Genomic DNA, 52,820 nt, shown 5'->3' on the forward strand with positions numbered 1-52,820 from the left:
GTATTGGATGATTTTGACCTTGGGGCCGATTCTTGTCGGCACGAGCATTGCGGTGACCTCCTATGTAACGTCTTTGAAATTGGTGGAAAGTGAAGCGTTTAGCGGTGTTTTTCGATTGTTTTTAAGCCGATTGCCTTTTTTATTGTCCTTTTTTGCTTTTGTGGGTTTGTATGTTTTGGTTCCCAATAAAAAAGTTCGCCTCGTTCACGCTCTATCCGGAGCATTTGTTGCCGCTTTGTTGTTTGAGTTAAGCAAAAAAGCCTTTGCCGCTTATATTACCCAATTTCCGTCTTATCAATTGATTTATGGCGCACTCGCAGCGATACCGATTTTATTCGTCTGGGTATATTTATGTTGGTTGATTGTACTGATTGGTGCTGAGTTTACTGCCGCTTTAGGTGAAAGTGAGCAATGGAAGCGCGAGCCTAACGTGGTAGACTCAACCACTCGATTAGATAAATTAGCAGAGAAACCACAAGGAGATCCAAGTGATCGCTTTAATTCAACGGGTGAGTGAAGCTGCGGTTCGCGTCGATGGTGACGTCGTCGGACAAATTGAGCGCGGTTTATTGGTGTTACTGGGAGTCGAGCGTGATGATGATGAGGCTAAGGCGAAGCGTTTGGTTGAGCGGGTCACGCAGTATCGCGTTTTTGAAGATGAAGCCGGTAAAATGAACCTGAGCGTGCAAGATGTTGGTGGTAGTGTTTTGGTCGTTTCACAGTTTACGCTGCCTGCTGATACCAAAAAAGGCACCCGAGCTGGTTTCTCACGTGGGGCTGCACCACAAGAAGCGGAACGCCTGTACGATTATTTTTCAGATCTATGTGCGACCATTTTACCGACGCAGCGAGGACGTTTTGCGAAGGATATGCAAGTCTCACTTATTAACGATGGTCCAGTGACTTTTTGGTTACAGGCTTAATCTGAGCGAAATAGCGCTTTAGGAAGGGAATCAATGTTTAAGCTTATCACTCCCAAGACGGAAAACCAGCTCAACAAGTATTACCATTTTCGTTGGCAGATGCTACGTGAGCCGTGGCGAATGCCCTTAGGTTCGGAGCGTGATGAATACGATCCCATGAGTCATCATCGAATGATTGTCGATGGACGAGGACGACCGATTGCGATTGGTCGGGTCTATATCACTCCTGACAGTGAAGGGCAAATTCGCTACATGGCGGTGAAGTCTAGTGCGCGTAACAAAGGGATGGGATCCTTGTTGTTAGTGGCACTTGAGTCTTTAGCTCGTCAGGAAGGAGCGAAGCGTTTAGTGTGTAATGCTCGCGAAGATGCGATTGCTTTTTATGCACAAAATGGCTTTGAGCGACGAGGGCCCTTAACGGATGAGCGAGGCCCGGTGCGTCATCAGCAAATGGTTAAACCGCTAGACCCGATGGCCGATGTATTGCGTAAACCTGAGTGGTGTACAGAGTTACAAGAACGCTGGGCGACGCATATTCCGATCAGTGACAAGATGGGTATTAAAGTCCAACAGTATACCGGGTATCAGTTTCAATGCAGTGCGCAGCTTAACCCTAATTTAAATCCTCACAATACGTTATTCGCTGGTTCGGCGTTCACTTTGGCCACTCTGACGGGGTGGGGAATGGCTTGGTTATTAATGCGTGAGCGTAATCTGCAAGGGGACATTGTGTTGGTTGATAGCCGCATTCGTTATCGGCATCCAGTGGTGCATAATCCCGTTGCATCGACCTCATTAGATGGGATCAGCGGTGATCTTGATCGCCTGGCTTCAGGGAGAAAAGCACGTATTGTGGTCAAAGTGGATATCAGTAGTGGTACTAAAGATGCGGTAGAATTTATTGGTACCTATATGCTCATCCCCGATTATTTGACGATCATTGATAACGCTCGAGCTTAATCATTCCTCGCTTAAGCATGGTGATCTATCCATATCAGTGAGATCAGTTATCTTGTCGATGGATTCTCCGTTGATCGGCATAGCGCGTTAACTTGTGTCGCCTGTTGATCTCGTAATAGATCGAAGTGATGCTCAGTGCAATCTTGCCACAGATGCAGTTCTAGCATTGCTTGATCGGGGGTTAATAAATCCATCTTTCCGTCAAGTTTGGCATTCAGTTTAGGGCCAGATAGAGTGATTGGTGGGAGTTGTAGTCGTCCTCGGTCAGCCGTTAGCTGAATGGCATCTGATTCAAAAGGTTGAACCACCAGCGTATCATGATGTTGATAAGTAAAGGTTCCTTGACGCAAGTAGCCATTAAGTTGCCCTGTTAAGGAGTGGCTGAACATCGGGTAATCACCAGCTAGCCCTTGTGCGGTAACAGTAAACTCAGCTAAAGCATCGACGTTTAATGGCAGTGGAACCCAATGGTTAAAAAGCTGCAGTGGTAGGCCATCGGCATGCAATTGGAGTTGCCAAGGCGCACTGGCTGTCGTGGCATCCCAATTTGCTGTCGCATCAAGATACCCTTGTTCGAGAGGGAAAAAAGCTCGAGTGATATGCCCAAGGCCATTGTGGCTACTGACCTCGATAATCGCTTGTGAGGTTAGTGTTTGTTCAATACTGGCATTATTAGCACTTAAAGTCAGTTGCCCGTTCCATAATCCCCATCGTCCATGACGCTTCAATTCCAGCCCTTGCCCAGCAGCGTTGAATCCAGAGAGTTGCCAATGGGGGGAGTCAGCTAACTGAATCAGTTGTAAGTTATTTAAGTTCAACTGTTCAATGTGTAAGTTTTTTAAGGCAGAGAGGGCATGACTGGGTAATGAAAACTGACCAATTTGCTCTTGAATCCAGCGACTTCGGCTGATGGCCAGTCGATGTAGATAGAGCTCATCTGGGGTAACAAAACCATTAAATTGAACATGCCCATCAAGCCAGTCGGCAGTAAATTCAGTGATTGTGATTTTTTGGGGAGTCAATTCCAGTTTAAACGTGGGTTCGTTCCATTGCTGATTTTGCCAGAGCAGACTATCGGCATTAAGGGAGAGATAGCCATTTTCTTGCTGCCACCAAGATGGGGTAAGTAATAGATTCTCGAGAGAAAAACTCACGTTATTCAAGGTGACGTCACCTTGCTGAATATCGCTATTAAGAACATCTAAGCTATTAATATGAAATAGATGCTTTTCAATAAGTTGTCGCCAAGCCAGCGGAGGTAATGGTGAGTTTGGGGTGATATTTAAGCGATTGATGGTGGCATTCACTAATGACCAACCTTGTGGATACTGTTCCGCTTGGCCAGAAAAAAGCGCCTGTCGCCAAGCAAAGGAAAAGCCGTAAATGGTGCTCTGTTGCGCTCGATGATCGGCATCAATCAATAATTGACTTAACGCTTCACCTTGCCAATAAACCTGTTCCGCAGATAACTGCAGTTTACCGTAAGGTAATGAGTTAGTCGTTGCTGGCCATTGCGGTTGCTCTATTTGACCACTTAGGCCGCGGATGATCCAATCATGATGTACATAATCAATATTGCGTATCGCTAACTGATGCAGTGCCCACTGCTTAGGCCATTGATAACTCGGTAGTCCAGAAGAGAGATTTGCTCCATCGATTAATAGGCTATCAATTTGCCACTGCCCCTGTTTTCGTAAACGGGGGTTGAGCCAAATATCTACTTGTTGGGCGTGAAAAGGGTTGGATGAGAGATAAAGCGTTGGATTGATGAAACGAAAGTGCAGTGGATAAGTATACTCGAGTTGATGGAAAGTGACGGTTTGTGGCCATAGCTGATTAACGAACCATTGTGCGCAAGGGGTCAGGTAGCGAGTATGCACTAGGGCGAAGAGCAATAATACACCACTGGTCATGACAAGAAGACTCGCGATACCCAGGGTCAGCAGTTTTTTCATCATTCTCTCATACTGTCATTATGCGAATGCATAGCTTGGCGTATCTTGCGTAGCGGTTCAAGCCAAAAATAGCCCCTCATTGCGAGGGGCTAGTCTAGTTATAATCGCTTAATCAAGCTGTGGGCCTGCGCTCACTAATGCTTTGCCTTCCGCGTTGTCTGTATACTTAGCAAAGTTGTTGATAAAGCGAGCCGCAAGATCTTTGGCTTTGCTTTCCCACTGTAATGGATCGACGTAAGTGTCACGAGGGTCCAAAATCGCAGGATCAACCCCAGGTAAAGCGGTCGGGATTTCTAGATTAAAGATGGGAATCGATTTGGTTTGTGCTTGCTCAATCGAACCATCCAGAATCGCATCAATGATTGCACGAGTATCTTTAATTGAGATACGTTTACCAGAACCGTTCCAACCAGTATTGACCAGATAGGCTTCTGCGCCAGCTTGTTCCATACGTTTAACGAGTACTTCGGCGTACTGAGTTGGGTGTAAGGTTAGGAAAGCTGCACCAAAACACGCCGAGAAAGTAGGGGTTGGTTCGGTTATCCCACGTTCGGTACCCGCTAGTTTAGCGGTAAACCCAGATAGGAAGTGATACTTGGTTTGCTCAGGGGTCAGTTTCGATACTGGAGGCAGTACGCCAAAAGCATCGGCGGAAAGGAAGATCACTTTATTGGCATGACCACCTTTAGAGACCGGCTTAACAATATTTTCTATATGGTAAATGGGGTAAGAGACACGGGTATTTTCAGTCTTAGACCCATCATCAAAATCGATCGAGCCATCACCACGTACAGTGACGTTTTCTAGTAATGCATCACGACGAATCGCATTATAAATGTCGGGTTCGGCTTCTTTGGACAGTTTAATAGTTTTAGCGTAGCAGCCACCTTCAAAGTTAAACACGCCGTCATCATCCCAGCCATGTTCATCATCACCGATCAAAGCACGTTTCGGATCGGTAGAGAGCGTGGTTTTGCCAGTTCCGGATAGACCGAAGAAAATCGCCACATCGCCGTCTTTACCCATATTGGCTGAGCAGTGCATTGAGGCGATACCTTGTAATGGAAGGAAGTAGTTCATCATCGCGAACATACCTTTCTTCATCTCACCGCCGTACCAAGTGCCGCCGATCAGCTGCATTTTCTCGGTGAGATTAAATACGGTAAAGTTTTCTGAATTTAATCCCTGTTGTTGCCATTTATCATTGGTGCATTTCGCGCCGTTCATCACCACAAAGTCAGCTTTAAAGGTCGCTAACTCTTCTTCACTTGGGCGAATAAACATATTTTTCACGAAGTGAGCTTGCCAAGCAACTTCAGTAATCACGCGAATATTAAGGCGAGTATCTGGGTTAGCACCACAATAGCCGTCAATAACGAATAGACGTTTGCCTGATAGCTGTTTAGTAACAAGAGATTTTAGGTCATTCCAAACCGCTTGATTGATCGGTTTGTTATCATTTTTGGCGTGCTCTGAAGTCCACCATAAGGTATCGCGGGTAGTATCGTCATTGACAATAAATTTATCTTTTGGTGATCGGCCAGTGAAAATACCCGTATCAACAGCGACGGCTCCCAGCTCTGTCACGATGCCTTTTTCATAGCCAGTCAAATCTGAGCGAGTTTCTTCCGCGAACAACAGCTCGTAACTGGGGTTACGGATCACTTCTGTCGCGTTGGTAATTCCATATTGGGTAAGATCTAATTGTGCAGCCTTGGTATGTTCCATAACGGTCATTAGGTGCTCCTTATAAGGATTTTGTAGGGATTTTATGTAACTTTTTGTAATTGTTATCTGTTTACCATGCTAACAACGGGGTACCGAAAAAACAGGGAGCTAGGTCAAATATTACCCATGCCTTTTCGAAGATTATAAGCAACCCGTCACAGATACTGGCATTACCTATTCTATCGTGTACGCAAACCTTTGCGCTAGCGTAAATGATTAATATTCAAAAGAAAATAAGTACGCTGTACGGTATGGTTTTTACTTGATTTATAGGCGGTTTACGCACAAAAAAAGCCAGCAAAATGCTGGCTGTAAGGTGATTTTATCGTGCTTGTTGAGCGATGAAAATTAATGCACCGTTGGATTGTTGGGGGCGCTCTGAGCAAAGAGTTCACTGACTTGAGCGCTATCAAAAGAGTAAGTCGTTCCACAATAATCACAGTGCAAGGAGACTTGACCCTCTTCGGATAGAATACTGTTTACTTCGTCTTGGGCGATAGTGATGATCGCGGCGGCGCTGCGTTCTCGAGAGCAGCCACAAACAAACTCAACGATTTGTGGTGTAAAGAGTTGCACCTTTTCTTGGTTATAAAGGCGATAGAGAAGCTCCGTCGCTTCTAGACCAAATAACTCACTATCTTTAACAGTATTCGTCAACTGTTCTAGATGCTCAAAGTCCTCTTCAGAACCCGTACCATCAGGCATCACTTGTAACAACATGCCTGCGGCATGAGGTTTGCCATCGTGTTCACCGGTGCGGATCCATAAGCGTGTTTTTAATTGCTCTGAGCGCAAGAAATAACCTTCGAGCACTTGTGCTAGGTTATCTCCTTCAAGCCCGACGACACCTTGGTAACGCTCACCTTTTTTAGGTTCAATCGTGATGACTAAATAACCGTTACCGACTAATTGATGCAGAGTGGCATCCGGGGCAATGTGCCCATCCCAGCGAGCGACACCGCGCATCTTTTGTTGATTATCGCCATTGATCACGACTAACGAAACGGGACCATCACCTTGCAGTTGCATGGTGATCGACCCTTCAAACTTTAACGTCGCCGTTAGTAAGCTGGTGGCGACCAATAGCTCACCGAGTAAGTGTTGAATTGGTACGGGGTAATCTTTACTGGTGATTATTCGTTGGTAAACATCATTGAGTTGTACCAATTCACCACGCACCGATAAGTCTTCAAACAGATAGCGATGTAATAGATTGTTGGGGGTTACTTGTGTTGTCATAGTGAATGATCCGACTAATTTATTGATGTTTGAATTTGAGAAGATCACGGCGCTGTTTCTTATCTGGACGCCGCTCTGGACTTGGGTTGTGAGCATTGAGCTTACGAAGCAACGCTTGGCGTTCTCGTTTGACGATACTCTCTGCAGTTTCGCTATACAAAGCCTGTGCTTCGGCCGCGCCACGTCGTTGCTGAGCAATCTGTTCAATGACAACGGTTTTTTCTTCATTACCTTGACGTAAGGTAATCATCGCACCGATTTCAACCGCTTTACTGGGTTTACTCCGCTGACCATTATAGTGAACTTTGCCCCCTTCAACCATCTCTCGGGCTAATGCGCGTGTTTTATAAAATCGAGCGGCCCAAAGCCATTTATCCAAGCGAACTGCTTGTTCAGGGGAACTCATGATTATTGGTGGCCTCTAAGGTAGTCACGCTGTCTGCGGTTTCGCACTACGCCTTTAGTGTTTATCTTGTAAAGATAGCACTGCTTTCGGAGTGGATTTATCAACAAACTATGGAGACAAGCTCCCAGATTTTCAAGCGAAGCGGTAAATAATCATCATAAAATAACGTCGTCAGTCGCACCGATTATCGAGCTGATGTATATTAACTGACTCAATAACTAGTGAACGCTTTGGATGATGAATCAGCAAGGATTGAAATAATCAATGGAATTTAATCAACAGACTTTTAGCGAGCGCATGGCGCAGGTTCTTCGTTGGCAGAATCCGTTGAGTCTCATTCTCACTTTAACTTGCCTTGTCTTTTCCGCTTGGATCCTTGGCCAACTGGTGTGGTTGTTACCAAAGCAAGATAGCTCGATTGTACCTTGGGTGGCGAAACCAATCAGCAACCAAGTGGCGACGGCGAGAACGGATATTCGTCCGTTGCAAAATAGTCATCTGTTTGGCGTTTATAATCCTCAAGCGGCTCCTGTTGTCGTGGCTCCCGTTCAAGTCGATGCGCCGCCCACGCGTCTTAATTTAACCTTAGTTGGTGTCGTTGCCAGTAATGAGCTTGAGCGCAGTTTGGCGGTTATTGCTAACCGAGGCCAGCAAGCCACTTACGGATTGAATGAACAAATAGAAGGCACCCGCGTGACGTTAAAGGCGGTAATGGCTGACCGAGTTATTATTGATAATGCTGGTCGGGATGAAACGCTAATGCTAGAAGGGCTCGATTATGGTAAGCCGAGCGCCAACAATGTCGCTCAGCGCGCAGCGCCTGCCGCACAAGCGGTGGTAGAAGACAAGCTGGCAGCTATTCGTTCGGCGATCAGTCAAAATCCCCGTGAGGTGTTTCAGTACGTGAGCTTGTCGCAAGTCAAACAAGATGATCGCATTGTAGGTTATCGCGTTAGTGCGGGGCGAGATCCTGCGCTTTTTGAAGCCGTTGGTTTACAAAATGGGGACATCGCGGTGCAGCTGAATGGGCTCGATTTAACCGACCCGAGTGCAATGACGCAAGTGTTTGAGTCCATTTCTGATCTGACTGAGCTGAATCTGACAGTAGAGCGGGATGGACAACAGCATGATATTTATATTCAGTTTTAACAGCCAATTGGCGGTAATCATTAAGGGAGTATTGTGTGAAGCATTGGCTTAAGAAAAGTAGCTGGCTTTTAGTGGCAAGCCTAATTGCAGCGCCATTAGCACAGGCGAATCAAACCTTCAGTGTCAGTTTCAAAGGCACCGATATTCAAGAGTTTATTACTATCGTTGGACGAAATCTTGAAAAAACCATCATCGTCGATCCTTCGGTACGCGGAAAAATTGATGTACGCAGCTACGACACCCTCAATGAAGAGCAGTACTACAGCTTCTTTTTGAATGTCCTTGAAGTGTATGGATTTGCCGTGGTGGAGATGGATAACGGTGTACTGAAGGTGATTCGCTCTAAAGATGCTAAAACCTCGGCTATTCCGGTACTGGGCAATGATGATCGTGCTTTTGGTGACAGTGTCGTCACTCAAGTGGTGACCGTGAAGAATGTTTCCGTTCGTGAGCTATCTCCGCTATTGCGTCAGTTGATTGATAACGCTGGCGCGGGCAACGTAGTGCACTATGATCCGGCGAATATCATTTTGATTACGGGCCATGCTGCGGTGGTCAATCGCTTAGCCAATATTATTCATCGCGTTGATCAGGCTGGCGATACTGACATTGAAGTGGTCGAGCTGCGCAATGCTTCTGCTTCTGAAATGGTGCGGATCGTCGAAGCGCTGAGCCGTGCTAACAATACTCAAAATGCACCTGAGTTTTTACAACCTAAATTTGTTGCCGATGATCGTACCAATTCGATTTTGATTTCGGGTGATCCGAAAGTGCGCGAGCGGATTAAACGTTTGATTAATCAGTTGGATGTTGAAATGGCTACACGAGGCAATAACCGCGTGGTCTATCTGAAATACGCCAAAGCCGCTGATTTAGTTACCGTGTTAAAAGATGTGTCTGAAAATCTTCAGGCCGAAAAACAAGGTGGCCAGCGTAGTGCAAGTTCATCACGTAGCAGCGTGATGATTTCCGCGCATACCGATACCAACTCGCTGGTGATCACTGCGCCACAAGACATCATGAACTCTTTGCTGGACGTGATTTCTCAACTGGATATTCGCCGCGCTCAAGTGCTGATCGAAGCTTTGATTGTTGAAATGGCCGAAGGTGATGGGATTAATCTCGGCGTACAATGGGGCTCATTAAAAGATGGCGCGGTAATTCAATACGGCAATAGTGGTGCGCAAGTGGGCAAAGTTATGATTGGTTTAGAGCAAGCTAAGGATACTACTGAGAAAAAACCAATTAGAGATAGTCAGACCGGTGAAATTAAATATTATGAGACCACCACGAAAAAGGGTGACTACTCAACGCTCGCTTCGGCCTTATCAGGAGTCAATGGTGCCGCGCTTGGAGTAATGATGGGCGACTGGACGGCGCTGATCAGCGCGGTATCGAGCACCTCAAGCACCAATATTTTATCATCACCAAGCATTACGGTAATGGATAACGGTGAAGCCTCGTTTATTGTTGGTGAAGAAGTACCAGTATTAACTGGTTCAACCGCTGGTTCGAATAATGATAATCCATTCCAAACCGTAGAGCGCAAAGAAGTCGGTATCAAACTGAAAGTCGTGCCACAAATTAACGAAGGTGATTCCGTTCAGCTCTCGATTGAACAAGAAGTTTCCAACGTGCTTGGTGCTCAGGGCGCGGTCGATGTGCGTTTTGCTAAGCGTCAGTTGAATACCACGGTGATGGTGCAAGATGGACAAATGCTGGTTCTTGGCGGGTTGATCGATGAGCGTACCGCAGAGAGCGAATCTAAGGTGCCGATCCTTGGTGATATTCCATTATTAGGTTATCTATTCCGTTCGACCAATACCACGGTAGAAAAGAAAAACCTAATGGTGTTTATTAAGCCAACCATTATTCGTGATGGTATGACCGCGGATGGTATCACTCAGCGCAAGTACAACTATATTCGAGCTGAGCAGCTATTTAAAGCCGATCAGGGGCTCAAGTTAATGGATAATAACAATATTCCTGTATTACCGAAATATGGTGAATCTCGTCGTCATCCTGCTGAATTGCAAGCTTTTCTTGATCAAATGGATAATAAATAATGAGTGTGGATGTGATTGATACGCAGGGGTTGCAGCGGATTCGTCGCTTACCGTTCAGTTTTGCTCAGCGCCATAAGTTGGTTTTAGAGTGGGATGAAGCGCAACACCATGCCACGGTGTATTGCGTTGCGCCACTGTCGATCCCTGCTCTGGTTGAAATTAAACGCGTAATCAAACAGCCGTTTGCGTTGAGTGAGATCAGTGCTGAGGCATTTGAATCCAAAATCACTCAGGTTTACCAACGAGACTCATCCGAAGCGCGTCAGTTAATGGAAGACATTGGTGCCGATAGCGATGATTTCTTTTCTCTCGCCGAAGAGCTGCCGCAAAGTGAAGATTTATTAGAGTCCGAAGATGATGCGCCGATCATTAAATTGATCAATGCCATGTTAGGTGAGGCAATCAAAGAAGGCGCATCGGATATTCATATTGAAACCTTTGAGAAAGTACTGTCGATTCGCTTCCGAGTCGACGGGGTGCTGCGTGAAGTGCTATCTCCGAGCCGTAAATTATCGCCCCTGCTTATTTCACGGGTAAAGGTGATGGCTAAACTGGATATTGCCGAGAAACGCGTTCCTCAAGATGGGCGGATTTCTCTGCGTATCGGCGGGCGGGCAGTCGACGTGCGTGTTTCTACTATGCCTTCTTCACATGGTGAGCGAGTCGTGATGCGTTTGTTGGATAAAAATGCTACACGGTTAGATTTATACAGTTTAGGCATGACCAAAGCGAATCACGATAATTTCCGCCAGTTAATTGCTCGGCCACACGGTATTTTATTGGTCACTGGACCGACGGGGTCGGGAAAATCGACTACGTTATATGCCGGACTGCAAGAACTGAATAGCAGTGAACGGAATATCCTCACGGTAGAAGACCCGATAGAGTTTGATATTGACGGTATTGGCCAGACGCAAGTTAACCCCAAAGTCGATATGACCTTTGCTCGTGGTCTGCGGGCGATTTTACGTCAAGATCCGGATGTGGTGATGGTCGGAGAAATTCGTGATTTGGAAACGGCGCAAATAGCGGTGCAAGCTTCTTTGACCGGTCACTTAGTGATGTCGACGTTGCATACCAATACCGCAATTGGTGCGATTACTCGTTTACGTGACATGGGTATCGAACCTTTTTTAATTTCCTCTTCGTTGTTGGGCGTGCTGGCACAGCGTTTGGTACGTACTTTATGCCCAGATTGTAAGCAGCCATACGAGGCGGATAAAGAGCAGCGTAAGCTGTTTTCGGTCAGTAAAAAAGAGCCATTAACCCTTTATCGCGCCGCAGGTTGTGAGAAATGCAATTTTAAGGGGTACCGCGGACGAACGGGGATTCATGAACTGATGTTGGTGGATGATAAGGTTCAAGCGCTGATCCACCGTGAAGCGGGTGAGCAAGCGATTGAACAAGCGATTCGTGAACAAACGCCAAGCATTCGCGATGATGGATTGGATAAAGTCCGCCAAGGGATCACTTCACTTGAAGAGGTGTTGCGCGTGACCAAGGAGTCGTAGATGGCAGCGTTTGAATATCGAGCATTAGATGCCAAAGGCCGGCAAAAAAAAGGCATTCTCGAAGGTGATAATGCTCGTCAAGTCCGTCAACGCTTAAAAGAGCAAGGTTTGCTGCCAATTGAAGTGGTGGAGACGCAAGCCAAAGCTGCTAAAGCTCAGCAAAGCAGTTGGGTCAAACCTCGCGGCATTAGTACACCCGATCTGGCTTTGTTGACTCGTCAGCTGTCGACTTTGGTTCAGTCAGGGATGCCGTTAGAAGAGTGCTTACGCGCCGTGTCTGAACAATCGGAAAAACCTCGGATCCGTAATATGCTGGCTGCAGTGCGGGCTAAAGTCACCGAAGGCTATACGTTAGCCGATAGCTTGGCCGACTACCCACATATCTTCGATGATCTGTTTCGCTCAATGGTCGCTGCGGGTGAAAAATCGGGGCATTTGGATGCGATTTTAGAGCGGTTAGCGGATTACGCTGAAAACCGACAAAAAATGCGTTCTAAGTTGATGCAAGCCTTGTTGTATCCGATTGTCTTAGTGGTGTTTGCTGTTGGAATCGTGGCTTTTCTACTTGCTGCGGTGGTGCCGAAAATTGTCGGTCAATTTGTACAGATGGGACAGGCGCTGCCTGCATCGACCCAATTTTTGCTCTCTTCAAGTGATTTTGTTCAGCAGTGGGGATTAACCTTACTCGCCAGCGTGTTAGTGAGTATTTACTTTATCAAATGGTTACTGCGTAAACCTAACGTTCGTTTGTACTGGCATAAAAAGCTACTGTTTATGCCGATGATTGGCAAAATTGCCAAAGGACTGAACACGTCGCGTTTTGCGCGCACGCTATCGATTTGTACTTCCAGTGCGATTCCGATCCTCGATGGCATGCGAGTGGCGGTTGATGTGATGACCAATCAATACGTTAAGCAGCAAGTCTTACTGGCGGCCGATAACGTACGTGAAGGCTCTAGCTTGCGTAAAGCCTTATCTCAAACCAAGTTGTTCCCGCCCATGATGTTGCACATGATTGCCAGTGGTGAACAAAGTGGTGAATTAGAGAGTATGTTGACCCGTGCTGCCGATAATCAGGATGCCAACTTTGAATCGACGGTGAATATCGCACTGGGGATTTTTACCCCTGCGTTAATTGCGTTAATGGCTGGATTGGTACTGTTTATTGTCATGGCAACCTTGATGCCGATTTTAGAAATGAATAATTTAATGAGCCGTTAATCGGTGTACGATGCTTGGATCGAAATGGAGTAACTATGAATAGAAGAGCAAGTAAACAATCAGGTTTTACCTTACTGGAAGTGATGGTGGTGGTGGTGATTTTAGGGATTTTGGCCAGTTTCGTTGTGCCTAACTTATTAGGTAACAAAGAGAAAGCCGATCAACAAAAAGCCATTACCGATATTGTTGCCTTAGAAAATGCCTTGGATATGTATCGCTTGGATAACAATGTTTACCCAACGACGGATCAAGGTTTAGAGGCGTTGGTGACCAAGCCATCAAATCCTGAACCGCGTAATTATCGTGACGGTGGATACATTCGTCGTCTACCGAAAGATCCTTGGGGCAATGATTATCAATATTTAAGCCCTGGCGATCATGGTCGGATTGATGTCTTTACTTTAGGGGCGGATGGTCAAGAAGGTGGCGAAGGTTCGAACGCCGTGATTGGTAACTGGAATTTGCAGGATTTTCAATAAATCCCGTGACATTCCTGTTGCTTACCGATAACCCATTGAGCAGTCATCAGTAATGAAATTTACCCGAGGCTTTACGCTACTTGAAATCATGCTCGTATTGGTACTGATTTCGATCAGTGCGGTAGCGGTGATCGCCACGTTGCCAGCTCGACAAAATGATCAGGCTAATGTGGCTGCGCAGAGCTTGTTTCAGCGTTTACAGTTACTCAATGAAGAGGCACTGCTCAGTGGTTTTGATTTTGGCTTACGGATTGATGAGCCCAATAAACGTTTTGCTTTTGTACAGCTGACCGAGAAAGGCTGGCAAAAGATCGATAAAATTGGTTTTGCTGCTCAACTTAGCTTAGCCGATTCACTCAATCTCGATTTTGTTCTCGGTAGCGGCGTTTGGCAGGATAAAAACCGACTCTTCACCCCAGGATCTTTGTTTGATGAGGAGAGGTTTGCTGAATACAAAGAACAGCAAAGCGAACCTGCGCCACAAGTATTTATTCTCTCTAGTGGTGAAATCACCCCGTTTCGTTTATTGCTTTACCCTCATCAGGAGAGCGTCGAACAAGCTTGGCAAGTCGTGGTCGAAGATAATGGGCATATTCGCCTATTCGCACCAGGAGAGAGTGATGAGTAAAAGGAAGCGCGGTTTTACGCTGTTGGAAGTTTTGGTCGCGTTAGCGATTTTTGCTACCGCGGCGATCAGTGTGATTCGAGCGGTGACTCAGCACGTCAATACGATTGGTTATCTGGAAGATAAAATGTTCGCGGCAATGGTAGCCGATAATCAGATGGCCAAGGTCATGTTAACTCCTGCTTCACTCGCGGCAAAAGAAGGCAAAGAGGAACTTGCTGGTCGCACTTGGTACTGGCGCGTTGCGCCGATTGCGACCACGGCGCCAGTGTTATCCGCCTTTGATGTCAGTGTTGCCAGCACAGAAAGAGGCCAACCTTTGGTCACGGTCAGAAGCTATGTCAGCAAATAAAGCACGCGGATTTACCTTAATCGAAGTCTTGGTAGCGATAGCGATTTTTGCCAGTTTAAGTATTGCAGCTTATCAGGTGCTTTATCAGGTCCAACTGAGTAATCAAGTTTCTGCGCAACGAGAAGCCCGATTGAGTGAGCTACAGCGCGCGATGGTGATGATGGACGCCGACTTTCGACAAATGGCGGCACGCGCTTTTCGTACTAATGGAGAAGCTCCGACCGGACTCCTTGTCCAGTGGCGAGATTATTTGCTCGATTCAGATGAAAAAGGCGTGTTATTTACCCGCTTAGGTTGGCATAACCCCCAGCAACAGTTTCCGCGAGGTGAAGTACTTAAAGTCGGTTATCGGTTAAAAGATCATGTCCTAGAAAGAGTCTGGTGGCGTTATCCTGATACCCCCGTTGCACAAGAGCCAGTCATTGCGCCTGTGTTGAGCGAGGTTGAGAGCTGGTCGATGCGCTTTTATCAACGGGGAGAGTGGTCAGAGCAATGGGAATCGGAGCGTCGGTTGCCCGAAGCGGTGAGCGTGCGCTTAATACTGAAAGATTATGGTGAGATTGAGCGAGTCTATTTATTAACTGGCGCTTCATTAGGAGAGGCCGATGGCGCATCCTAATGCCCAGCGCGGTGTCGCGTTAATCGTTGTGCTGCTGCTGCTGGCGGTGATGGTTTCGATTGCTGCGACGATGTCGCAGCGTATGTTTAGTCAGTTTCAACGTGCTAATCACCAACTGGGCTATCAGCAAGCGTATTGGTATACATTGGGGGTGGAGGCGTTAGCCAAAGCGGCGATTGAACAGAGTTATCAAGACAGTGATGTGATCAGTTTGAATCAGCCTTGGTCTCAACAACATCAAACTTATCCGCTAGATTATGGCGTGGTAACGGGTAGTTTAGTTGATGCCCAAGCTTGTTTTAATCTTAATGCATTTGCTGGTTTGCTGCCCAGCAACGAACCAACGCCACCTTATCTCTATCGAGTATGGCGCGCGTTGTTGGATGAAGTAGAGATTGATAATTTTCAAGCCGAAACGATTGCTGATGCGACATGGGATTTTATTGATGCCGATGATCGGGTTAATCGTTCCAATGGTGCAGAAGATAGCTTGTATGAATCGATGACACCAGCGTATTTACCGCCAAATGGTTTATTGGCCGATGCCAGTGAATTGCGGGCAGTGTATCAAGTGAGTGGCGAAGCAATGCATCAGTTGTCATCGTATGTCTGTACACTACCGACTCAAGATTGGCGTTTAAATATCAATACCTTACCACCAGAAAAAGCGCCATTATTGGTGGCCATGTTTAGCCCGTATTTAAATGAGGCCAACGCTAAGTCTGTGTTAGAATCTCGCCCCTTTGATGGTTGGGATAGCGTGGCGAGTTTTCTCGCCGAGCCAGCGATCGCGGCCGTCGATAATGCGCGTCGTGAAGAGGCTCGGGCGTATTTAAGTGTCGATAGTCACTATTTTGAATTGGATGCACAGGTGATGGTGGATACGTCCCGAGTACGTGTTCGTAGTCTGTTTTACAGTAGTAATAAAAAGGATGCTACGGTAGTTAGCCGTCGCTATGGAGGAGTCAGTGAGCGAAAGCTTGATCGTTCGGCTGAGTAGTCAACAAAATGCAGTTATCCCTTGGTTAGTTTGGTCATCGACTCAGCAACAAGTGATCGCCAGTGGTGAACTAAGCAATGGACAACAACTCGAACAACTGACCCCACACGCGGTTCAGCGTTCAACGATAGTTTTGCTATCAACCAGCGACTTACTGTTAACTCAAGTCACGATCCCTGCAGGAGGCAGTCGGCAGTTTGCCGCCATGCTTCCCTATCTTTTAGAAGAAGAGATCGCGCAAGATGTTGATGAACTGCATTTTAGCGTATTAGGTAAACAAGGCGATCAAGCCTTTGTTGCTGGCGTTGATCGTGCTTGGTTACAGGCCATGCTGGATCAGTTACAAACGTTAGGACTAGACGTTAAGCGAGTGGTCCCCGATGTGTTGGCTTTGCCGCTGCATGAGGAGGGATTAAGCGCTGGTCAAATGGGTGATCAATGGCTGGTACGTAAAGGCGAATATAGCGGATTATCGGTTGATAAGGACTGGTTAACGTGGTTTTGTGCGTCGGACTGGGTTAAGAATCAGACCGAGCATTTACCTCTTACGGCTTATACTCCTTTACCTGAACTTCCCTTGAGTGAGCAACAATCGTGGCAGTCGATGGCTTGTCCATCGTTATTAGTACTGCTTACTGAGCAAGTACTTACTCATAAAATAAATCTACTGACTGGGCCTTTTAAGCCCAAATCCTCTTGGAATAAATATTGGTTGATTTGGCGTAAGGCCGTTATCGCTGGTCTGTTTTTGCTGGTGGTATTGATGACCAGTTATGGTTTACAAGTTCATAAAGATACGCAGCTCGCGCAAAGCTATCGTGATGAAAGTGAACGTGTTTTTAGAGAGATTTTTCCTGATAAGCAGCGCATTCCAACCGTCAGTTATTTGAGGCGACAGATGACGGATGAGTTAACGGCGCTCTCTGGTTCAGCGCAAGGTGAAGATGTCTTAAGTTGGTTCAGCCGATTACCAGAGACGATTGGTAGTGTGACTGATATGCAAGTGCAAAGTTTACGTTTTGACGGCAATCGCAGTGAAGTGCGTCTTGATGTCACTAGTAGTGATTTTCAATCGTTTGAACAAGCGAGAGTCAAGTTAGCGGAGTACTTTTCGGTTGAGCAAGGTCAGCTCAGCCGTAATGAGCAACGGGTATCGGGATCGTTTGTTTTGAAACCTAAGGAAGGGAGTGAGTAATGAAAGATAAATTAACTCCACTTTATCTATGGTGGCAAAGTATTAGTCAGCGTGAGCAACGCTTATTATCGGTCGCGGTGCTCTGTTTGGTGCTCGGGTTCGTCTATTGGGGGGCAATTGCACCGCTCAATCAACGTAGTCAGGAAGCCAAGACTCGCATTCAAAGTGAACGCCAATTATTACAATGGGTTGAAAATACGGCCGATCAAATTAGCGCTCTACGTCAGCAAGGCGGTGTGGTGCGCTCTGCTCAACCGTTAAACCAAGTGATCGCCGCATCGACTGGGCAATTCAATATTGAGTTGGTCAGAGTGCAGCCGCGTGGCGACCGTATGCAAGTATGGATTCAACCAGTACCATTTACCCAGTTGGTTGCTTGGTTGGCTCATTTAAAAGAGCGGCAAGGGATTGAGGTTGAGTTTATGGATCTCGAACGCGGTAAAGTTTCGGGCATGGTAGAAGTCAGACGTCTACAGTTTAAGCGGGTCGGATAACATGAAGCGTATTATTGGCTATTTGAGTCTATTTATCTCGGTCGCTTTCGTTAGTGCGCTGCTTCACCTTCCCGCTCATATCGTGATTAAGCACCTTCCATTACCCTCAGGGTTAGTCTTGCAAGGTGTTAAAGGGACTATTTGGAATGGCAGCGCGAGTCAAGTTCGTGGGCAACAACAGAATGCGGGGGCGGTTCAATGGCAGTGGCAATGGTCGGCGCTGTTAAAAGCCCAAGCACGGCTAGCGGTGCGTTTCGGACGGGGTAGTGATGTACAGTGGCAAGGACGTGGTGTGGTTGGTTATGGTTGGTCGGGCCCTTTTGCTGAACATCTGGTGATCTCCTTACCGGCCAAGCAGCTACAACCTTATTTAACCTTACCTATTCCTCTGACCCTTGAAGGACAAGTGGAGCTGACTTTACGTGATTATCGCTACCGTGCTCCTTGGTGTGACACAGCGCAAGGCGTGATGACTTGGGATCAAGGTCAAGTTGGTTCACCACTTGGTGAGCTAGCGTTAGGAGCGGTGGTTGCTGATTTTACTTGTCAGCAGAGTGTGTTTGAAATAACGGGCGGTCAACAGACGGAGCAAGTAAGCAGTGAGTTTTCGTTACGGCTTCAGGCAGATCGAAGCTTTGCAGCTCAAGCTTGGTTTAAGCCGGGCGCACAATTTCCAGCATCGCTGGCTCAGCAGTTAGATTATTTACCCAGTCCAGATAGCCAAGGTCGTTACTCGTTTAGTCAACAAGGACGTCTGTAAAGTGGTCATGAAGGTTTAAGAGGGATGTGCAGGGGATGCCCTGCACGTTGCTAATCTTTTATCTTTAATATTTCATCCCAAGGCAAATCGGCATCGCCTAACACGATGAAATTCGGATTCTCTAGGGTATCTCGTTCATTGTACGACAGGGGATCGAGTTGAGTATTTAAGATCCGCCCACCGGCCTCTTCGACAATGCATTGTGTCGCGGCGGTATCCCATTCTCCGGTTGGTCCTAGGCGTAGATAACAATCAACCGCACCTTCAGCGACTAAACACGCTTTGAGCGCCGCTGAACCAAGCGGGATTAAATCGTAATTCCATTGATGGCTTAAACGCTGAGTGATGCGATTAATGTCTTGTCGGCGACTGATGGCGATAGCGATTGATTGACCGGCTAACTCATGCTTATGACTATAAATACGCAGACTTTCTGACATATCGGGAATTTTCCATGCCCCTTTGCCCTGATAAGCATAATAAGTGACGCCAGAAACGGGTCCATACACCACCCCCATCACTGGTCGGTTATGTTCCACTAAGGCAATCACAGTCGCGAAGTCTCCGCTGCGCGCAATAAACTCTTGGGTACCATCGAGAGGGTCAACCAGCCAGTAGCGCTGCCACGTTTCACGGGTTTCTAAACCAATATTCGCGGCTTCTTCAGAAAGAACCGGAATGTCTGGAGTGAGTTCCATTAACCGTTCAGTGACTAATTTGTGGGCGGCGAGATCGGCGCTGGTGACTGGCGTTTCATCACTTTTTACAAACGATTCGTAAGATTTATTCTCGTATATATCAAGAATCAGTTGGCCTGCAGAGCGGGCAATGCTGATCACATCAGGTAAAAGATGAGAGAGATCTTTGGCTGTGGGCATGATACTTCCTATTCGTTTGCGGCAATAGACAAGTGACGAAGAGCCAGCAATAAAGCGGTAATACTGCGAGCTTCACTAAAATCAAGATGGGTTAATAACTCTTCGGCTTGTGCTAAAGGCCAGCGTATGACTTCGAGTGGCTCCGGTTCATCACCAATTAACTGATCTGAGTATAGGTCTTGTGCAATAAAAAGTGTCATTCGACTGGAGAAGTAGGAGGGGGCAAGCACCACTTCTTTGAGCGGTATTAAACGATCGGCTCCCATACCAATCTCTTCTTTTAATTCGCGAACAGCAGCTTGTTCTGCGGATTCTCCAGCATCGATCAAACCTTTGGGAAAGCCGAGTTCATAGCGCTCTGTGCCTGCTGCGTATTCCCGAACCAGCAACAAATCGCCTTGAGCGGTGATCGGTACCATCATGACGGCATGACGCCCACTGGGCTTCATACGCTCATAGGTACGCTGTTCGCCATTCGAGAAGCGGAGGTCGAGAGCTTCAATCGTAAACAGTTTAGATTGGGCGACGGCGCGTTGCGCTAAAATTTCTGGTGCTGTTTTCGAGGACATCCGCTAACTCCTTGGCAGGCAAACTATTCTTACTATATAAGAAAATGAGATAGGTGGAAATATCTCCCTTTTACTTGCTGTATTGGCCGTACGGATCATATTGACGCCATCAATCGTGCTGAACGTTCAACCCGCGAGAAGGGGGAATACACAAACAGCGTAAGTCACGCCTGCGCTGTTTGTCTCTGATTTAGTAGTAAGAGTGGTCGCCGCGATCATGTTCCGTTGCATCACGTACCGCGGTTAGCTCGCCAGCAAATTGGGCCAATAGTTCTTTCTCAATGCCTTCTTTTAGAGTGACATCGACCATCGAGCAGCCATTACAACCACCACCGAATTGCAGTAAAGCGACACCCTCATCGGTAATGTTCACTAAGCTCACGTGACCGCCATGCCCAGCAAGTTGAGGGTTAACTTGAGTTTGAATCGCATACTCAACGCGCGCCATTAATGGGGCATCATCGTCTACTTTGCGCATTTTAGCGTTTGGCGCTTTAAGGGTAAGTTGTGAGCCCATTTTATCGGTCACAAAATCAATTTCAGCGTTTTCGAGGAACGGTAAGCTGAGTTCATCGACATACGCAGAAAAATCAGTGAAAGGGATCACGGTATCGGTTTTTTCTACCGCTTCTGGTGGACAATAAGAGACGCCACACTCGGCATTTTGTGTTCCGGGATTAACCACAAACACACGAATGTTCGTTCCTTCGGGTTGCTGTGCCAAGAGTTTGGCAAAATGAGACTGAGCGGATTCAGTAATAACGATAGTAGTTGTTGACACGACGAATACCTGAGTAATTTTGTAGGTTATTTGCTAGCCATTCTACTCCAGTCGCGCCGAGGATCCAGCCCTTTTTTACTTCGATTATGGCTGGAATGCATCGCTCGGCTCAGGAGTGCGGCATAAGCAATAAATATCAATCCTTTCGATGCCAACTTCAAGCAGTAAATCACATAATTGTCGGATAGTGCTACCGGTAGTGACCACATCGTCGACGATAGCGACATGGTTAACGTGTGGAATCGATAGACGTTGAAATGCACCAGATAAATTTTTCTCACGCTGTGATTTGGTTAATTGTTGTTGAGCGGGAGTGGAGCGAGTGCGGGTAAACAGATACGGGTCAAACTGGCTACCTACGTGCTTGGCAAGGGGGCGAGCAAGACGCTCGCTTTGATTAAACCCTCTTTGCCATTGTCTGCGCCAGTGTAATGGGACGCAAGTGATCAGCGGAGCTGGCTCAGTGATGCATTCAGCGAGTCGAGCGGCTAAATGACGTGCTTGCCAAAACTGACGCTGATATTTAAGTTGATGAATGGCGTGACTCAATGGGAATCGGTAGTCACCGATGCAAAACAGCCGTTGCCAAGGGGGAGGGGAACGTAAGCATTGACCACATTGGGGAGTGATGGTTAGGCAAGGTAAACCACAGCGCTGGCAACGAAGGCTGGGAGCATACCAAGCTTGGCAGGCGTGGCAAGTACCATGCTGCGCTTGAGGCTCTAAAGGCAGATGGCATAAGCTGCAGGTTGGCGTGAGCCAAGCGTGGGTGATAGTCGATATCCGATCTCGCCACATTGACATAATAAACCTCGGATGATGCGATAGAGATTGAGGTAAAGTATGGCGAAGATAGTCGCCTTAAGAGGCGGGTTTTAGTAGGAGAAAATGTGAACATGACCGAAAAGCTGTACTGGCAAGTGATAGGCGAAGGGCCTGATCTGGTGCTGATTCACGGATGGGGAATGAATGGTGCTGTGTGGCAGCAAACCAGTCAACGGTTACAAACCCAGTTTCGTGTCCATATCCTGGATTTGCCCGGTTATGGTTATAGCGCTCAATCGTCAGCAGCGAGTTTAGCCGAGATCGCTCAAGTGGTATTGGACCAAGCACCGTCGCAGGCGATCTGGGTAGGATGGTCTTTAGGGGGATTAATTGCTACCCATATCGCGCTGCATTACCCGCAACGAGTTACCCAGTTAGTCACGGTTGCTTCGTCACCTAAATTTACCGCCAGCGAGCAAGAGACGCCAGTATGGCGGGGAATCAAACCACAGGTATTGGATACCTTTACCGACCAGTTGTTAACCGATTTACCCTTGATGATTGAGCGGTTTATTGCTTTACAAGCCATGGGTAGCCCGAGTACGCGTCAAGAAATCAAAGCGCTTAAGCAAGCGGTATTAGCGCGGCCAATGCCGACTCACCAAGCGTTATTAACCGGATTACAACTACTTTCCGAGACCGATATGCGTCAGCAACTGACTCAGTTAACCATGCCAGTGCTGCGTATGTATGGTCGATTGGATGGATTAGTCCCACTGCGTGTTGCAGAGGCTGTGCATCAACTGCAAACCAATAGTCAGACCTCTATTTTCCAAGCCTCTTCGCATGCGCCTTTTATGACCGAGCAAGACGCCTTTTGTCAGCAATTGCTCAGCTTTGCAAAATAACAGTAAATTTTGTTGCCGATTAGTGAATAAGCGCTAAAAAACCGCCACGATTGGTCGATACATAAGTTATCCCTAACGGTAGCTTAATCGAAGGGGGTGCGACACTGAGGAGGACTCGGTTATGATCGTGTCACCGACTAATGTTAGCGTGCCACTTATCGCCCCGTCAGTGAATGTGCAAACAGAGCAAGCGTCACGAGATAATCGGATACGTGCGCCTGTTACGGCACCGGTAGAGCTCACCAAAAGCCAAGCTGAGCGTAAAACCAAAGCAGAGGACAAGCGGCGTAAACAATCCGCTTGGGATCCTGCTGAGCATCCTAACTATGAGCAAGAGAGTGATCAAGAGTCTAAACGACGACAGCGTGAAGCACTACGCAGTGAATTGGATCGGTTGTTTGATTTATTAGCACTGTCTTCTTACAGTGAGGAGCAAGGTAAAGGCTATACAATGCGTTTTCGGTTGCCAAAGCGGATCATTGATGCGGCAATAACTGAAGGCAAAATGGCGAAACGACGGACAGTGATTAAATTTCATTACGGTCATTCTGTAGCGCCTAATACGCCATCAGAAGTGATAGCGATCCTGTAGTTATCATTGAGCATAAGCTGGAATGATAAGGTGAATAAAAAATCCCCACAGCCAATGCTGCGGGGATTTGTTTTTACCAAGTAGAGTATTGACGATGTGTTGATATCCCCTTCCTACTTGAAGTTGCAGGGGTGTTAGCTACGTTCGTTCACCCCAATCACATCGCCTGTTTATGCTCATCGGGATGATGAGAGCCGTCCTTGACTCTCCCTCAAAGCTAGCCTACGGCTGTTCAAATAGGTCACTCACTTGCCTTCTACCTGTAACTCCAAGTTGTTGGGGTATGCGTTGGCGTTATTTTTTCGCTTTAGCAAAGGCGGCCGCAAAGGCACCGCCCATCGCGCCATTTTGCGCTGGTTCATCTCGGCGACGAGGAGGCGGCGAAGTTTGCTGACGCGCTTGAGTGGTGGATGACGGGCGTTGTCCGCGGCTCTCTTGTCCCGGCTCGTCGTTTAAACGCATAGATAGTGCAATCCGCTTACGTTGTACGTCGACTTCCATGACTTTGACCTTGACGATGTCACCCGCTTTCACCACGTCGCGTGGGTCAGCGATGAAACGGTCGGTTAGAGCGGAGATGTGCACTAAACCATCTTGATGCACACCAATATCAACGAAAGCGCCAAAATTCGCTACGTTAGACACCACGCCCTCCAAAATCATCCCCACTTCGAGATCTTTCATCTCATTGACTCCATCAGCAAAGGTCGCCGTTTTGAATTCAGGGCGAGGATCGCGTCCCGGTTTATCCAGCTCTTTAATGATGTCGGTAATGGTTGGTAGGCCAAAATGCTCATCGGTATAATCGACCGCGCGTAGCGAGCGCAAAAAGGTACTGTTACCAATCAATGATTTAATGTCTTGCTGGTTTTTCTCAGCAATCGCTTTGACCACCGGATAAGCTTCAGGGTGGACCGCAGAGGCGTCGAGTGGATTTTTCCCCGCCATAATCCGCAAGAACCCCGCACATTGCTCAAAGGCTTTGGGGCCAAGACGCGGTACTTTTTTCAAGCTGGTTCGTCCTTCAAAGCGGCCATGCTCATCACGATATTGAACAATATTTTGTGCTAATGCTGCAGATAAGCCAGCAACGCGAGTCAGGAGTGCAGCCGAGGCGGTATTGACATCGACCCCAACGGCGTTCACACAGTCTTCGACCACCGCATCAAGACGCTTGGCGAGCAACGTTTGGCTGACATCGTGTTGGTATTGACCTACACCAATCGATTTAGGATCAATTTTGACCAATTCTGCCAATGGATCTTGCAAACGACGAGCAATGGATACGGCACCGCGCAATGAGACGTCCATATTGGGAAACTCTTTGGCGGCCAGTTCAGAGGCAGAATACACCGAGGCCCCCGCTTCGCTGACGATGATTTTTTGTACCTTAAGATTGCCGCGTTTAATTAAGTCGGCAACAAAAGTATCGGTTTCACGTGAGGCGGTACCGTTACCGATGGCAATCAGATCGACATTATGTTTACTGACCAATGCTGCGACGGTTTGCATCGCTCGCTCGTATTGATTTTGTGGTACATGCGGATAGATGGTGTCGGTGGCGAGTACTTTTCCGGTTGCATCGACGACGGCGACTTTACAGCCAGTCCGCAGCCCCGGATCGAGCCCCAGCGTTGCACGAGGGCCAGCTGGCGCTGCCATGAGGAGATCTTTGAGGTTATTAGCAAACACATCGATAGCCTCAATCTCCGCACGTTCTTTCATCGCGGCCATCAGCTCAGTCTCCATGTGCATCGAGACTTTAATTCGCCACGCCCAACTGATCACTTGCTGACGCCATTGATCTGCGGGAGCTTGACTGAGATGCAACTGATAATGCTCGGCGATTAAGGTTTCGCAATACGAGTGGCGTAGGCTCTCATCTTGCTGAGGGTCGGCATTTAAGCTCAGAGTTAAGAAGCCTTCGTTACGACCACGCAGCATGGCTAAAGCACGATGTGATGGCGTTTTACTGATCAGCTCTCGGTGATCAAAATAGTCTTTAAACTTTTCACCCGCTTGCTCTTTACCTGCCACGACTTGAGCAACAATCTCCGCGTGACGGGTTAAATAGTGGCGTATTTTGGCTAATAGGTCGGCATCTTCAGCGATGCGCTCCATGATGATCGCTCGTGCGCCATCCAATGCCGCTTTACTATCGGCAACACCTTTATTGACGTCGATATAAGCTAAAGCGGCTTGCTCTGGTTCGATATCCCCTTGTAACCACAAGCGATCTGCTAACGGTTCAAGACCGGCTTCAATGGCGATTTGACCTTTGGTGCGTCGTTTCGGCTTATAAGGTAGGTAGAGATCTTCTAAGCGAGTTTTGTTGTCAGCGGCAAGAATTGCTTGTTCGAGCTCTGGAGTGAGCTTACCTTGCTCTTGAATCGATTTAAGAATCGTCTGACGGCGCTCATCCATTTCTCGCAAATAACTTAAACGGGTATCTAAGTGACGCAGTTGCGTATCATCTAATCCTCCCGTTACCTCTTTGCGGTAGCGAGCAATAAATGGCACTGTGTTGCCGTCATCAATTAAGCTAACGGCGGCGATAACTTGTGTAGGGCTGACATTCAGCTCGTTGGCAATCTGTTGGCAGATAGCGTGGCTCATCCGTGGTCTCTCTTTTGAACAATCATGCAGGGATTGTACGTAGTCAATTTTTAGCTGCAATGTCTTTTGCTGATGGTTGGCGGTTCAGGTCGATTTTTAACATGACTCATACCGAAAACTGACCCTGAAATCGAGCTGGAATCGGGGATGAAACGATGAATGCTATGCCCTGTTTAGTGAATTAGGTAACATACTGGCCAATAATAAGGTCTGTAACGATGATTGAGGTAGTAGGTGAAAACGAAACTGATTACACGTGCTGGTTATGAAAAGCTTAAGCAAGAGCATGATCATCTATGGCATGAAAAACGCCCGGAAATTACCAAGATTGTCACTTGGGCGGCCAGCCTAGGCGACCGCTCTGAAAATGCCGATTACACCTTCAATAAGCGTTTGTTGCGTCAGATCGACCGTCGGGTGCGCTATTTGCGTAAATTATTACCAGAGCTGAAGATTGTTGATTACTCGCCACAGCAAGAGGGTAAAGTGTTTTTTGGTGCTTGGGTTGAGATTGAAAATGAAGCGGGCGAGCGAAAAACGTTACGCATTGTCGGACCAGAAGAGATTTATGGTGACGCTAAAAACTACATTTCTATCGATTCACCGATGGCGCGCGCCTTGTTGAAAAAACAAGTCGATGAAGAAGTCACCGTAAAAACCCCAACCGGTGATAAACTCTGGTTTATTAATACCATTCGTTACGAAAAATAGTTACCCCATTGGTTCGTCAAGTTGGGGCTAGGAAAAATATGCACAAAAAAAACAGACCGACTCTGCAAGATATTGCTGATCAAGTCGGCATTACCAAAATGACCGTCTCGCGTTACATGCGCGATCCTAATTCCGTGGCAAAAGTCACCCAACAAAAAATTGCCGCGGTGGTTGAGCAGCTTGGTTATATTCATAACCGTGTACCTGCGATTATGTCTAAATCGTCCAGTCGGGCCATTGGCATCATTTTGCCTTCGCTCTCTAACCAAGTGTTTGCTCATTTGGTGCAAGGCATCGAAGAGGTTACTCAGGCCGCAGGCTACGATACCTTAATTGCCCACACCGGTTATAACCCCCAAGTTGAAGAAAACAAAATTGCCGCGTTTCTTTCTTATCGGGTGGATGGATTAATTTTAACCGAAACCAATCATACTGAACGCAGTCGGCAAATGCTCAAATCCGCGGGGATTCCGGTGGTTGAAACGATGGAAATCCCGACCCAACCGATTGACATGGCTGTTGGGTTAGATCACGAACAAATTTCGTATCAGGTCGTGCAGCAGATGATCGCCCGTGGTCGACAGCAGGTTATCTATCTTGGCGCTCGGTTAGACACGCGAACTCAACTGCGTCGGCAAGGTTATGAGCGAGCCATGCGTGAAGCGGGTCTTCAGCCGATGCAGGTGTCGACTGGTGAGCATTCCAGTTTTACCTTGGGCGGTATTTTGCTACAACAGGCGTTGCAACAGTACCCAGCGCTGGATGGTATTTTTTGCACCAATGATGATTTAGCGGTCGGGGCGATGATGTATTGTCATCACCATCGTATTGCGGTCCCACAGCAGATTGCCGTCGTGGGTTACAATGCGTTGGATATCGGGCAGGCAATTGTGCCGCGTTTAACCAGTGTGGAAACGCCCCGTTTGGCGATTGGTAAAAAAAGTGCCGAGCTGTTGCTGGCGGCACTCTCTGGTCAAGCTGTCGAGCCGAAGGTTTATGATTTAGGCTATCGATTAACCCATGGCGAAAGCTGGTAATTGCTTGCGCTGTCTAGCGATTAACGGGTGAATAAAAAGCTCGCGCCTTGATCCGCCGAAGTCACGTGTTGGCGAGCGAGGGTGAACAGTTCTCGCCCCCAACTCTGTTGATCCTGTTCAGTCAGCGCTGGCTGCGCCACGCGTTGACTTAAATCGGCTAAACAGGTGAGCTCACCCTTGGTGGCATCCAATCTCAGTAAATCACCATCGCGCAGTAAGCCTATCGCTCCCCCGCGCAGTGCTTCAGGAGAGACGTGGATCGCGGCGGGGATTTTTCCTGAAGCGCCAGATAAGCGACCATCGGTCACTAATGCGATTTTAAAGCCGGCCTTTTGTACATTGCCGAGGATTGGCATCAATTTATGCAGTTCAGGCATTCCATTGGCTGCTGGACCGCTGTAACGAACCACCACAATGCAATCTTGATTCAGCTCGCCGCGTTGATAAGCCGCTTCCACGTCATGTTGTGAATTAAACACTTTAGCGGGAGCCTCAACGATATGATGAGAGGGTTTGACTGCCGAGACTTTGATCACCGCTTGGCCAAGGTTACCGCTCAGTACCTTAATCCCTCCGGTTGATTGAAATTGCTGATGCCGCGCGGCGATCACGCTGGCATCCAGCGTCTCATCGCAAGCTTGCCAACTGAGTTGCCCCTCGGTTAACACTGGGCGAGTTAATTGATCGGCAAACTGACCGAAAGCGGGCGTGACATCGGTATGCAGCAGATTTCGCTCATTGAGACGGGTGAGCAGCATCGGTACTCCTCCCGCCGCCTCAAAAGCATTAATATCAGCGCTACCATTCGGATAAATATTGGTTAATAACGGCACGATTTGCGACAAATCGCTGATGTCCTGCCAAGTTAAGATCAGCCCTGCGGCTCGTGCAACCGCGAGCATGTGAATGGTGTGATTGGTGCTGCCACCCGAAGCCAGTAAGGCGACAACGCCATTGACCAAACTTTTCTCGTTGATCACTGTACTCAGTGGTCGGTAATTCGGTGTGCCCGGAGCCATCGCTGCAATCGCGTTGGCCGCATAGGCGGTTAAGGCATGACGTAATGGATTATTCGGTGCAACAAAAGCAGACCCAGGTAGCATCAAACCCATGGCTTCAAACACCAATTGATTGGTGTTGGCGGTGCCGTAAAAGGTACACGTACCAGGGGAGTGATAAGAATGACACTCCATATCGAGCAGTGCTTCGCGGCCGACTTGCCCCGCGCTGTATTGCTGGCGAATCTCGACTTTTTGTTCATTACTGATCCCAGTGCCCATTGGGCCAGCGGGAATAAAAGCGGTCGGTAGGTGAGCATAACTGAGCGCGCCCATTAATTGTCCCGGGGCAATTTTATCGCAGATACCAAGCAGTAAAGTGCCATCAAACATGTTGTGACTGAGCGACATCGCGGTGGCTTGGGCTATCATGTCCCGGGAGAACAGCGACATATCCATCCCTGGCTGACCTTGAGTCACGCCATCGCACATCGCCGGTACGCCACCGGCGACTTGTGCCGTGTGTCCACTGGTCTGTAATGCGGCTTTGATGCGCGCAGGGTAATCCAGATACACTTGATGGGCACTGAGCATGTCATTATAGGCGGTGATGATCGCAAGGTTTGATTTGGTTAAGTCAAGAATGTGCGATTTTTCGCTTTGACAAGAGGCCGCAATCGCATGAGCTAAGTTACCGCATGATAAACTGGCTTTGCCTTTTCCTGCGGCGAGTTGTTGAGCGGTTCTGGTTAAAAATGCGTGACGAAGTTCACGACTGCGCTGTGCAATTCGTTCGGTGACTTGCAAGAGGAGCGGCTGAGTCATGGTTATTCCTCCCGAGCTTGTAGGGCGAGGATCGCTTGATTGACCACTTCCTCAATGTCACCGTCAATACTGATGGTGAGAACATCGTGTTCTGTTTCGCTGGGGCGTTCTAAGGTAGCAAATTGGCTATCGAGCATGCTGGTTTTCATAAAGTGACCCTGCCGCGCTTGCATCCGTTCTATAATCAGTGCTTTATCACCGTCCAGAAACAGAAACGTCACCTGTTGATTGCCATCGCGAATTTGATCGCGATAGCTTTTTTTCAGAGCCGAACAGACGATGATGCCTTGCTCACTCTTATTTTCTAAGCTAAAAGCCGCGTCACGAATCCGTTCTAACCAAGGGGCGCGGTCGTGGTCATTGAGTGGTTGACCTTGGCGCATTTTTTCAATGTTGGCGCGAGGATGCAAATCATCACCATCGATAAATTTTGCTTGCAAACGTTCAGCAATGCGTGCCCCAATGGTACTTTTTCCACAGCCACTGACACCCATCACAATAATGCTTTTACCAGTCATATCGACTCCTTAGTCCGAGATCTGAGCGAGATCCCAATTTTTAACTTTGCCTAACGAATTGGCTTTATCTTAATCTTGTTATCGGTAACATGTTACCCGTAACTTATAGATTTGTGAACCGAAACACAAACATCCCATTCTTGATAAAGGTGAACGAAATGGACCAAATAGCACATAGCCCTACCTATCTGTTGTTGCTCGCCCTTGCGGCGATCGTTGCTCTACTGTTTTTGATCATGAAGTTAAAAGTCCATGCTTTTGCTTCATTAACGTTAGTCAGTTTCGGCACCGCATTGGCCGCTGGCATTCCAGCCAATCAAGTGGTGCCGAGCATGATGTCTGGATTCGGCGGCACGCTCGCTTCTGTTGCTTTACTGGTTGGTTTAGGAGCCATGATTGGTAAGATTTTAGAAGTGACGGGCGGGGCAAAAGTCTTAGCTGATACCCTAATCGGTCGGTTCGGAGAACAGCGTGCGCCTCTGGCCCTCGGTGTTGCCTCATTATTGTTTGGTTTTCCGATCTTTTTTGATGCCGGCTTAATCGTCATGATGCCGATTTTGTTTAGCGTCGCGAAACGCTTTGGCGGTTCAACACTCAAATACGCTTTGCCAGCGGCGGGTGCGTTTGCGGTGATGCATGCGTTTGTTCCTCCGCATCCCGGCCCAGTTGCTGCCGCTGAGTTATTGGGCGCTGATATTGGTCTGCTGTTAGTGGTGGGTTTACTGGTGGCGATCCCGACTTGGTATCTTGGCTCGTATTTGTTTGGTCTTTATTGCGGTGAAAAATTTAACTTACCGCTCTCTAAAGCCTTTTTAAATGCCGAAGTAATGTTTAAAGACAAAGCGGATTTACCGAAATTTTCTACCGTACTGTTTATTTTGGTTCTACCTGTATTGTTGATCTTCTTGGATACCGGGTTAAATACGTTAGCGGTGGCTGGTGTGCTGGACGGTCAGCAGCCTTGGATTGAATTTTTACGCATGCTAGGAAAAACGCCGATTGCGTTACTTATCACGCTATTGGTGTGTTTATTCACCTTTGCTGGTAAATATGGCATGAGTAAGCTAGAAAAATTGTGTACCGATGCGTTAGCCCCGATCTGTGCCGTTATTTTAGTCACTGGTGCAGGCGGTATGTTTGGTGGCGTATTACGTTCTAGTGGTATTGGCCAAGCCCTAGCCGATGTATTAGCCCATACTGGCATGCCAGTGATTGTCGCTGCTTTTGTGATTTCGACGTGCTTACGGGTTGCGCAAGGCTCAGCCACGGTTGCCTTAACCACCACGGCGGCGCTGATGGCACCGATTGTTGCGCAAACCACAGGTTTGTCAGAGTTAGACTTATGCTTTATCGTGATTGCTATTGCTGGTGGCGCGACGGTGCTGTCTCACTTTAATGATTCTGGTTTCTGGTTGGTCTCTCGCTTGCTGGAAATGGATGAAAAAACTACGCTCAAAACGTGGACGGTAATGGAAACGCTGCTGGGTAGTATTGCGTTTATTATTGTCGCCACTCTCAGCTATCTTCTATAAGGTTTAGGTATGATGACTCTTGAACAGCGCTTGGCGCAGATAAAAATTGTTCCTGTGATTGCGATTAACCATGCTCAGCAAGCGCTGCCGCTGGCCAAAGTATTGATGGAAAATGGCCTGCCGTGCGCGGAAATCACTTTTCGTACAGAGGCGGCGCAAGAGGCTATTCGTCTGATGCGCGACGCGTATCCTGAGATGTTGATTGGCGCTGGGACGGTGCTAACCACGGCGCAAGTCGATCAAGCTCAGCAAGCGGGAGCGGATTTCATTGTTAGCCCAGGACTCAATCCCACCACAGTGAAATATTGTCAGCAACGTGGTATCGCCATTGTGCCAGGGGTGAATAACCCCAGCTTAGTCGAGCAAGCGATGGAACTTGGTTTGCGCACGTTGAAGTTTTTCCCTGCCGAGCCTTCTGGCGGCGTCGCCATGCTCAAAGCGCTCAGCGCCGTTTATCCGGTCAAATTTATGCCGACGGGGGGCATCAGTGCGGCTAATGTACAGCACTATTTGGATTTACCATCGGTCGTGGCTTGTGGTGGCACTTGGATGGTGCCGACAGACCTGATGGATAAAGGTGATTGGTCAGCGATTGCCAAGTTGGTACGCGAGCTGTAACGTTTTATCGGTCCTTGGCACCATGCAGAGATAACTGTCTAAGCCAACCGTGATGGTTGGCTTTCTTGATCAATCGATGCCTTATTTTATCTTTTCTAGCGATACGTAAGCGTTAAAGCTTGAAATAAGGGGCTTTTTTGGCTTCGATTATCCGTTATGATGAGTAGTCGGTCGAAAACAGGTAATAAATGCTAACAATTCTTTAAATTGCTCACCGTGCAACAGTGTTACATTTTGTTTGCCCTCATCTGTGCGGGTGTCATCTCTTTTTAGTGGGATCAGTGGACATGCAAGAAAACTATAAAATTTTAGTGGTTGATGATGATGCGCGTTTGCGTGCATTGCTCGAGCGTTACTTATCTGAACAAGGTTTCCAAGTTCGTAGCGTTGCCAATAGCGAGCAAATGGATCGGCTGTTAACCCGTGAAACTTTCCATTTGATGGTGCTCGATCTGATGCTGCCGGGCGAAGATGGCTTATCGATTTGTCGTCGTTTAAGAAATGCCAATAATCTTATTCCGATTTTAATGCTGACGGCAAAAGGCGATGAGATTGATCGCATCGTAGGTTTAGAAGTGGGGGCGGATGATTATTTGCCGAAACCCTTTAACCCTCGTGAACTGCTGGCGCGGATTAAAGCCGTATTACGTCGCCAAGTAATTGAAGCGCCCGGTGCGCCGAGTGCTGAAGATACGATTGTCGAATTTGGTGAGTTTCGTTTAAATCTGGGTACGCGCGAAATGTTTCGTGGTGAAGAAGCGATGCCACTGACTTCTGGTGAGTTTGCGGTATTAAAAGCTTTAGTGACCAATGCTCGTGAACCTTTATCTCGTGACAAATTAATGAATATGGCTCGTGGTCGAGAATACTCAGCGATGGAGCGTTCTATCGATGTGCAAATTTCTCGTTTGCGCCGTATGTTAGAGGTTGACCCAAGCAAGCCGCGTTATATTCAAACGGTGTGGGGCTTAGGTTACGTCTTTGTGCCAGATGGTAAAGCCGCCAGTTAAGATAATTATCTGCAGCCAGTGTTCAAGATGTCCACTGGCTGTTATCGTTTTATCCCTCCATTATTCTCACACCTTAGGTGCACTATGCGAATCCGTAGTTCATTTACCCAAACGATTCTGCTGTTTTTTACCCTCTTGGTTGCCAGTCAAGCGTATTCCTATTTTGCGCTGATTAATTATGCGCTGATCCCAAGCTTGCAGCAGTTCAATAAAATTCTCAGCCATGAAATCAGTTTGATGTTGGATGATAGCTTTACCGATGCTGAGCCTAATTTAGATCGATCGCTACGTTTGCGGGTGTTGGAAAAGCTTGGGGTTGAGATCTTTAGTGATGATGGTCCGGCGGCGGATGAGTTTCAACGCGCGATCAGTATCGATTTGATGAGCGATAAAATGAGCGAAGAACTGGGCTCTCCGACGGAAGTACGCATGGGCGTTGGAGCAGAAAGTTATATTTTATGGATGAAAATCGAACAGTTACCTGAGCAAATCTTACGTATTCCGCTGACTGAATTGCGGGAAGATGATTTTGCTCCCCTGTTTCGTAACAGTATTTTTGTCGCCGTACTGATCTTGGTTGGAGGATGGTTGTTCATTCGCTTGCAAAATCGTCCTTTGATTGCGTTAGAAAGAGCCGCTTTGGCAGTAGGACGAGGGGAGATCCCGCCGCCAATTGTAGAGAGTGGGGCCAGTGAAATTCGCGCGGTAACTCGCGCATTTAATCAAATGTCGCAAGGCATTCAAGCGCTGGAAGAAGATCGCGCTTTACTGATGGCGGGAATCAGCCATGATTTGCGAACGCCACTAACGCGAATCCGCTTAGCAACCGAAATGATGTCTCCTCAAGACAGTTATCTCGCTGAAGGGATCATTAGCGACACCGAGGAGTGTAACGAGATCATCAGCCAGTTTATGGACTACTTAAAACCGGTCGATAAACAAACCTTCCAAGCCGTCGATCTCAATGAGATTGGCGGAGATATTGCCAGTTCTGAAGGCGGTTATGAGCTGCACATTGAAACGGATTTTCAAGCTTCGATTGAACCGGTATTTGGTAATCCGATTGCCATTAAACGGGCGGTGAGTAACTTAGTGGTGAACGCGTTACGTTATGGCAATGGCTGGGTGAAAATCAGTACTGGGGTAACGGCGGATAAACGTATGGCTTGGGTCTGTGTTGAAGACAATGGTCCAGGGATTGATCCGAGCCAAGTGCAAAAGGTCTTTGAGCCCTTTATTCGAGGCGATACTGCGCGAGGCAGTGAAGGCACTGGCCTTGGGTTGGCGATTGTAAAACGTATCGTTGGTCAGCATCATGGCGCGGTTGTTTTAAATAATCGTAGCGAAGGTGGCCTTAAAATTCAGCTCAGTTTTCCAACCAAGTAAGCCTGGCAGTCTTCAGTCAGGGATCAAGCCGGTTAGCGTATCGCCAACCGGCTTAATTATTTGAACTCGCTTATGGTTGCTCAGTGACGGTGGTTTCTGACTCTTGGCGAGTCGAGTGCTCTGGTAATAAGAGATTGAGTAGAATCGCGGTAATGCCGCCTGCGGCTACGCCAGAAGAGAAAATACTTTTGATGATCTCTGGCATAAATTGCAGAATTTCAGGTTTTTGCGCAATGCCTAATCCCATCGAAAAAGACAGTGCCATGATTAAAATGGCTCGGCGATCGAGTTCAACTCGCGAAATGATTCGTACCCCAGCGGCGGCAATCGTACCAAACATGACAATCGTTGCGCCACCCAGTACAGGCTCTGGAATTAACTGCACAAAGCTTGCTACACCGGGAAAGAGTCCAAGTAACATCAGCATCGCCGCGATGAAATAACCGACATAACGGCTGGCAACGCCAGTTAATAATATCACCCCATTATTTTGGCTAAAGGTCGAGTTAGGGAAACTATTCAGTAGCGCGGCGAGAGCGGAGTTAATCCCATCAGCCAGTACGCCCCCTTTGATACGTTTCATGTAGACTGGGCCTTTGACCGGTTCTCCTGAGACTTCCGAGGTCGCAGTGATATCGCCAATCGCTTCTAACGCCGTGATCAAAAAAATCAATACTAATGGAATGAATAAAGACCAATCAAAGCTTAGTCCATATTGCATTGGGATAGGCAGGGCGATGAGGCTACTTTGAGGACGCTGTGTGGTATCAACCATACCGAGTAAGTAAGCCATGATATAACCGACCAGCATAGCGATGACGATAGAAGCAACGCGAATATACGGATTGCGAGCTCGGTTAAGGATCACGATAAGCGCTAATACGGTGCCTGCTAAAGCGAGTTTATCAAGGCTACCAAAGCTACCATCACTCAGTGCGCTGTAGCCGCCTCCGATAGAGACTAAGCCGACTTGGACTAAGGTCAAACCGATTAACGTTACCACGATACCAGAAACTAAAGGGGTAATGATCCGCTGGGCAAACTGCAGCACACGTGATAGTAAAATTTCAGCAAAAGAAGCGACTAAAATGGTACCAAAAATCGCCGCCATCATAGTGGCGATATCCGCTCCGCCCGCTTTCAGCGCGAGGCCCGCGCCAATGATTGGCCCCAGAAAGTTAAAGCTGGTGCCTTGAATCGAGAGCAGTCCCGAGCCAATCGGCCCGAAGGTTCGGATCTGAATAAAAGATGAAAGACCAGAGGCAAACAGCGACATACTAATAATGGTATTGGTTTGATCGGCCGGAACCCCTAACGCTTGGCAAATGATCAATGACGGTGTGATGACGGCAACGAACATCGCCAGTAAATGCTGGATCGCGGCGAATAAAGTTTGGGGCAAAGGCGGGCGCTCATTTAATTGATAGATCAATTCAGAGGGACGCGTATCGTGTTGGTGACTCATGATGGTATCCTAAAATGACAGTCGATGACGTGCGCTGAATGGGCCGTCACCGTTGAGTTTTTATCGCCTGTGATTGCTGTTAATCAGGCTCAACTCTGAGTTGACCAAGCCGGATTCTCTGCTTGCTATAGTCCAGTGCTAGTAGAGAAATCGTCATCTTGGTGATTTTGGGCGAGGATTATAGAGCCTTAATCAGAAAAAGCAAACGTTTGCTTTTCAATGTATCAATAAGAGGTAACAGACATCATTGTACGTTCAAGTAACACGAAAACGAGAATGTGGTGAATATTATGCTTTGGCGTAGACTTCGCGCTCACCGAGCCAGCGTTCAATAATCGCATCAGCATGAGTGGGGTAGTGATCATGAATGTGCCGTGCCATTCTTTGTACTTCTGGTATCAAGCGTTGATCACGGACCAGATCGGCAATTTTGAAATCAGCTAATCCGGTTTGTTTCGTGCCCAATAATTCACCCGGACCACGAATTTCTAGATCGCGCTGAGCAATCACAAAACCATCGTTGCTTTCCCTTAATACAGCCAAACGTTTTTGCGCGGTTTTCGATAAGGGTGAACGGTACAGCAGCACACAGTGACTGGCGACAGAGCCTCGACCGACTCGGCCACGCAATTGATGCAATTGTGCTAAACCTAATCGCTCTGGATTTTCAATGATCATCAAGCTAGCGTTCGGTACATCGACGCCGACTTCAATGACGGTGGTTGCCACTAACAGGTGCAATTGATTGTCTTTAAAGGCTTGCATCACCTGCTGTTTTTCCGCGGGTTTCATGCGCCCATGGACCAAGCCAATCTTAAGTTCAGTCAACTGGCGCTGCAGTTCTTCAGCGGTATCGGCCGCAGCTTGCGCCTCCAGCACTTCAGATTCATCAATTAAAGTACAGACCCAATAAGCTTGTTTATGCTCATGCAGGCAAGCATGACGAACCCGTTCGATGATATCACTGCGCTTGGTATCCGGAATCGCCACTGTTTGGATGGGCGTTCGTCCGGGAGGCAGTTCATCAATAATTGAAGTTTCTAAATCCGCATAGGCGGTCATGGCAAGAGTACGTGGGATCGGGGTCGCAGTCATAATTAACTGGTGTGGATAAGCACCTTGTTTTGCGCCTTTTTCACGTAGCTCTAAACGTTGATGTACGCCAAAGCGATGCTGTTCATCAATAATGACTAACGCAAGGTGATCAAACTCAACCTGCTCTTGAAAAAGCGCATGGGTGCCAACGACCATTTTCGCGGTGCCACTGGCAATCTGCGTTAATTCAGTTTGCCGAGCTTTGCCTTTTAGTTTACCGGCAAGCCAAGCGACTTGAATGCCTAACGGAGCAAACCAGTTGGCGAAGTTTGCCGCATGTTGTTCGGCTAGTAATTCGGTTGGGGCCATCAGCGCCACTTGATAACCGTGTTCAATGGCTCTGAGTGCGGCTAAAGCGGCGACTAACGTTTTACCGGAACCGACATCTCCTTGCACTAGGCGCATCATTGGATGGGCTTGGCTAAGATCGGTTTCAATCTCTTCTACGACTCGTGTTTGTGCTTGAGTTGGTTGAAACGGCAGCAGGGCAAGAAATTGTTTTTTGAGTTGGCCTTGAGTGATGAGAGGCAGCGCCGCGTCTTGTTGACCTTTGCTACGCACCGCGAGCATGGAGAGGTTTTGCGCTAATAACTCCTCGATGATCAGGCGAACTTGAGCGGGATGACGCCCTTCATCAAATTGGCTCAGGTCGATATCAGTCGGCGGGCGATGCAAAATATGCAGCGCTTGAGCGAGGCTGATCTGTTTATCGTACAATCCATCAGGCATCAGTTCTTGTACCGCGGCTTTATCGAGTAGCGCAAGAGCTTGTTCGGTTAAGCTGCGCAGTGTGCTTTGCCTTAGGCCTTCCGTGGTTGGATAAACAGGGGTCAGGGTTGCCTCTTCGGGTTGTGTGTCTTGTGGCTGAGTATAAAGCTGATAATCGGGATGGATGATCTCCAGTCCGTGATTTCCGGGTTTGATCTCGCCAAACGCATAAATCACCTTACCAATCGCAAAGCTATTTTTCATCGCTGCAGTAAAATTGAAAAAACGTAGCGTGAGAGATCCATTACCATCACTGATCTTTACGGTGAGCATTTTCCGCCGCCCAAAATGGGTATCAGTGGCGGTTATTTTACCTTGAACTGCTGCCCATAATCCTGGATGTAGCTTGACCATCGGATAGATGCGTGAGCGGTCTTCATAACGCAGTGGAAGATGAAACAGCAGATCCTGTACATTGCTTAAGCCAACTTTAACAAGCTTTTCAGCGACTTTAGCGCCGACACCCGATAGCGATGTTAATGGTATTGCGGACAGAAGCTGCGACATAATATCAACCAGTTAATCAGAAATGGTACGTGTTATTCAATCATTGAGCTGTGTATTTGTACAGTTAAATTATGCGCGCTGCATCGCGTCCCACCATTTTTCATCAGCGACAATCTGTCCTTGATCGTCCAATAATGGGTATGCCAGTCCTTTACGTTTGGCGACTTTAGCCAAAACCGGATGACCGCGTTCAAACAAAATACGCTGAATTGTTGCTTGGGATAGGGCGCTTTGTTCGCGGTCATACATCCCAGCTTGCTGACGCTGGCGCTGCGCTTCATATAAGATCAGCGCACTAGCCACCGAAACATTCAAGGATTGGACCATGCCCACCATGGGAATAACAATATCATGATCGGCTAATTGCAAGGCCTGTGGCGAGATGCCTGACTTTTCACTGCCGAAAATGATGGCGGTGGGTTGGGTGTAATCAATCGCTCGAAAATCGATAGCGTCCTCGGATAAATTGGTCACCAATATTTGCATGCCGGTCTCTTTTAAGTGACTGACGGCCTCTAGCGTGCTGTTGTGAGTCTGGACTTCAACCCAATTGCGCGCCCCTGCCGATGTGTGGCTTAAGGTACGCATTTGTTCGTTTGGCCATACAGCATGAATTTGGTGTAACCCAACCGCATCGGCGGTGCGGATCACTGCAGAGACATTATTCGGTTTGTGGACTTCTTCCAAACAGACGGTTAAATCGGTTTGACGGGCTTTAAGCACATCTTGAATGCGTTGATAACGTTCTAAATTCATAAATCTATTTATGTGCTCGCGTTGTGCTGCACACCTTTTCTTAGTCAGTCTATTGCTAATAAAAAAGCCCTGATTCAGGGCTTTCTGTGCGTTAAAGGGCTAGTACTTTCTACGCCGCACTTTTAAGGCGTTTGGCATCACGCGGATTTTTCGCATGATCCCCGCTAAGTGGACTCGGTCTTTGGTGCTTAACAGTACCGTCACGGTATACAAACGGCCATCGCGCTCTTCGGTAGAGAGGCCGTGAATGTTTGAACCGGTATTGGAAATAACATTGGTTAAATCGGCCAGCGCACCTTGACGATTGTGCATATCCACCGTCAGTTCAGCGATAAAGTCTTGGTCGTAATCTTTGGTCCATTCCACCGCCATGTATTTATCGGGCTCTCGTTGGTAGCCGCGTACATTTGGACAGGTTTCACGGTGTACAACCAAGCCGCGTCCCGGAGAAACATGAGCAATAATCGAATCATCAGGGATTGGATGGCAGCAATTAGCGAAGGTTAATAAAATGCCTTCTGCGCCGCGGATAGGCAATTTTTTCTTCGCCGAACCGTCAGGGTTTTCTGTTTCGTTGAGCTCATCGGCATTGCCCAGTAAGCGACGTGCGATGACGATACTCATTAGTTCACCCAAACCAATCGCGGCGAGTAAATCTTGCTCGTTAGCGATTTTAAGTTCACTTAATACATGGGCAAAATTTTCTGGGCTGATGTCGGCCAGTGAGCGCTCACCGAGGGCGTGGTTGAGCAGTCGGCGACCTAAGGTGATGGACTCTTCGCGGCGCATGGTTTTCAGCACTTGGCGAATTTTAGTTCGCGCCCGAGAGGTCACCACATAGTTGAGCCAAGCGGCGTTTGGTCTTGCGCCGGGCGCACTGATAATCTCAACGGTTTGACCATTTTTAAGTGGTTTGCTCAGCGGATAAGGGTTGCGATCGACTCGTGAACCCACGCAAGTATTACCCACATCAGTATGGACCGCGTAAGCAAAATCGACCGCGGTAGCGCCCATCGGCAGTTCCACGATGCGCCCTTTGGGAGTAAAGACGTAGATTTCATCGGGGAAGAGATCCGATTTTACGTTTTCAATAAATTCAAACGAGTTACCCGCGCTTTGTTGTAGCTCAAGTAAACTTTGCATCCAACGCTGGGCTTTGACTTGCGCCGTGGTGCCTCCTCGTTCGCCATTAGCTTTATAAGACCAATGAGCGGCAACCCCTTTGTCGGCCATTTGATCCATATCTTCGGTGCGAATTTGCACTTCGACAGGGACGCCATGTGGACCGACCATTGAGGTATGTAACGATTGATAGCCATTGGCTTTAGGGACCGCGATGTAATCTTTCACTCGCCCCGGACGAGGCTTGTAAAGGCTATGGACTTGGCCCAATACGCGATAACAGGTATCGGCCGAATCGACAATCACTCGAAAGGCGTAGATATCCATAATGGTGTGAAAGCGCTGTTCTTTAGTCTTCATCTTGTTATAGATGGAATAAAGATTTTTCTCTCGGCCAACCACTCGCGCTGAGAGATTGACTTCTCGTAAGCGATCTTCAATTTCACTATGGATGCGTTGAATCATCTCTTTGCGATTACCACGAGCCGCTTTGACCACTTCTTTGAGGACCCGAAAGCGATTCGGATATAAGGCTTCAAAACCGAGCTCTTCGAGCTCGGTTTTAATATTATGGATACCTAAGCGGTGAGCGAGAGGGGCATAGATCTCTAATGTTTCACGGGCAATTCGCCGTTTTTTATCGGGACGCAACGCACCGAGCGTACGCATGTTGTGCGTACGGTCAGAGAGTTTGATCAAGATGACTCGAATGTCTTGCACCATCGCTAGCACCATTTTGCGAAAATTTTCCGCTTGGGCTTCTTTACGATCGCGAAACTTGAGTTTATCCAGTTTAGACACACCATCGACCAGTTCGGCGACAGCGCTCCCAAATTGGGCTTCTAGTTGTGCTTTAGTGGCAGAGGTATCTTCGATAACATCGTGCAGCAAGGCCGCTTGCAGTGTTTCTAAATCCAAACGCATTTCTGCTAGGATTCGAGCCACTGCAACAGGGTGGATAATATACGGTTCCCCGCTTGAGCGGGTTTGCCCTTCATGAGCATCTCTTGCCACTAGGTAAGATTGGCGCAGAGCCTCTATTTGAGGCTCTGTGAGATATTCTTGGACAACACTTTTGAGGCTATCGAATAGATACAAATTTCAGGCCCGTCAGTTGAATCCTTGCTGATACAGAATTAGCGGTTATGAACGATGCTGCTTACCGCGGCTAATTCTGCTGCTTCTTGCTCTTGTTGCTCTTGACGCTCACGATTATCAAGTACATCTTTCGTGATCAGACCTTCTTCGATTTCGCGTAGAGCGATAACCGTGGTCTTATCGTTCTCTTCCGGCACTAGAGCGTCTTTACCGCCCGTTTGAATTTGACGAGCGCGGCGAGCCGCAATCAGAACTAAGTCGAAACGGTTGCCAACTTTTTCAACAGCGTCTTGAACAGTTACGCGTGCCATGAGAACTCCAAATAGTTAACTAAAATAGGGTTGATTGTAAAGTATACAGCCTAACGCTAACAGATACTAGCGACAGGCGATGCCCAAATTACATCGTCATCCAACGCAAGTCAGCCGTGTTAGTGATGGCGACTTTCGTTGGTGGATAAGGCGGGGTTATTCCGCCAATAAAGCCGCGATCATCGATTGATATTTAGCGGCTTGTTTATCTTGCTTTAATCTTTCTGCGCGTAAGATGGCTTTAAAGTCCATCAAAGCGACATCGAAGTCGTCATTGACGATCACATAGTCGTATTCACAATAGTGAGAGATCTCAGAGCGAGCTTCGCTCATACGTTTAGCAATCACGGCTACGCTGTCTTGTCCACGTGTATTCAACCGGCGCTCCAGCTCTTCTTTGGATGGCGGTAGAATAAATACGCTTTTTGCGTGAGGCATTTGCTGGCGAATTTGTTGCGCGCCTTGCCAATCAATATCTAGGAAAACATCAATGCCTTTCTCTAGCGTATCTTCGATCCAGACTCGCGAGGTTCCGTAGTAATTCCCGAACACTTCGGCGTATTCGAGGAATTCACCTTGCTCAATCAGTGCTTCAAATTGTTCTTTTTGCACAAAGTGATAATGCACGCCATCTTGCTCTCCAGGCCGCATTCCACGAGTGGTATGTGAGACGGAAACCTTCATCGCATAGGTTGGGTTTCGTTCCAATAGTCCTGCAATTAGGCTAGATTTTCCTGCGCCACTAGGTGCAGAGACAATATACAGAGTACCTTTGCCCATTTATTCGGTTCCACGTTTGAGTTGGAAGATGAGAGAAACGCTATTTTATCATTGTAAATTAACGCTAGTTTTATCTTAAGACTAGCACTGACCCAGTGTAATGCCGTTTAGAAAGTGGCAATTTCGGTCAGAAAAATGGACGCGAAGAGTAGCATGATCCAGCGGATCGGCTCAAGTAAAAGCTGTGGCTATCTCGATAGGCTAATCTGTGTACAGAAAAATTTCTTATTGAAGATAACGATTGCTTAATAAGTAACCCTTGCGAGCTTATCCTGTTTGCGTATAATCGCCGCCCTTAATTCAGCAATTGTTGTTCGATTAAGTAACATTATTAACTGAAGCTGCGGCTTCCCTTTGGGTTCCCTCGCCCCCAAACCAAACTAAAAAGGTCCAATATGAGTCCGTTTACTCCTGCTCAGTTGCGCAAAGCGCTGGTGTATTTAGTGTTATTTCATTTGGTGATTATTGCGTCAAGTAATTACCTTGTTCAACTACCGTTCACACTGTTTGGTTTTCACACCACGTGGGGCGCGTTTACGTTTCCTTTTATCTTCCTTGCCACCGATTTAACGGTACGTATTTTTGGTGCTGGTTTAGCGCGTAGAATCATCTTTTGGGTGATGCTTCCTGCGCTTGCGGTTTCCTATTTGTTATCGGTGATTTTCTTTGAAGGCCAGTTCCAAGGTTTCACTCCACTCAGTGAATTTAACTTGTTTGTTGCGCGTATTGCGGTAGCGAGTTTTATGGCTTATTTGCTGGGGCAGATCTTAGATGTGCATGTCTTTAATCGCCTAAGACAGATGAAACAATGGTGGGTAGCGCCAACCGCGTCAACCCTATTCGGCAATGCACTGGATACGGTGGCTTTTTTTGCAATTGCTTTTTACCAAAGTCCAGATCCGTTCATGGCTGAGCATTGGACTGAGATTGCTTTGGTCGATTATGGTTTGAAGCTCTTGATCAGCTTAGGTCTATTTGTTCCGATGTATGGGGTGCTACTGAATTATTTAATTAATAAATTGACCTTGGTTAAACCCGAAACGTCAGGTAAGCCGATCAAGATATGAATAATCAGCCCAGCATAATGCTGGGCTGAATTGCACTTAAAGCGACGGACCGTTTAATGTTAGCCAGTCATGCCTTACTCGAGACAGCAAAACGCTGATAATCACTAAGCTTATTTTTAACGTTGGGTTAGTTTCGCTGACACAATAAAAGCAATAATCGATCATCGGCTGCTAGCTTGTACCAACCGGCTGTTAAGTTTTCTTCTGTCGCAGGGATCTGTAAATCTTCGCTAAAATCTGCGCGGGCACCGGCCTCACAATCCACGACTTGAGGTACGCGTCTGGCATGCATTCGTCGTTCAAAAAAATATAAGTCAACCAGAATTAATGCAGAGTAGCGTTGATTAACGCTGGCATTATTAACATCAGCAGCAACAAAGCGCAGTGTTTGTGGGTAAAGATGACTCCAAGGTCGCCAGCCTGAACTTTCTTGCGCTGTGCGTATCACTTCAACGCCAGCAGGTAATAGACTGCGTTGATGGCTAAACCAGGTGTATTCTGAGTAAATCTGAAAACCCAACATGCCAGCTCCGGCAAATACCGGAATAATCCAATTAGGTAGTTTTTTCAGGGTGATCGCTCTCAATAACAAGGCGATGCCTGCGGCGCCTAAACCAGCGGAAAAGGTGGCAATTAATTCCCAAAACATACGGTCATCCTACTCAAACATAGTGTCTTGCTAAAAATTCGGGCTTTCAGTTGAAAGCCCGAGTGTACAGTGGTGAGTTGATGTTAATCTTGTCACCTTGGTTGCGATTGATTAATGGTCAATCGCAACACCAGCGCCTTTTGGATAACGAACACTTTCTACCAAGTCCTGGATTTCTTTTGGTGGTGGCGCAGTAACCGCGGATACCGCAAAGGCAACAGCAAAGTTAATCATGGCACCCACAGCACCGAATGATAGCGGTGAAATACCATAACCGAATGAGCCAAATAGCCAGTTATCAGGTGTATTGGGCAGCATATTCGTGCCCGGGATAAAGAACCAACCTAAATAAGTGAAGATATAGAGTAGAGTCACAATTAAACCTGTTAGCATACCGGCAATCGCACCAGCGCTGTTAATACGCTTAGAGAATATCCCCATCATCAATGCTGGGAATAAGGTTGCCGCTGCAATGCCAAAAGCAAGGGCCACCACCTGCGCAGCAAACCCAGGCGGATTGAGCCCCAAATAGGTCGCTAACAAGATAGCGCCGGCCATGGAGATCCGAGCGGCTAACATTTCTCCTTTTTCACTGATGCGTGGATTAATAATATTTTTGATTAAGTCATGACTAATGGCTGATGAGATGGCTAGTAACAAGCCTGCGGCGGTTGATAATGCAGCGGCAATACCACCGGCGGCGATTAAGCCGATAACCCAACTTGGTAAATTGGCAATCTCAGGGTTGGCTAATACTAAGATATCATTATTTACCGTTAACTCATTGCCAGCCCAGCCGCGCTCTGCCGCTTTTTCAGCAAAAGCAGGAGTGTCGTTGTACATTTGGATTCGGCCATCATTGTTTTTATCATCCCAGCGAATTAAGCCAGTTTGCTCCCAAGTTTGAATCCAGTCAGGACGTTCTGCGTAATTAAGCGCAGGCGCACTAGGACCATCAGGATAAAGGGTGGTTAATAGGTTTAAACGTGCCATAGAGGCAACCGCTGGAGCAGTTAAATACAGTAAGGCGATAAACACTAAGGTCCAGCCAGCCGACCAACGTGCATCCGCCACTTTCGGTACCGTGAAGAAACGGATAATAACGTGTGGTAAGCCTGCCGTACCTATCATTAATGATAAGGTAAACAGTACCATATTCAGTTTATTACTGACGTCAGCGGTGTAATCTTGGAAGCCAAGTTCACTGACAATTTCGTTTAATTTCACCAGCAGTGGTAGGCCTGATTCAGTGTGAGTACTAAACATACCGAACATAGGAATCGGATTATTGGTTAGCTGTAATGAAATAAAAACCGCAGGAATGGTATAGGCAATAATTAACACTACATATTGAGCAACTTGGGTGTAAGTAATGCCTTTCATACCGCCGAATACGGCGTAAATAAATACCACAGCAGCAGCGATCCAGATCCCCGTAGAAGAGCTGACTTCTAGGAAGCGGGAGAAAGCGACACCTGCGCCGGTCATTTGACCGATAACATAGGTCACGGACATGATAATTAAACAAACAACTGCCGTGATACGAGCGCCTTTGCTGTAAAAGCGATCACCGATAAAATCAGGCACGGTAAATTTACCGAATTTACGTAGGTAGGGTGCTAACAGCATGGCTAAAAGGACATACCCTCCCGTCCAACCCATTAAGAAAGAAGAGTTGGCATAACCACCGGCAGCCAGCAAGCCCGCCATCGAGATAAATGAAGCAGCAGACATCCAGTCGGCGGCGGTTGCCATACCGTTAGTAATCGGATTAACGCCACCACCGGCGACGTAAAACTCTTTCGTTGACCCAGCACGGGCCCAAATGGCGATACCGATGTAGAGTGCAAAAGAGGCACCAACAAACAGTAAGTTGATTGCAAATTGACTCATGAAAATTACTCCTCTACACCAAATTTTTTATCTAACTTGTTCATTTTCCATGCATAGATAAAAATGATCGCGATAAAGGTAATAATGGAACCTTGTTGTGCAAACCAGAAGCCCAGATCCGTCCCGCCAATATGAATGTCAGCGAGCATCGGGCGCAGCAAGATTGCAAATCCATAAGATACTAAGGCCCAAACGATCAGGCTAATTGTTATGTAGCGCAGGTTAGCGCTCCAGTAAGCAGCGGCGTTGTTGTCATGATCAGCCATAGTTGTGTCCCTTCTTCCCTGTAATGTTAAATTATTGTTACTCTTGAAGGTTAGCAGGCTTTATGCTGGCGATCTGTGCAACTTTAGTCGTGATGGGTGCTGTTTTATTTGCTTGATTTATAATGGTTTATTTTTGTTTTTAGCGGTTTTTTTAGTGAGTAGAGCGAAGAGATTAGCCAAAGGTATAATAAGCGCTATTCGCTCAGTGAGGCGTCTTTGCTGGATCTATTTTGTCTAAATCGTCATTTGTTTACATAAACTTTTCGTTACTGTGTCATAAAGTAGTGCACAATATAGACCAAAGACAATGTGTTAGGGCGATATCATTAATCGATGATAGGAGGATACGTGGACGCAGTTACCATTAATAGTTTTTTTCTGATTGGAGCATTACTGATCGCATTAAGCGTTTTGCTCAGTCCCGTATCATCCAAATTAGGCATTCCAATTTTATTGGTGTTTCTCGCCGTCGGTATGCTGGCGGGAGAAGATGGTTTAGGGGGCATTGTTTTTGATAATTACCCCTTGGCTTATTTGATTGGTAATTTGGCGTTAGCAATCATTTTGCTGGATGGTGGGATGCGCACTCGGGTGGCGAGTTTCCGTGTCGCTTTATGGCCATCGATCTCCCTCGCTACTTTTGGGGTGGCGATTACCACCATGCTGACAGGCTTGATGGCCATGTGGCTCTTTGACCTGAGTTTATTACAAGGGATCTTAGTCGGTGCCATTGTTGGTTCTACGGATGCGGCGGCCGTTTTCTCGTTACTTAAAGGTCGCAGCCTAAATGAACGGGTAGGGGCGACACTGGAGATTGAATCGGGCACCAACGATCCAATGGCGATATTTCTTACTGTGACTCTGATTGCTGTATTGGGTAATCAAGGCCTAGATTTAAGTGCTGGATTTTTAGCGCTGAGTTTTGTTCAGCAATTTGGTGTTGGTGCGTTGATGGGCTTGATCGGAGGTTGGCTATTGTGGAAGTTGATTAACCATACTCAGCTACCTGAAGGGCTCTACTCAATCTTAACCGTCAGTGGTGGTTTAATCATTTTCGCTTTGTCCAATGCTTTAGGTGGTAGCGGTATTTTGTCGATTTACTTAGTCGGTTTACTGCTCGGTAACCGTCCAACTCGTGGTCGCCAGTCAATTTTAAACGTGTTGGATGGTATGACGTGGTTGGCTCAAATTGGCATGTTCTTGGTGCTAGGGTTATTAGTCACTCCTTCTAATTTACTGGATATTGCTTTACCAGGATTAGCTTTAGCGTTTGGGATGATCGTCTTTGCGCGTCCGTTGTCGGTGTGGATAAGCTTACTGCCCTTTAAAAGCTTTACCGCTCGTGAAAAGTGGTTTGTCTCTTGGGTGGGGTTGCGTGGCGCGGTGCCGATTATTTTGGCCGTGTTTCCGATGATGGCCGGATTACCAGACGCGCAGTTGTATTTTAATCTCGCATTTTTCGTGGTTATGGTCTCCCTAATCGTGCAGGGAGGCTCACTAACTCAAGCGATGAGTTTGGCTAAAGTGGAACTGCCCCCAAAACCCGAGCCGATTTATCGTACTGGTGTCGAAGCTTTTCCTGCCAGTCAGTGGGAGCTGTTTGTCTATCGACTCAAAGAAGATAAATGGTGTATCGGTGAACCGCTACGCAACTTGTTTATGCCGGAAGGAACTCGAATTGTGGCAGTGTTTCGCGATCAACAATTGCTTTATCCGTCAGGTAGCACTCAGCTACAAGAGGCGGATATTCTTTGTGTCTTAGGTCAAGAGAACGATCTTCCAGCTTTAAGCCAATTGTTCAGTGAAGCGCCAGAAAAAGCCTCGTTGGCTCGCTTTTTTGGTGATTTTTTCTTGGACATTAATACCAAGTTGGTCGATGTCGCATTGTTGTACGGTTTAGATTTAGGTGATCAATCGGCAAATATGACGCTGAAAGAGTTGGTTGCTGAGCAGTTAGGTAACAGCCCTGTATTAGGGGACTATTTTGAATGGTACGGCTTGCAGTGGGTGGTAGCGGATGTGATCGATTGGCAAGTGACCAAAGTCGGTTTACGCTTACCTGCCGAAGAGGAAGAGTCGGCAGAATAAGTCCTATAGTTAACTCAATGGACTGGCAGTGAGCGCGGGTGATGACGCACACTGCCAGTCCACTACCATTCGATTTGTTTGAGCAAAATCACCGCTTGAGTTCGGTTGGTGACGTTGAGTTTGCGAAAAATTGCCGTCATATGTGCTTTAATGGTCGCTTCTGAGACATTTAATTCATAGGCGATTTGTTTATTCAGTAAGCCGTCAGAGAGCATCCCCAACACTTTATATTGTTGGGGCGTGAGCGTGGCGATTTTCTCGGCTAAGTCATTACCTTGATTGGGGATGTCGACCAATCCTGCGGGGAAATAAGGTTCGCCATTGAGTACCTGATTAAGGGCGCTGATCAAGCTGCGCATATCGCTCGATTTAGGAATAAAACCAAACGCACCATGATGTTTGACTTGAGAGACTATCGCTGATTCTTCACTGGCAGAAATAACCACGATGGGCAACTCAGGGTAAAGCGCGCGCAATTGAATCAAGCCCGACATGCCATTGGCTCCGGGCATTTTCAGGTCGAGCAGCAGTAGGTCAACATCCGCTTGCTGGCTTAATAAGCTCAATAAAGCGTCTAATGAATCTGCTTCAAGTAAATGAGCCCCGCTGATCGCCATATGCACGGATTGAAACAGCGCATTACGAAACAATGGGTGATCATCAGCGATAATAATGGTGTAGGTCGAATCCATGACGTTAATTACTTTTGAACATTTAGTTACAGAAATTATTGTCTTGTTTGTTGATAGTCACAATGGCGATGAACTAAAAGTCTGAACTGTATCGCCTTTTTATTGTGCTCAATGAAAAAAGCGTCAAATGGGTAAGCACTTGACGCTGAATAATAGGCTTCGTTTACGAGCTACTTTTTTAGCCTATTAGCTGGCCGGTTTCTCAAACACCGCCACAGACCAAGCCGGAACCGATAACTTACCGTTATTGACATTGGCTCCCGCACCAATCGATTTCGCGCCAGCATCTTGCTGAATGCTGTGCTGCTGATAGCCAGTAGCGTCAAAGTTGGCAAAGTTTGCTAAAGGTTCTGGTGAGGCGTTAATTACCACTACCAAACCTTGGCGCTTGTCATCAATCGCATCATCAAAACGCTCACCACTATTATCCATGCTCATGACAATCACACCTGCAATCTGCTCACTACCCGTGTTGTGGAATTGAACTCTATCGATAATGGTTTCCCCTTTACCCAGAGTGAACAGGCTGGATGAAGCACGTAATTGAACCAGCTCATGGAAATAACCTTGCATGGTTTCCATATCAGCTTTATCTGGCTGAGCGTTAGTGCCTGCTCCGGTTATCACGTCTTCAATTATCTTCCAGTTTTCGCCATCTTTATCTTCACGAGGTAAACCGATATTCCAGTTGTGACTTTCCATAGTAAAATCGACGCGGTTATACCAATCACCAGAGTCGTAAGAGTCACGCTGCATCGATTTAGAGCGTAAGATCTCGCTGCCCATATGAATAAACGGCACCCCTTGACCTAATATCGCCGTGGATAAGCTCACCGCTTGCATGCGCACGCGCTCATCGCTTGTAACACCATAGGCGATTTTGAACTGGTTATTATCCCATAAAGTTTGATTATCATGTTTGGAAACGTAGTTCTGGATTTCCCAAGCATCTTGCGCATAGCCTGTGGGCTGGCCGTTGTAATCGAGTTCAGATCCCTTAATTAACTGGTCTTTGCTATCGGTAAATTTAAAATCTTTTAAGTTACCGGCCATACCGACCCGTACAGTATCCGCCAAATGTAGTGCGGTGGCACGGTTATCGCTTGCCGCTAGATCATTGGGCAGAACATAGATGCCATTACCAAAGCCTTGGTTACTACGTAGGAAATCTTGACTATCAAAGGGACCGCCGCCACGCACGGCATCCCGTAGCCGATCCGAGAATGAACCGATCCCCGTACCGGCTAAGTTAAGCTGTGTCGCTTGTTTGAATTGGCGATCATTGGCCACTTCACCAAAGTTCCAACCTTCACCATAGAAGTAAACCTCAGGGTTGACCTCTCGTGCCACTTCTAACGTATGGACAATTTGCGTAAGTGGATGATGGCCCATTAAATCCCAACGGAAAGCATCAATTTTGTATGCTTTGGTCCAGGTATAAATCGAATCATCAATTAATTTCGCAAACATCCGATTTTCTGGCGCGGTATTCGAGCAGCAGGTCGAGGTTTCTACTTGACCAGAAAACTCGTTCAAGCGTTGGTAATACCAAGGGACAATTTTATCGAGTACCGATTTATCTGAGACGCCAGCTTCATTGGTGTGGTTATAGGCAACATCCATAACCATGTTCATACCAATGTCTCGTTTCACCGCCATCACCATCTGACGGAACTCTTTAATGCGCGTTGTGCCATCAGGGTTGGTTGAGTAAGAGCCTTCGGGAACGGTAAAGTGGAAAGGATCATACCCCCAGTTAAAGCTATCGACATCGCGCACAAAGCCATTGAGGCGTTGCACCACAGGGTTTTGTTTATTGTCATTGGCTTTTAGCTGATGGAATACTGCCGAAATGGTTATCTCAGTCGCACAGTAAGTACCAAAATCGGGATCGTTTTTCACCGCGGGCTGTAATTGACACAGTTTGCTAAATGGCTGATCAATATCGGCCACTTTAGTTGGGTCTTCATTAATGGTAGCAATATCAAACACAGGTAATAGGTGTAGGTGAGTAACGCCTGAGTCTACTAACGCCTTTAAATGCTTAACCGGTACGGTGTCTGGCTGAGCAAAAGCCGTATATTTACCACGGTGGACTTTCGGTGTGCTGTCATCTAAAGCCGAGAAATCGCGCACATGGGCTTCATAAAGTACAAACTGAGCAGGGTTAGCTTGCGGATGAGGCGCTTTTAAGTCATCCCAACCGGCAGGTTTAAGGTCAGGATGATAGAGATCCACCACTTGGCTATATTGTGAGTTCATCGCCAAGCTAAGTGAATACGGGTCCGTGACTTCATAGCTTTCCATTTTATCCGTGGCTGGATGATAAACCGTTACTTGATAGCGATAAAAATCGCCATGTTTTAGCTCAGTCTCTTCTACTGACCAACTGCCTGATTTAGCATCAAATTTCATTGCTATAGGAGCTTGGGCTTTTTTATCAGCACCATAAGGGATCAGCTTGACGGATTGAGCCGTTGGCGCCCAGAGACGGAAAGTGGTTGTATTACCATTTGTTAGCGCGCCGTATGGCAACTTGACAGCTTCATCGGCATAGAGAGCATCTAAGGCACTGGCGGGTTGCACTTCTGTGACTTGAATTACTCCTTGATTATCACTGGCGACTAACCAGAGCTGACCTTTGACTAATTGTTTCAATTGCTCTTCGCTATAGTCAAAACTAAAACCAACAAAGTCATCTTTGAGATGTGGTTTATCTGATGTCCAATCATGGGCGGCTCTAAGCTTAGAGGTGAACTTGCTATCAAAACCAGTTACCGATTTATTGGCGGAATCAAAACTAAGCTCACCTTGCGCTGAGTGATAGAGTGTTACTGAGGTTGCCTCTTTATTGCCGACTAACAAAGTCTTAGCGTCAGCAAATATAGCACTGGCACCGATGACATCCACTTGGCCTTGTGGCAAGCGTGCTAATGGTTGATAAAAGACTTTATTGGTGCCTTTAAATAGCATCCCAATCGCTCCAATGACCCCTTGTTGAGCAAACTCAAACTTTAAGTTATCGGTTTGATAATCGCCATTGCCGTTAGTATTGGCGATAAGGTTTATACAATCACCATTGTTGTTTATGGGTAAGTCCCAATAAGCGCCATAGGTTGGACTGAATCCAGAAGGGCGGAGTCCCGGCCAGCTTGTGTCTCCGGCATCGTAACTGCTGCATTCGCCGGCGTTCCAAACATGTAGTGTAAAATCGCTTTCGTCACCATCTTGGCTATTAAGGTAAATACGTAATGTATCTTGTTTTAAGTGACTTCTAGCAATTAACTCAGGGTAAACGGCAGCTACTCCTTGTTGAGTATAGACGCTGGCATTTTCCCCTAGTTGGGTTAAGTCAATTTTCGTATCAAGTTCACCCAGTGGTTTATCGTTACCAAAGTGAGGGATCATATTGATGCATTGCGAAGCATCTTGCCTGTAGGGTAGGTGCCAGTAAGCTCCGAAGGTGGCATCAATCCCATTAGGAACGAGACTATTGTTCCACTCGGTATTGCTTCCTGCATAGGCTCGACAATGGTTATCGTTCCATACGTGGAGAGTGAGCCCCTGATAAAGATCGTTATCGCTAGTTTGACTGCGTAATGTGGGGTCAGCTTTATAAAAAACGGTGACCGTTTGTGCTTCTGCGGCGATATTGTCATCCGATGACGAGTTACAACCGACCAGTAAGCCGCCTGCCAAAATGGGCAGTATAGCTTTACTTAATGTCGAAAAGTTAGGTTTGTTCACGTTCTAAGTCCCTAGTTTTCTATCTAATCTATAAAAAATTAATTAAAAATTTCATAGAATTAGTGAGGTTATGAGTTCACTGGATATGCT

Annotated in this window: 47 protein-coding genes; 25 read left to right on the forward strand and 22 right to left on the reverse strand. The window is 47.1% G+C overall.

Annotation, left to right across the window (positions count from 1 at the left end):
- The 3 genes from CAG60_RS13960 to CAG60_RS13970 form a co-directional block, all read left to right on the forward strand.
- Window positions 1-517, forward strand: a 517-nt coding sequence (locus CAG60_RS13960; RefSeq protein ID WP_161439203.1) for a YihY family inner membrane protein, incomplete at its 5' end; no start/stop codon positions are given.
- On the forward strand, window positions 489-923 hold the full coding sequence (dtd, locus tag CAG60_RS13965; protein ID WP_004394368.1) for a D-aminoacyl-tRNA deacylase: 435 nt from the start codon (window positions 489-491) through the stop codon (window positions 921-923). The genes CAG60_RS13960 and dtd, both read left to right, overlap by 29 nt.
- A gap of 33 nt (window positions 924-956) precedes the next feature.
- Entirely contained in the window at window positions 957-1,883 is a 927-nt protein-coding gene (locus tag CAG60_RS13970) for a bifunctional GNAT family N-acetyltransferase/hotdog fold thioesterase (RefSeq protein ID WP_004394369.1), read from the forward strand.
- A gap of 47 nt (window positions 1,884-1,930) precedes the next feature.
- Here CAG60_RS13970 and CAG60_RS13975 read toward each other — a convergent pair whose 3' ends face one another.
- The 4 genes from CAG60_RS13975 to hslR all read right to left on the reverse strand — a co-directional run bounded on the left by CAG60_RS13975 (window position 1,931) and on the right by hslR (window position 7,211).
- Complete coding sequence (locus CAG60_RS13975) at window positions 1,931-3,841, reverse strand: AsmA family protein (RefSeq protein WP_237667793.1); 1,911 nt, start codon at window positions 3,839-3,841, stop codon at window positions 1,931-1,933.
- 105 nt (window positions 3,842-3,946) lie between these two features.
- Window positions 3,947-5,575 (reverse strand): phosphoenolpyruvate carboxykinase (ATP), encoded by a 1,629-nt coding sequence (pckA, locus tag CAG60_RS13980; protein ID WP_154169888.1) that lies wholly within the window; start codon window positions 5,573-5,575, stop codon window positions 3,947-3,949.
- A 339-nt stretch (window positions 5,576-5,914) separates the two neighbouring features.
- Window positions 5,915-6,805, reverse strand: coding sequence for an Hsp33 family molecular chaperone HslO (gene hslO / locus CAG60_RS13985; protein ID WP_161439204.1), 891 nt, complete (start codon window positions 6,803-6,805; stop codon window positions 5,915-5,917).
- Between the two features lie 19 nt (window positions 6,806-6,824).
- Window positions 6,825-7,211 (reverse strand): ribosome-associated heat shock protein Hsp15, encoded by a 387-nt coding sequence (hslR, locus tag CAG60_RS13990; protein ID WP_154169891.1) that lies wholly within the window; start codon window positions 7,209-7,211, stop codon window positions 6,825-6,827.
- 264 nt (window positions 7,212-7,475) lie between these two features.
- Here hslR and gspC point away from each other — a divergent pair, with 264 nt between their 5' ends.
- From gspC to CAG60_RS14050, 12 genes are read left to right on the forward strand one after another with little or no spacing between them, the layout of a single operon-like run.
- Window positions 7,476-8,360, forward strand: coding sequence for a type II secretion system protein GspC (gspC, locus tag CAG60_RS13995; RefSeq protein ID WP_161439205.1), 885 nt, complete (start codon window positions 7,476-7,478; stop codon window positions 8,358-8,360).
- Between the two features lie 35 nt (window positions 8,361-8,395).
- Complete coding sequence (gspD, locus tag CAG60_RS14000) at window positions 8,396-10,426, forward strand: type II secretion system secretin GspD (RefSeq protein WP_161439206.1); 2,031 nt, start codon at window positions 8,396-8,398, stop codon at window positions 10,424-10,426.
- A complete protein-coding gene (gene gspE / locus CAG60_RS14005; protein WP_161439207.1) occupies window positions 10,426-11,937 on the forward strand; it encodes a type II secretion system ATPase GspE in 1,512 nt (503 codons plus the stop codon). Before gspD ends, gspE begins: the two co-directional genes overlap by 1 nt.
- Window positions 11,938-13,158, forward strand: coding sequence for a type II secretion system inner membrane protein GspF (gene gspF, locus CAG60_RS14010; RefSeq protein WP_004394379.1), 1,221 nt, complete (start codon window positions 11,938-11,940; stop codon window positions 13,156-13,158). It begins immediately after the preceding gene.
- 35 nt (window positions 13,159-13,193) lie between these two features.
- Window positions 13,194-13,637, forward strand: a complete 444-nt coding sequence (gspG, locus tag CAG60_RS14015; RefSeq protein WP_040903885.1) for a type II secretion system major pseudopilin GspG — start codon at window positions 13,194-13,196, stop codon at window positions 13,635-13,637.
- A 52-nt stretch (window positions 13,638-13,689) separates the two neighbouring features.
- Complete coding sequence (gene gspH / locus CAG60_RS14020; protein WP_161439208.1) at window positions 13,690-14,265, forward strand: type II secretion system minor pseudopilin GspH; 576 nt, start codon at window positions 13,690-13,692, stop codon at window positions 14,263-14,265.
- A complete protein-coding gene (gene gspI / locus CAG60_RS14025) occupies window positions 14,258-14,614 on the forward strand; it encodes a type II secretion system minor pseudopilin GspI (protein WP_161439209.1) in 357 nt (118 codons plus the stop codon). Before gspH ends, gspI begins: the two co-directional genes overlap by 8 nt.
- The gene (gene gspJ, locus CAG60_RS14030; protein ID WP_154169901.1) at window positions 14,601-15,233 is read left to right on the forward strand and encodes a type II secretion system minor pseudopilin GspJ; all 633 of its coding nucleotides are present in this window, start codon (window positions 14,601-14,603) and stop codon (window positions 15,231-15,233) included. Before gspI ends, gspJ begins: the two co-directional genes overlap by 14 nt.
- Window positions 15,220-16,233: a type II secretion system minor pseudopilin GspK gene (gspK, locus tag CAG60_RS14035; RefSeq protein WP_161439210.1), complete on the forward strand. Its 1,014-nt coding sequence runs from the start codon at window positions 15,220-15,222 to the stop codon at window positions 16,231-16,233. The genes gspJ and gspK overlap by 14 nt, the downstream gene beginning before the upstream one ends.
- Window positions 16,202-17,428, forward strand: coding sequence for a type II secretion system protein GspL (gene gspL, locus CAG60_RS14040; RefSeq protein WP_161439211.1), 1,227 nt, complete (start codon window positions 16,202-16,204; stop codon window positions 17,426-17,428). Before gspK ends, gspL begins: the two co-directional genes overlap by 32 nt.
- On the forward strand, window positions 17,428-17,922 hold the full coding sequence (locus CAG60_RS14045) for a type II secretion system protein M (protein WP_040903895.1): 495 nt from the start codon (window positions 17,428-17,430) through the stop codon (window positions 17,920-17,922). The genes gspL and CAG60_RS14045 overlap by 1 nt, the downstream gene beginning before the upstream one ends.
- A gap of 1 nt (window position 17,923) precedes the next feature.
- Window positions 17,924-18,682, forward strand: coding sequence for a type II secretion system protein N (locus CAG60_RS14050; RefSeq protein ID WP_161439212.1), 759 nt, complete (start codon window positions 17,924-17,926; stop codon window positions 18,680-18,682).
- 50 nt (window positions 18,683-18,732) lie between these two features.
- On the opposite strand, the gene cysQ is transcribed toward CAG60_RS14050, so the two are convergent.
- The 4 genes from cysQ to CAG60_RS14070 form a co-directional block, all read right to left on the reverse strand.
- Window positions 18,733-19,560, reverse strand: coding sequence for a 3'(2'),5'-bisphosphate nucleotidase CysQ (gene cysQ, locus CAG60_RS14055; RefSeq protein WP_004394385.1), 828 nt, complete (start codon window positions 19,558-19,560; stop codon window positions 18,733-18,735).
- A gap of 8 nt (window positions 19,561-19,568) precedes the next feature.
- Window positions 19,569-20,129 (reverse strand): ADP compounds hydrolase NudE, encoded by a 561-nt coding sequence (nudE, locus tag CAG60_RS14060; RefSeq protein WP_154169909.1) that lies wholly within the window; start codon window positions 20,127-20,129, stop codon window positions 19,569-19,571.
- 190 nt (window positions 20,130-20,319) lie between these two features.
- Entirely contained in the window at window positions 20,320-20,910 is a 591-nt protein-coding gene (nfuA, locus tag CAG60_RS14065; RefSeq protein WP_050782704.1) for a Fe-S biogenesis protein NfuA, read from the reverse strand.
- Window positions 20,911-20,994: 84 nt separating this feature from the next.
- Window positions 20,995-21,714: a ComF family protein gene (locus CAG60_RS14070; RefSeq protein WP_161425422.1), complete on the reverse strand. Its 720-nt coding sequence runs from the start codon at window positions 21,712-21,714 to the stop codon at window positions 20,995-20,997.
- Between the two features lie 92 nt (window positions 21,715-21,806).
- On the opposite strand from CAG60_RS14070, the gene bioH reads away from it, so the two are divergent.
- Together bioH and CAG60_RS14080 are read left to right on the forward strand one after the other, a co-directional pair.
- Window positions 21,807-22,583, forward strand: coding sequence for a pimeloyl-ACP methyl ester esterase BioH (gene bioH, locus CAG60_RS14075; RefSeq protein WP_161439219.1), 777 nt, complete (start codon window positions 21,807-21,809; stop codon window positions 22,581-22,583).
- A gap of 121 nt (window positions 22,584-22,704) precedes the next feature.
- A complete protein-coding gene (locus CAG60_RS14080) occupies window positions 22,705-23,175 on the forward strand; it encodes an ATP-dependent Lon protease (protein ID WP_154169913.1) in 471 nt (156 codons plus the stop codon).
- A gap of 294 nt (window positions 23,176-23,469) precedes the next feature.
- Here the strand turns inward: CAG60_RS14080 and CAG60_RS14085 are convergent, their stop codons facing one another.
- Window positions 23,470-25,791 (reverse strand): Tex family protein, encoded by a 2,322-nt coding sequence (locus tag CAG60_RS14085; protein ID WP_161425421.1) that lies wholly within the window; start codon window positions 25,789-25,791, stop codon window positions 23,470-23,472.
- Window positions 25,792-26,025: 234 nt separating this feature from the next.
- Here CAG60_RS14085 and greB point away from each other — a divergent pair, with 234 nt between their 5' ends.
- On the forward strand, window positions 26,026-26,502 hold the full coding sequence (gene greB, locus CAG60_RS14090; protein ID WP_154169919.1) for a transcription elongation factor GreB: 477 nt from the start codon (window positions 26,026-26,028) through the stop codon (window positions 26,500-26,502).
- 38 nt (window positions 26,503-26,540) lie between these two features.
- Window positions 26,541-27,539 carry a LacI family DNA-binding transcriptional regulator gene (locus tag CAG60_RS14095; protein ID WP_158137471.1) on the forward strand — a complete coding sequence of 333 codons (999 nt, stop codon included), beginning with the start codon at window positions 26,541-26,543 and terminating at the stop codon, window positions 27,537-27,539.
- Window positions 27,540-27,559: 20 nt separating this feature from the next.
- Here the strand turns inward: CAG60_RS14095 and edd are convergent, their stop codons facing one another.
- Both edd and CAG60_RS14105 read right to left on the reverse strand, forming a co-directional pair.
- Complete coding sequence (gene edd / locus CAG60_RS14100) at window positions 27,560-29,362, reverse strand: phosphogluconate dehydratase (RefSeq protein WP_161439213.1); 1,803 nt, start codon at window positions 29,360-29,362, stop codon at window positions 27,560-27,562.
- 2 nt (window positions 29,363-29,364) lie between these two features.
- Entirely contained in the window at window positions 29,365-29,880 is a 516-nt protein-coding gene (locus CAG60_RS14105) for a gluconokinase (protein WP_004394395.1), read from the reverse strand.
- Between the two features lie 158 nt (window positions 29,881-30,038).
- Between CAG60_RS14105 and CAG60_RS14110 the strand changes: the two genes are divergently transcribed.
- The 4 genes from CAG60_RS14110 to envZ all read left to right on the forward strand — a co-directional run bounded on the left by CAG60_RS14110 (window position 30,039) and on the right by envZ (window position 34,426).
- A complete protein-coding gene (locus CAG60_RS14110; RefSeq protein WP_004394396.1) occupies window positions 30,039-31,412 on the forward strand; it encodes a GntP family permease in 1,374 nt (457 codons plus the stop codon).
- Between the two features lie 12 nt (window positions 31,413-31,424).
- A complete protein-coding gene (locus CAG60_RS14115; protein ID WP_186460415.1) occupies window positions 31,425-32,030 on the forward strand; it encodes a bifunctional 4-hydroxy-2-oxoglutarate aldolase/2-dehydro-3-deoxy-phosphogluconate aldolase in 606 nt (201 codons plus the stop codon).
- 287 nt (window positions 32,031-32,317) lie between these two features.
- On the forward strand, window positions 32,318-33,040 hold the full coding sequence (gene ompR, locus CAG60_RS14120) for an osmolarity response regulator transcription factor OmpR (RefSeq protein WP_004394398.1): 723 nt from the start codon (window positions 32,318-32,320) through the stop codon (window positions 33,038-33,040).
- 84 nt (window positions 33,041-33,124) lie between these two features.
- Window positions 33,125-34,426, forward strand: a complete 1,302-nt coding sequence (gene envZ / locus CAG60_RS14125) for a two-component system sensor histidine kinase EnvZ (RefSeq protein WP_154169925.1) — start codon at window positions 33,125-33,127, stop codon at window positions 34,424-34,426.
- A gap of 70 nt (window positions 34,427-34,496) precedes the next feature.
- Here envZ and CAG60_RS14130 read toward each other — a convergent pair whose 3' ends face one another.
- The 6 genes from CAG60_RS14130 to gmk form a co-directional block, all read right to left on the reverse strand.
- Complete coding sequence (locus CAG60_RS14130) at window positions 34,497-35,891, reverse strand: uracil-xanthine permease family protein (RefSeq protein ID WP_004394402.1); 1,395 nt, start codon at window positions 35,889-35,891, stop codon at window positions 34,497-34,499.
- A 288-nt stretch (window positions 35,892-36,179) separates the two neighbouring features.
- Window positions 36,180-38,261: an ATP-dependent DNA helicase RecG gene (gene recG / locus CAG60_RS14135; protein ID WP_161439214.1), complete on the reverse strand. Its 2,082-nt coding sequence runs from the start codon at window positions 38,259-38,261 to the stop codon at window positions 36,180-36,182.
- A 69-nt stretch (window positions 38,262-38,330) separates the two neighbouring features.
- On the reverse strand, window positions 38,331-39,017 hold the full coding sequence (trmH, locus tag CAG60_RS14140; protein ID WP_158137466.1) for a tRNA (guanosine(18)-2'-O)-methyltransferase TrmH: 687 nt from the start codon (window positions 39,015-39,017) through the stop codon (window positions 38,331-38,333).
- A 99-nt stretch (window positions 39,018-39,116) separates the two neighbouring features.
- Complete coding sequence (gene spoT / locus CAG60_RS14145) at window positions 39,117-41,237, reverse strand: bifunctional GTP diphosphokinase/guanosine-3',5'-bis pyrophosphate 3'-pyrophosphohydrolase (RefSeq protein WP_115152787.1); 2,121 nt, start codon at window positions 41,235-41,237, stop codon at window positions 39,117-39,119.
- 38 nt (window positions 41,238-41,275) lie between these two features.
- On the reverse strand, window positions 41,276-41,548 hold the full coding sequence (gene rpoZ, locus CAG60_RS14150) for a DNA-directed RNA polymerase subunit omega (protein WP_004394406.1): 273 nt from the start codon (window positions 41,546-41,548) through the stop codon (window positions 41,276-41,278).
- Window positions 41,549-41,704: 156 nt separating this feature from the next.
- Window positions 41,705-42,328 (reverse strand): guanylate kinase, encoded by a 624-nt coding sequence (gene gmk / locus CAG60_RS14155; protein WP_040903908.1) that lies wholly within the window; start codon window positions 42,326-42,328, stop codon window positions 41,705-41,707.
- 395 nt (window positions 42,329-42,723) lie between these two features.
- Here gmk and CAG60_RS14160 point away from each other — a divergent pair, with 395 nt between their 5' ends.
- Window positions 42,724-43,395: a 7-cyano-7-deazaguanine/7-aminomethyl-7-deazaguanine transporter gene (locus CAG60_RS14160; protein ID WP_004394408.1), complete on the forward strand. Its 672-nt coding sequence runs from the start codon at window positions 42,724-42,726 to the stop codon at window positions 43,393-43,395.
- A gap of 127 nt (window positions 43,396-43,522) precedes the next feature.
- On the opposite strand, the gene CAG60_RS14165 is transcribed toward CAG60_RS14160, so the two are convergent.
- The 3 genes from CAG60_RS14165 to CAG60_RS14175 all read right to left on the reverse strand — a co-directional run bounded on the left by CAG60_RS14165 (window position 43,523) and on the right by CAG60_RS14175 (window position 46,203).
- On the reverse strand, window positions 43,523-44,044 hold the full coding sequence (locus CAG60_RS14165; RefSeq protein ID WP_161439215.1) for a hypothetical protein: 522 nt from the start codon (window positions 44,042-44,044) through the stop codon (window positions 43,523-43,525).
- Between the two features lie 111 nt (window positions 44,045-44,155).
- Window positions 44,156-45,937, reverse strand: coding sequence for a sodium:solute symporter family protein (locus CAG60_RS14170; RefSeq protein WP_004394410.1), 1,782 nt, complete (start codon window positions 45,935-45,937; stop codon window positions 44,156-44,158).
- 5 nt (window positions 45,938-45,942) lie between these two features.
- Window positions 45,943-46,203: a DUF4212 domain-containing protein gene (locus CAG60_RS14175; RefSeq protein ID WP_161426077.1), complete on the reverse strand. Its 261-nt coding sequence runs from the start codon at window positions 46,201-46,203 to the stop codon at window positions 45,943-45,945.
- 348 nt (window positions 46,204-46,551) lie between these two features.
- Here CAG60_RS14175 and CAG60_RS14180 point away from each other — a divergent pair, with 348 nt between their 5' ends.
- Window positions 46,552-48,291, forward strand: a complete 1,740-nt coding sequence (locus tag CAG60_RS14180) for a potassium/proton antiporter (protein ID WP_161439216.1) — start codon at window positions 46,552-46,554, stop codon at window positions 48,289-48,291.
- A 62-nt stretch (window positions 48,292-48,353) separates the two neighbouring features.
- Here the strand turns inward: CAG60_RS14180 and CAG60_RS14185 are convergent, their stop codons facing one another.
- Together CAG60_RS14185 and pulA are read right to left on the reverse strand one after the other, a co-directional pair.
- The gene (locus CAG60_RS14185; RefSeq protein WP_161426079.1) at window positions 48,354-48,983 is read right to left on the reverse strand and encodes a response regulator transcription factor; all 630 of its coding nucleotides are present in this window, start codon (window positions 48,981-48,983) and stop codon (window positions 48,354-48,356) included.
- A 186-nt stretch (window positions 48,984-49,169) separates the two neighbouring features.
- The gene (gene pulA, locus CAG60_RS14190; RefSeq protein WP_161439217.1) at window positions 49,170-52,730 is read right to left on the reverse strand and encodes a pullulanase-type alpha-1,6-glucosidase; all 3,561 of its coding nucleotides are present in this window, start codon (window positions 52,728-52,730) and stop codon (window positions 49,170-49,172) included.
- Window positions 52,731-52,820 lie beyond the last annotated feature (90 nt).

The sequence above is a fragment of the Vibrio sp. V33_P6A3T137 genome, from assembly GCF_009904835.1.
GTDB classification, from domain to species: Bacteria; Pseudomonadota; Gammaproteobacteria; order Enterobacterales; family Vibrionaceae; genus Vibrio; species Vibrio metschnikovii.

Excerpts from the sequence above, each read along its gene's own strand:
- gspJ (WP_154169901.1), top strand. The coding sequence starts at position 14,601 with ATGTCAGCAAATAAAGCACGCGGATTTACCTTAATCGAAGTCTTGGTA.
- CAG60_RS13975 (WP_237667793.1), bottom strand. The coding sequence starts at position 3,841 with ATGATGAAAAAACTGCTGACCCTGGGTATCGCGAGTCTTCTTGTCATG.
- CAG60_RS14070 (WP_161425422.1), bottom strand. The coding sequence starts at position 21,714 with ATGTCAATGTGGCGAGATCGGATATCGACTATCACCCACGCTTGGCTC.
- hslR (WP_154169891.1), bottom strand. The coding sequence starts at position 7,211 with ATGAGTTCCCCTGAACAAGCAGTTCGCTTGGATAAATGGCTTTGGGCC.
- gspK (WP_161439210.1), top strand. The coding sequence starts at position 15,220 with ATGGCGCATCCTAATGCCCAGCGCGGTGTCGCGTTAATCGTTGTGCTG.
- gspH (WP_161439208.1), top strand. The coding sequence starts at position 13,690 with ATGAAATTTACCCGAGGCTTTACGCTACTTGAAATCATGCTCGTATTG.
- CAG60_RS14170 (WP_004394410.1), bottom strand. The coding sequence starts at position 45,937 with ATGAGTCAATTTGCAATCAACTTACTGTTTGTTGGTGCCTCTTTTGCA.
- CAG60_RS14080 (WP_154169913.1), top strand. The coding sequence starts at position 22,705 with ATGATCGTGTCACCGACTAATGTTAGCGTGCCACTTATCGCCCCGTCA.
- CAG60_RS14085 (WP_161425421.1), bottom strand. The coding sequence starts at position 25,791 with ATGAGCCACGCTATCTGCCAACAGATTGCCAACGAGCTGAATGTCAGC.
- cysQ (WP_004394385.1), bottom strand. The coding sequence starts at position 19,560 with ATGCCCACAGCCAAAGATCTCTCTCATCTTTTACCTGATGTGATCAGC.
- gspE (WP_161439207.1), top strand. The coding sequence starts at position 10,426 with ATGAGTGTGGATGTGATTGATACGCAGGGGTTGCAGCGGATTCGTCGC.
- CAG60_RS14045 (WP_040903895.1), top strand. The coding sequence starts at position 17,428 with ATGAAAGATAAATTAACTCCACTTTATCTATGGTGGCAAAGTATTAGT.
- gspG (WP_040903885.1), top strand. The coding sequence starts at position 13,194 with ATGAATAGAAGAGCAAGTAAACAATCAGGTTTTACCTTACTGGAAGTG.
- gmk (WP_040903908.1), bottom strand. The coding sequence starts at position 42,328 with ATGGGCAAAGGTACTCTGTATATTGTCTCTGCACCTAGTGGCGCAGGA.
- CAG60_RS14185 (WP_161426079.1), bottom strand. The coding sequence starts at position 48,983 with ATGGATTCGACCTACACCATTATTATCGCTGATGATCACCCATTGTTT.
- gspF (WP_004394379.1), top strand. The coding sequence starts at position 11,938 with ATGGCAGCGTTTGAATATCGAGCATTAGATGCCAAAGGCCGGCAAAAA.
- hslO (WP_161439204.1), bottom strand. The coding sequence starts at position 6,805 with ATGACAACACAAGTAACCCCCAACAATCTATTACATCGCTATCTGTTT.
- CAG60_RS14105 (WP_004394395.1), bottom strand. The coding sequence starts at position 29,880 with ATGACTGGTAAAAGCATTATTGTGATGGGTGTCAGTGGCTGTGGAAAA.
- CAG60_RS14160 (WP_004394408.1), top strand. The coding sequence starts at position 42,724 with ATGAGTCCGTTTACTCCTGCTCAGTTGCGCAAAGCGCTGGTGTATTTA.
- CAG60_RS14165 (WP_161439215.1), bottom strand. The coding sequence starts at position 44,044 with ATGTTTTGGGAATTAATTGCCACCTTTTCCGCTGGTTTAGGCGCCGCA.
- trmH (WP_158137466.1), bottom strand. The coding sequence starts at position 39,017 with ATGAATTTAGAACGTTATCAACGCATTCAAGATGTGCTTAAAGCCCGT.
- CAG60_RS14175 (WP_161426077.1), bottom strand. The coding sequence starts at position 46,203 with ATGGCTGATCATGACAACAACGCCGCTGCTTACTGGAGCGCTAACCTG.
- CAG60_RS14110 (WP_004394396.1), top strand. The coding sequence starts at position 30,039 with ATGGACCAAATAGCACATAGCCCTACCTATCTGTTGTTGCTCGCCCTT.
- CAG60_RS14095 (WP_158137471.1), top strand. The coding sequence starts at position 26,541 with ATGCACAAAAAAAACAGACCGACTCTGCAAGATATTGCTGATCAAGTC.
- CAG60_RS14130 (WP_004394402.1), bottom strand. The coding sequence starts at position 35,891 with ATGAGTCACCAACACGATACGCGTCCCTCTGAATTGATCTATCAATTA.
- recG (WP_161439214.1), bottom strand. The coding sequence starts at position 38,261 with ATGTCGCAGCTTCTGTCCGCAATACCATTAACATCGCTATCGGGTGTC.
- edd (WP_161439213.1), bottom strand. The coding sequence starts at position 29,362 with ATGACTCAGCCGCTCCTCTTGCAAGTCACCGAACGAATTGCACAGCGC.
- CAG60_RS14115 (WP_186460415.1), top strand. The coding sequence starts at position 31,425 with ATGACTCTTGAACAGCGCTTGGCGCAGATAAAAATTGTTCCTGTGATT.
- ompR (WP_004394398.1), top strand. The coding sequence starts at position 32,318 with ATGCAAGAAAACTATAAAATTTTAGTGGTTGATGATGATGCGCGTTTG.
- pckA (WP_154169888.1), bottom strand. The coding sequence starts at position 5,575 with ATGACCGTTATGGAACATACCAAGGCTGCACAATTAGATCTTACCCAA.
- gspI (WP_161439209.1), top strand. The coding sequence starts at position 14,258 with ATGAGTAAAAGGAAGCGCGGTTTTACGCTGTTGGAAGTTTTGGTCGCG.
- envZ (WP_154169925.1), top strand. The coding sequence starts at position 33,125 with ATGCGAATCCGTAGTTCATTTACCCAAACGATTCTGCTGTTTTTTACC.
- gspC (WP_161439205.1), top strand. The coding sequence starts at position 7,476 with ATGGAATTTAATCAACAGACTTTTAGCGAGCGCATGGCGCAGGTTCTT.
- CAG60_RS14050 (WP_161439212.1), top strand. The coding sequence starts at position 17,924 with ATGAAGCGTATTATTGGCTATTTGAGTCTATTTATCTCGGTCGCTTTC.
- nudE (WP_154169909.1), bottom strand. The coding sequence starts at position 20,129 with ATGTCCTCGAAAACAGCACCAGAAATTTTAGCGCAACGCGCCGTCGCC.
- bioH (WP_161439219.1), top strand. The coding sequence starts at position 21,807 with ATGACCGAAAAGCTGTACTGGCAAGTGATAGGCGAAGGGCCTGATCTG.
- rpoZ (WP_004394406.1), bottom strand. The coding sequence starts at position 41,548 with ATGGCACGCGTAACTGTTCAAGACGCTGTTGAAAAAGTTGGCAACCGT.
- CAG60_RS13970 (WP_004394369.1), top strand. The coding sequence starts at position 957 with ATGTTTAAGCTTATCACTCCCAAGACGGAAAACCAGCTCAACAAGTAT.